Genomic DNA, 46,454 nt, shown 5'->3' on the forward strand with positions numbered 1-46,454 from the left:
CCACCCATCAGCCGCTGCCCCCACCACACCGTCACCAACCTCGCTGCATAGAACAGCTAGCGGGGGCGGACGCCAACTCTCTCCCTGCCATTCACTTGCCCCAGATGTACGTCGAACGATGGTCCCGGCGTACATCTAAGGCAAGTGAACAGGGGCGGATGCCGGGGATCAGAGCGCCGTCGCCCGCAGCAGCAGCGCGTGCTCCGGGCGCAGCACGGGCAGCGGCATCCCCACCTCGGCGAGGAACCGCCCGCTCGCGGTCAGCGCCCCCTCGGTCCACCACGCCGGCGGCACGATCTGCACGAACGCATCGTGCTGCTCCTGGGGCGCCGAAGCCGAGGGCGACGGCAGCAGCGCCTCGACGCGGTAGACCCGGTCGGGGTCGAGGCCGGGAAGGCCGACGCGACCCGGGGTCTCGGACACGAGCGTCCCGAGCGCGACGGCGGCATACAGCGCGTCCGCGCCGTCCTGCGCGACGACGCCGTGCAGCGTGAGGTTCGGCTCGGCGAGGTCGGCGTTCACGCGGATGCCGGAGTGCAGCAGTGCGCGATGCTCCTTGTACAGCGCAATCGCCCGGGCGAGGACCTCGCGCTCGTGCGGGGTGGCATCGCGCACGTCCCACTCGATGCCGAAGTGCCCGAACAGCGCGGTGATCGCGCGGAAGGAGATGTCGTGCACGCGGCCGGTGGTGTGCGAGCGGGTCGGACCGACATGCGAGCCCACCAGCTCGGGCGGCAGCACCGCCTGGGTCCACCGCTGGATCGTCTGGCGCTCCAGCGCGTCGTTGCAGTCCGAAGCCCACACGCGATCCGTGCGGGCCAGGATGCCGAGATCGACCCGTGCCCCACCGGACGAGCACGACTCGATCTCCACGCCCGGGTGCGCCGCGCGCAGCGCGTCGAGCAGCCGGTACACGGCGAGGGTCTGCGCGTGCACCGAGCGGCGCCCGGCGTGGCCGAGCTCGGCATGGTCGCGGTTCTGGTCCCACTTCAGGTAGGCGATGTCGTTCTCGCGCAGCAGCGCGTCGAGCCGGTCGAACACGTACCGCCACGCGTCGGGGTTCACGAGATCGATGACGTGCTGATGCCGCCACTGCCGCGGCAGCCGCCCCGACGGCCCGGCGATCCAGTCCGGGTGCGCACGGGCGAGGTCGGAGTCGAGGCTGATCATCTCGGGCTCCACCCACAGCCCGAACTCCATGCCGCGCGCGGTGACCGCGTCGATCAGGGGCGTGAGCCCGTCGGGCCATTGCGCCTCGTCGACGTACCAGTCGCCGAGGGCGGTGCGGTCGTCGCGGCGCCCGCGGAACCAGCCGTCGTCGAGCACGAACCGTTCCACACCCAGCGCCGCGGCGGCATCTGCCAGCTCGACCAGCGGCTCCGGCCGATGGTCGAAGTAGACCGCCTCCCACGTGTTCAGCACCACCGGCCGCACGCGACCGGAGACCGTGTCCACGTGGCCGGGGCGGGAGCGGAACCAGCAGTAGAAGGCATCCGTCACCCCGTCCAGGCCCCGATCCGAGTACGCCGCATACAGGGTCGGCGTGCGATAGGACTCCCCCGGCGCGAGCACGAGCTCGCCCGAGCCGAGGAGCTCGGCCGCGCCCAGCAGACGCCTGCCGCCGGGGGCCGCGTCGAGGTACTGCTCGTGGTCGCCCGACCACGCGAGGTGCGTCGCCCACACCCGCCCCGACCGGTTGCCGAAGCCGGTGGTGCCGACGGCGACCAGCAGCGACGAGTCGTGCCCGGTGCGGCCGTGCCGGCCGGTGCGCACCCACGTCCCCTCGCGCACCCGCTGGCGCTGCGGGTGGGCCTCGCGGCACCAGCGGCCGGTGAGGTCGAGCAGCTCGGCCGCCTCGGGCGGCACCGGCAGCGCGAGGTCGAGCCCGTCCAGCGCGTAGTCGCCGGCGCCGGTGTTGCGCAGCGTGTGCGCGACCTCGAGCAGTCCGCCGTCGTGCAGAGCGAGCTCGCTCGTGACCTCGATCCCGGCATCCGGGTCGGCCTGCACGATGCGGATGCCGCGATCGCCGACCTGCGCGGCCGAGACCACGCGCAGCGCCGGCGAGAAGTCGAGACCGGTCTCGGCGCGGTGCCCGCGCAGCCCAGGCCTGCCGAGCCAGCCCGACGAGGCCTGCGGCACGAGGCCGACGACCACCGGGGAGTCGAAGGCGGAGTGCGGCACCGGCGGGCCCAGCACGCCGAGGTCGGGGAGCACCGCACCGAGGTCGGCGCCCCAGTGCACGATCTCGGCCTCGCCTCCGGTGACCGCGATCAGCAGGCTCGTGCCGGCGGCACGCAGGTGTATCGGTTGCATGGCTCTCATCGTCTCGCGCATTCAGGCGGGGCGCGGATCTGCCGCACCCCGCCTGAACTCAGCACGCGCGATTACTCGAACAGTGCGTTGACCTGCTCGTTCGCCGCGGTCAGCGAGTCCGCGTCTGCTTGGCCGGCGAGCACGGCGTCCATCGCGGGCTTCATGATGCCGTCGATCTTGGCGGCGTTCTCGGTGATCGGGAACAGGAACGTGGTCTTGTCGGCGACCTGCTGCGTGAACGGCGTCACGTCGATTCCCTTGTCCGCGAACGCCTTGGCGGCGATCTCGGTCGAGGTCAGGATCGCCGGGAACACCACGGACTTCTCGGCGACGACGTCCTGGCACGCGGCGGAGCCGAGGTAGGCGACCCACTCCGCGGCGGCCTCGGGCTGCTTCGTGCCCACCCAGATCGAGTCGGCGAGACCGTTGAACATCGACGACCGCTTACCCTCGGGTCCGACCGGGGTCGGAGCGATGCCGACCTCGACGCCGTCGTAGCCCGTGTAGGTGTTGATCATCCACGATCCGTTGGAGTTGATCGCCGCCTTGCCCGCGCCGAAGTTGTCGTTGACCGACGCGCCGACAGTGGTCTCGAGCTTGGGCATGTAGCCCTTGTCGATGAGCCCCGCCCACCAGGTGATGGTGTCCTGGAAGCGCTCGTCGTCGTAGTTGTAGTGGGTGCCCCACGGGTTCGTGTCCGTGTGGGTCCAGCCGGTGGTGCCGGTGAGGAACGACCACTGCGTCTGGCCCATGCCCTGCCCGGAGTCCTGGAGCCCCAGGCCGTACACCGCGACGTTGTCCTTGTCGAACCCTGCCTCGTCGCCGCGCTTGCCGTTCTTGTCGACGGTCAGGTGTGCGATGACGTCCTCGTAGGTGCCGCCGTCATCCGGGTTCCAGGTGAGGCTGGCCATCTGCTCGTCGGTGATTCCCGCCTCGGCGGTCATGGCCTTGTTGTAGAACAGCGCGACCGTGTCCCAGTCCTTCGGAAGGCCGTAACGCTCGCCGTCCTGGCCGACCCACAGGTCGGCGAGGCCCTCGGCATACTGGTCGAGATCGATGCCCTCGTCGTCGAGTGCGAGAAGCTGGTCGGTCTTGACGAAGTCCGGATACTTCGCGAGGTGATCGGTGAACACATCCGGCGCTGTGCCCGAGGCCATCCCGTTGGTGAGCTTGCTCCAGTAGTCGTCCCAGCCGGTCTGGGTGACCTTGACGGTGATGTCGGGGTTCGCCTCGTTGAAATCCGCAGCGCACTGCTCGTAGGCGGGAAGCTGGTTGGCGTCCCACAGCCAATAGTTGAGCGTTCCGTCGGAGCTCTCCCCGCCGCCCCCGCCGCTGCAGGAGGTGAGGGCGAGGGCGGCGACCGCGGCGGCCGCGGTGACGCCGAGTACTCTTCTTTTCATCTTGGGTCCTTTCGAGACGATGTCGTGCAGTAGGGGTCTACTTCGTGCCGTTGAAGCCGATGGAGTTGACGATGCGCTTGCCGAAGGCGAAGAACAGCAGCAGCACCGGCAGCGCGGACACGAGCGTGGCGGCCATGAGGCCCGACCAGTCCGGCGCGCCCTGCGGGGACTGAGATTTGAACACGCCGAGGCCGACGGTGAGCACCCGGGTGTTCTCGTCAGAGACCAGCAGCGGCCAGAAGTACTCGTTCCACTGGCCCATGAAGGTCAGCAGGGCCAGCGTCGCCAGAGGGGCTGCCGCGTTCGGGAGCACGATCTGGAAGAAGATGCGCCAGTGGCGGGCGCCGTCGAGCATCGCGGCCTCCTCGACCTCGCGCGACATGTTCAGGAAGAACTGACGCATGAAGAAGATCGCGAAGGGCGTCATGAACAGGTACGGCAGCATCAGACCCCACATCGAGCCGAGCATGCCGAGGTTGCGCACCAGGAGGAAGTTCGGCAGCGCCGTGAAGATCGGCGGCACCAGCACCGTGGCGAGGAACAGACCGAACACCTTGTCGCGGTGCTTCCAGCGCAGGCGGGCGAATGCATAGGCCGCCATCGAGCTGAAGAACACGGCCCCCGCCGTCGTGACGCTCGCGAAGATCGCGGAGTTCAGCAGGAACTGCCAGAAGTTGATCGCGGCGCCCGAGCCGCCCTGCGCGATGGCCTCCTCCGTCGACTGCATGCCGAACACGCGGGCGTAGGCGCCGAAATTGAGCTCCACCGGCAGCAGGCTCGCCGAGTTCGACGCGAGCGCGCTGTTCAGAGACAAAGACGTGCGGAGCACCCAGTAGAACGGCAGGATGCTCACCGCGATGGCGAGAGCGAGAAACACCCAGCCGAGCACGAACTGCCAGTTGACGGGCTTGCGCGGTCGGCGCCCTTGCGTGACGAGCGCTGTTGTCGTAGTCATTGCACGTCTCCTCGTTCAGTCCAGGTCTGATTCGTTGCCGCGGAGGAACTTCATCTGCAGGAAGGCGACGATCGCGAGAATGATGAACAGGATGACGGCGAGTGCCGACCCGTAGCCGAACTCCTGCTCCGTGAACGCCTTCTGGAAGATGTAGTACTGCATCACGCGGCTGGCGTTGACCGGGCCGCCCTGGGTGGTGACGGCGACCGTGTCGAACACCTGGAACGAGCCGGTCACCGTGAGCACGAGCACCAGGGCGAGCACCGGCCGCAGCAGCGGCAGGGTGATGCGCCAGAAGGTCTGGATGGGGTTCGCGCCATCGAGGTTCGCCGCCTCGTACACGGTGTTCGGAATGGCCTGGAGCCCCGCGAAGATGAGCAGGGCCGTGTAGCCCATGTGCCGCCACGTGTTGATGAGCGCCTGGGTGGGGATCGCCCACTCCTGGCTGCCGAAGAAGGCGACGCGGGGCAGGCCCATCCACTCGATGAACTGGTTGACGATGCCGATCTGGTAGTCGAGCATCCAGAACCACAGCAGCGCGGCGATCACGTTCGCCATCAGGTACGGCATGAGCAGGGTGCCGCGCACGAACGTCGACTTGGCGACGCGGTGCATCAGCAGCGCGAGCCCGAGCGCGAGCGCGGTCTGCAGGATGATGTTGATGAGCACGTACTGGACGGTGACGCCCAGCGCGTTCCAGAAGAGCGGATCCTTCGCGATGCGGGCGTAGTTCTCGGGACCGACCCACTCCGGGTCGCCGAGGATGCTGTACTCCGTGAAGCTCAGGTACAGACCCCGAACCGTCGGCACGATGTAGAAGAGCACCAGTCCCAGCACGGCCGGCGCGATGAACACGAGCGCGACTTTGAGATCGCCCGTACTGCGCCGCCGGCGCGGCTTGGTGCCAGGGCTCGCGCTCGCGGCCACGGCGAGTGTGTTTGCCATTCCAATACTCCGTTGTGTTGTAGCGGACAGACCAGAAGTTACACGAGTAACAGCCTCCGGGACAAGAGTCGTTATCGGGTCGTGTTGTTCGGGCGGATGCGGTAGATCCGCGCGCAGGGCTCTGCCGAGCCCGGCTCCAGCACGATCGAGCCGCTCCCGCGGTCGTGCACGCCCCAGCATCCGAGCACACGGGGAAAGAGCTCGTCGAGATGCTCGGCCGCGGCGTCGTCGCCCAGTTCCAGCGGAATCTGCGCGTCGGCTGCACCCCGGTGCCACACGTACAGGAGGTCCTGCCCGGGCGCGGTCAGCCGCAGTGCGATCGCATCGCCGTACCACTGCGGCAGGCCCGCCGGCCACCGCGGCACGCACCGCGCGATGCCCGCCCGTACGCTGCGGTACACGGCCGCGGCATCCTGCACCAGCGCGAGCTGGCGGTCGTCCATGCCGTCGAGGAAGCCGGACAGGTAGAGCCGGCCGGCAAGACCGGTCACGAGCGTGAAGACGATCTGCTCGTCGGTCATCGGCGGCTGCGGATAGGCCCAGTTCGCGCTCTGCTCGGGGAGGATCTGCAGCGGGGCGCCGGCGGCGATGGGCGGGTAGTGCACCGGGTCGACCTGGTCGGAAGTCGATTGCAGGTCGAACAGCTCCAGCATCGCGAAGTCGGCGCGCATCGCGCCCGAGGCGCAGTTCTCGAACACGACGGACGGGTGCCGCTTCTGGAGCGCACGCACCCACTCCAGGTGCGCGCGGTTGTGCGCCAGCAGCCCGGCGCCGCCCGAGAACGCACCGTCGACGCCGGCGCCCGGAGTGACGTTGTCGTCGAGCTTGAAGTAGTCCACGGCGAACTCGGCGACGAGCGCGTCGAACGCGTCGTCGAGATGAGCGCGGGCGGCCGGATGCCGGAAATCGAGGAAGTAGCGGTCGTGCTCGCGCACGCGCACGCCGTGCCGGTGCAGGAACGCCCCCTCCGGCAGGCGCTCGGCCACGGGGCTGTGCACCCCGACGACCGCAGGCTCCAGCCAGAGCCCGACCTTCATGCCGGCAGCGCGGATCGCGGCCACCACGCGGGCCAGCCCGCCGTCGGGGAAACGGCTCACCGACGGCCGCCATTCGCCCACCGTGGGCCACCAGTCGTGCGCGCCGCTGTCGTCGTACCAGCCCGCGTCGATGCAGAAGCACTCGGCGCCCGCCCGGCCGGCGGCGGCGATCAGCGGCAGCAGGCGCGCCGTGGTCGGGTCGCCGTTCAGCGTGTTCATGTAGTCGTTGAAGACGAGCAGGCCCGTCGGATCGGCGGTGCGCGCCCGCCGCAGCCAGCGTCGGTGGCGCGTGAGCTCGGCCGCCGCGCCCTCGAATCCGCCGTCGGAGAAGACGATCGAGGCGGGCACGGTCGTGAACGTCTCGCCGGGGGCCAGTCGCTGCGCCCACTGGTGGTCGAGATCCTCGGGGCCGAGCAGCAGCAGGGCGACGGAGTCCTCTCCGTCGCGCACGTCGTCGACCTCCCAGCGCCAGCCGCCGTTGTGCTCGACCTGCCACGCGACGGCCTGCCCGCTGCCCTCGTTCGCGAGCATGCCGGTGGGCAGCGCCCGCGCGGTGGTCCAGGTCGAGGTGCCGATGCGCTCGACCGCGCCGCGGCCGGGCTGATCGTGCGCGGCGGAGCCGAACTCGCCGAGCGTGCGCTGCCCCCACAGCGGCTCGGCGCTCCAGCGGTTCTCGGCGAGTTGCTCCCCCGTGCCGGTGTAGAGGGTCAGCGCCCGGGTGTCCTCCCCGGGGCGCACGAGCGAGCCGAGCGCGAGCGAGGTCACCGCCTCGACGACGAGGGGCTCGTCGCCGTCGTTGCGGAGCTCGCTGAACGCGCGGATGCCGTGGTGCTCCGGCCCCGCGAGCAGGGTGGTCTCCACGACCGCCCCCGAGCGGGGGTCGCGCTGGCGGATGCGGAGGCGCTCGGCATCCCCCACCCGATCGGCGACGTGGTCGAGGTGACGCAGCCGTGCGCCGGCGGCGGTGTTGGTGAAGCGGGTGGTCGTGCGGGCGCGGCCGTCGCCTGCGAGCATGAGCTCCACGAGCGGTTGCGCGGCCCCCGTGCGCACGGCCGACTCGCCGTCGAGCCCGTATCCGCTCAGCACGACCGGATGGCGCGCGGCATGGGTGAACACGAGCTCGAGCCGGCCCGGACGCCAGCGGAACTCGTGCGAGCGCTCGTCGGGCGCCACCGCCCCCGCCCACGTGGATGGCGTGTCCGACTTCTCCCGCACCGCGGACCTCCTCGTCCTCCGGTCGTGCCGATGACGCACGACGTCCTCGCACACTAGAGCCGGATGGACCGCGTCCGCAACCATCGTGTTGACTCGTGTAACCGGCCGATGAAAGACTCGTCACATGACATCTGCCACTGCCTTCTCTCTGGGCATCGTCGGCGCCGGACAGTTCTCCGGCCAGTTCTCCAAGCTCTTCCACGCGCACCCGCTCGTATCCGACGTGTATGTCACCGACCTGCTGCCCGAGCGCGCCGCCGCGCTCGTGGAGCGGCAGCAGCTGGCGGGCACGTTCGACTCGTTCGAGGCCATGCTCGACAGTGATGTCGACGCGATCGCGATCTTCACACAGCGGTGGACCCACGGCCCCCTCGTGGTGCGGGCGCTGCGCGCGGGCAAGCACGTCTACTCGGCCGTTCCGATGGCCGTGACCGCCGACGAGATCGCCGCGATCATCGACGCCGTGCGCGAGACGGGGCTCACCTACATGATGGGCGAGACCAGCTACTACAACCCCGCCACGGTGTTCGCTCGTGCGCGCGTGTCCGAAGGCGCATTCGGGCGCGTCTTCTACGCCGAGGGCGACTACGTGCACGACATGGACCTCGGCTTCTACGCCGCGTACCAGTACAGCGGCGGCGAGCACTGGCAGCGCACGGCCAGCTACCCCCCGATGCTCTATCCGACCCACTCGGTGGGCGGGGTGCTGGGCGCCATCGGCGGCCACGCCGTGAGCGTCAGCTGCATCGGCGTGCGCGACGACCGCGGCGACGGGGTGTTCGACCGCGAGATCAGCATGTTCGACAACGACTTCTCCAACGCGACTGCGCTGTTCGAGCTGTCCGGCGGCGGCTCGATGCGCATCAACGAGTTCCGCCGCGTGGGCTACCCCTCGCACATCCGCGAGAGCCGCTTCCGCTACTTCGGCACCGAGGGCAGCTTCGAGCAGACCGCGGTCTCGGCGCTGTGGCAGGACCGCACCGGCGTCACCGACGTCACCGAACAGGTCGAGACCAAGCCGAGCATGGACCTCGACGACCCCTCGCTCGCCGACGTGGACCCCGCCCTGCGCGACGCGTTCGTCTCAGGCCTCGCGCCGGTGCACGACGCGACCCGCCTGCCCGAGGAGCTGCAGGGCCTGCCCAACGGCCACGAGGGCAGTCACCACTTCCTCGTCGACGACTTCGCCGTGGCCGTCGCCACCGGCTCGCTGCCGCCGGTGAACGCGTGGGTGGCGGCGCGCTACACGCTCCCCGGCATCGCCGCGCACGAGTCCGCGCTGCGCGGCGGCGAGCGCATCGAGGTGCCCGACTTCGGCGACGCGCCGGCCGCGGGGAGCTGACGGCGCGCCTCGCCGTGGCCCGCTCCCGCTCGCATCCGGGTTCCGCCCACCGTGCGCTCACTAGGATGGCACGCGTGCCGCATCCGACCCCAGCCAAACCCGCGGCAACCCGCAACGACGTCGCCCGGCTCGCCGGGGTGAGCGCGGCCGTCGTGAGCTACGTGGTCAACGGGTCGAAGCGGGTCTCGCCGACGACCGAGACGCGCGTGCGCGAGGCCATCGCGATGCTCGGCTACCGGCCCAACCGCGCCGCGCGGGCGCTGCGACTGGGCTCGAGCGAGACGCTCGGCATGGTCGTGCCCGACTCGACCAACCCGTTCTTCGCGACACTCGCCCACGCCGTGGAGCAGGCCGCCGCCGAGCGCGGCTACGACCTGCTGGTGGCCAACTCGGACGGCTCCGTCGCGATGGAGCGGCGCCATCTCGACAACCTCGCCACGCGGCAGGTCGACGGCGTGTTCGTGTGCAGCTCGATCGTCGAGCCCGACCTGCGCGCGCTCGAGCAGGCCGACATCCCCTCCGTGCTGCTCAACCAGTACGTCGCCGCCCCGGGCGTCGACTCGGTGAGCGTGGACCTCAAGCGCGGCTCTGCCCTTGCCGTCGAGCACCTCGCCGAGCACGGCCACCGCACGATCGGGCTCGTGATCGGAACCAACAGCGACAACACCGTGGACGCGCGGGAGGTCGGCTGGCACGAGACGATCGCAAGACTCGGGCTGTCTGCGGGCACGGTCTTCCGGCATCCGTTCAGCAGATCGGGAGGGTACGACGCGGGTCGCTGGCTGCTCCACAGCGCGGTGCGCCCCTCGGCACTGTTCGTGGGGTCGGATCGCCAGGCCGTCGGCGTGCTCAAGGCACTGCACGAGGCGGGCGTGCGGGTGCCGGAGGACATCGCGATCATCTCGTTCGACGGTTCGGAGGATGCCGAGTTCAGCTGGCCGCCGCTGTCGAGCGTGGCCCAGCCGATCGATGAGATGGCTCACGCCGCCGTGACCGCTCTGATCGACGGCGAGGGTGAGAAGCACCACCTCGTGTTCGAGCCGACGCTGATCCGCCGCGCCTCGTGCGGGTGCCCGTCCGCCTGACCGGTAGCCTGACGCGCCGGCATCCCCTCCGGCCGCTCCCCTTCGCGGGGCCCCTGGCGCGTGGCTACTGCGCGCGGCCCGTACCGAGCAACGCGGTCGAGGGGAGAGTCAGGGTCTGCATGCCGGTCAGGTCCTCGTAGGCGGCACGCATCGCCCGCCGGACGTCTCCGCTCTGGCGCAGATAGGTCGCCCGATCGTGAGCAGCACAGGGGCCCGGCGGGTCGTCACGCGAGCCAGCTCGGCGACGGCCGCGCGAGGCTTCGGAACGTGATTCACCACGAAGTTCGCCCCGACCGCGGCCAGTGCGGACGCCACCGTTCCCGTGCCGGTGCCGACATCCACGGCGCGAGCGCCCGGTACCGAAGCTCCCTCGCTGCGCTCGATCAGGAATGGCACCGTTCCCGCGCAGAGCCTCGCGAACGAGAGATCGTATGCAGAGGCCATTCCCGCCCAGTCGACTGCCAACACCCCACGCTATCGAGCCGAGCAATCGACTGTCCCGCCCGGTGCATGAGAACCACTGCCGACGGTGCCGACCGTCCCCGCCGGTGCCCTCACGGTGTGCCACTTGACCGGAACTCCGCACGGTCATGCGGCGGGCCGGAATCGTTTCGGGGGTGGGTGGATGCCTGCCCAGGCGTATCGCAGTGCGAGTCGTGGTTTCAGGATGATCGGGTTCCCTGTGCCGTGGGGTGGGTGGAGGAGGAAGTCGCCGGGGCCGTCGCGGGTGATCCGCCATCCGCCGTTGTGGAGCGCCATGTGATGAAACCGGCAGAGAAGAACGCCCCGGTCGACATCGGTCTTGCCGCCCTCGGAATGGTGGTCGATGTGGTGCGCTTCGCAGTACGAGGCGGGCCGGTCGCAGCCTTTCCACCGGCATCCTCCGTCCCGGATAGCGAGCGCGATCTTCTGCTTCGGGGTGAACAGGCGTGCTTCGCGGCCGAGGTAGAGCGGGTTCCCGTCCCGGTCGATCCGGAGCTCGGTGGTCCCGGTGTCGCAGGCGTGCTGCGCGATGAGCCACGCGGGCAGAGCGGTCAGCTCGTCCTCGGTGACGCCGACGGCCGGGCGTCCTGCGAGGGACTCGGCGCGGGCCTGCTCGGTGATCACGACGCGCACTCCGGCCTGTTTCGTGCCGAACACGGTGGTCGCGTCGGCGAGGATACCAGCGCGGAAGATGTCGATGAGCAGGTCGTAGGTGAGCTGGTCGTTCGTGCGGGGGTCTGCGGTGAGGTCCTCGGCTGCGGCTTTCTCGGCTGGGTCGACGAACCGGGGGCCGCCGCGGCGGGGCCGCATTGCCGCATCGATGGCGGATTGGATCCAGAGGTAGGCCTCGTCGTCGAAGCTGACCGAGCCGCGCTTGCGGCCGTCGGCGTCGGTCCACATCCGGAACGACCTGCCCTCGAACCGCTCGTCGAACCGCCGCTGCGCGCCCTCCGGGTCCGGGTGGTCCCGGACCGTGCGGGCGGTGCGCGCGAGTTCCTCCACGGTGCGTTCCCGGGCCTCCGCGATCAGTTCCACTGCGGCCAGCGACCACGCCTCCGCGGCTTCCGCGACGGATTCCCGGTCGCCCGGCACCGGGTCGCCCAGCCCGCGGATGATCGCGTCGTGCTGCGCGGACGTGATCGCCCCGCCCAGCAGGGCATCGCTCAGCGGCGCATGCCACGGGAGGCCGGGATCCGGCTCCGCCCCGGCATCCGCTCCCACGTCACCCTCGGTGTCGCCCTCGGCGTCACTGCCGGATGCTTGGCCGTCGCCGTGTGAGGTGGCGAGCGCCTCCCCGAGCCGCACCTGCTTCGCGGCGTCCGCGGTTCTCAACCGGTGCATCAGCTCGGGCGTTGCGACGACATCCGATGATACTGTGAAACTGTGAAGAATGTGACGGTCGCGGTTCCTGACGAGGTGTATCGGCGCGCCCGTGTGCGCGCGGCCGAGCAGGGCACGTCCGTGAGTGCCCTGGTGACCCGCTACCTGCGCACGCTGGCGGAGGAGGATGCCGAGTTCGCCCGCCTCGCCGACCTGCAGCGCCGGACGATCGAAGCAATCGGAACCTTCCGTGCCAGCGATCGGGTGAGCCGCGAGGACGTGCACGCCCGTGCGATTCGTTGACACGAACGTCCTCCTGTACGCGATCTCGCGCGACCCGGCGGAGAGGACGAAGGCTGACATCGCCGCCGCCATCCTCGAGCACGCGGACATCGCACTGTCGACGCAGGTCCTGCAGGAGTTCTACGTGCAGGCGACGAGAGCCACACGGGCCGACCGGATCACGCACGAACAGGCATCCGCTCTGATCGAGTCGTTCACTCGGTTCCCGGTGCGCGACGTCACCCTGCGGATCGTGCGGAATGCCCTGGCCACGCGTGAGCGTTTCGGGCTCGCTTACTGGGATGCCGCGATCATCGAGGCAGCACGATCGCTCGGCTGCACCGAGGTGCTGTCCGAGGATCTCTCGCACGGGCAGGACTACGCGGGCGTCGTCGTGATCGACCCGTTCCGCGACGGCGCGAACTGACGCGCCCCGGGGGCGGTCAGACCAGAGCCCAGCCGGCGGCGGCGAGCCGCTGCTCGACGCGCGCGACATCCGTCTCGGACGGGAGCTCGCCGAGCACCTTCGTCATCAGCACCTGCGCATCGATCCGCGAGGCGTGCGGAGCGGCATCCGTCCCCCGTTGCGAGATCAGCGCGTCGGCGACCTCGCGCACCTCGTCGTCGCTCAGGCGCCGACGCAACAGCGCGAGAAGGGGTGCGTAGTCGACGGGCGGCACACCCTCGGGGTAGCCCCGGCGGAGCCAGGCCAGCACCCGCTCGACCGGACCGGGCTCGACGCCAGGCGCGGCCGGCGTCTCATCCGGCTCGGCGACGAGGCGCTGCAGGCCCCCGCTGAGCGGCCAGCCGACCGCGGCGAGCCGCGCGGCGACCGCCCTCACCTCGTCCTCGCGCGGAGGCTCCGAGGTGACCCGTTCGATCGCCGCATGGATGTCGGACTTGCGCACCGAGTCGGTGCTCAGCTCCTCGAGCTCGGCGATCACATCGTCGAACTTGGCCTCGCTGAGAGTGCGTCGCAGCAGCGCCAGCAGCGGGAAGTAGTCCTTCGGCGGGACGCCCTCGGGGTAGCCGACGCGCAGCCAGCGCAGCACCGACGAGATCACTCCTTCGGCCATGTCAGACTCCGAACAGCGAGATGCCGAGGTAGTGGTCCAGGCTGTGGCGGGTGATCCAGAGGACACCCGCGACGACCGCCGCGATCACGATCAGGAAGAGGACGTTCCCGGTCGCGGTCAGCACGGGGCGACGAGCCACCTGCACGCCGTCGGAGGCCTCACCGGCACCGGCGGCACGCAGCCGGATGCCCAGGGCGAACAGGGCGGGCAGTCCGGCCCCGAAGAGCAGTCCCACGCCGAGCACGCGCAGGGCCGCCAGGAGGATCTCAGCGAAGTCGATGTCCATGTCGTCCTTCTCTCTTGCTTCTCTGACGCTAGCTCACACCGCCGACGCGGTGACCGCGGCCTCGGTCTTGGGGACCACCGAGCCGTCCCACTCCGCGTTGACGTTCGAGGAGTCGACGCGCTGCGCGCGGCTGCGCAGGTACATGTACGACGCCAGGCCCACCAGGATCGCGAACACGGCGAGCGCCCCGGTCAGTCCGCCGATGCCGTTCGCAATGACGTAGCACGCCGCGCCGACGATGCCTGCCGCGGGAAGCGTCGTGAGCCACGCCGTGACCATGCGCAGCGCGACGTTCCAGCGCACCTGCGCACCGGGCTTGCCGACCCCCGAGCCGAGGATCGACCCGGTCGCCACGTGCGTGGTCGACAGCGCCATGCCCATCGAGCTCGACGTGAGGATGATCGCGGCGGACGATGCCTCGGCCGCCATGCCCTGGGGAGACTCGATCTCGACGAGCCCCTTGCCGAGGGTGCGGATGATGCGCCAGCCGCCGAGGTAGGTCCCGAGAGCGATCGCGAGGCCGCAGACGACGATGATCCACACCGGCAGCCCGTCCTCGACGATGCCGTCGACGGTCAGCGAGCCGTGCGCGATGAGCGCGAGGGCGATGACGCCCATGGTCTTCTGCGCGTCGCCGGTGCCATGGGCGAGCGAGACGAGGGATGCCGTGCCGATCTGGCCCCAGCGGAAGCCGCTGTCGCGGCGCTTGTGCGACACGCGCCTGGCGATCGCGTAGACCAGCGCCGTGCCCGCTGCGGCCACGACGCCCGCGATGACGGGGGCGAAGAGGGCGGGGATGACGATCTTGGTCGCGATGCCGGCCCAGTTGATCGTCGCGGCCCCCGCGATTCCCGCGCCGATGAGGCCGCCGAACAGCGCGTGCGACGAGCTGCTCGGCAGGCCCAGCAGCCACGTGAGCAGGTTCCAGAGGATGCCGCCGACCAGCCCCGCGAAGATGATCGTCATCGCCGTCTGCGCGGTCAGTCCGTCGACGAGGTCTCCGGTGTCGGTCTGGATCTTCAGGACGTCCTTGGTGATGGTCGCTGCGACCTCGACCGACAGGAACGCGCCGACGAGGTTCAGGATCGCCGAGATCGTGACCGCCATCTTCGGCTTGAGCGCCCCGGTGGCGATCGAGGTCGCCATGGCGTTGCCGGTGTCGTGGAAGCCGTTCGTGAAATCGAACGCAAGGGCTGTGACGATCACGAGGATCAGGATGAGAAGCTCCCCACTCATGCTCCGAGTCTCGCAGCGCGATGGACCGGAACAGCCCGGATCAGCGAGACTTCTCACCCTGTTCACCGAGTGTTCATCAGGACCGGGCGGAGCACCCCCGGCATCCGGTCGGCGCCCCCTCCGGACCCCCTCCGCCCCCACCAGGCCCCCGGCCCTTCGAGTCACTGCTCTGCACGCGAGTCACTGCCCTCCAGCGCAGTGACTCGGCGTTAAGGCAGTGACTCGGAAGCGAGAGCAGTGACTCGACGAGGGGCAGGAGGGGCGGGCGGGGCAGGATGCCAGACAGCGGGCGGGATGCCGGAGGCCGGGCGGGAGGGGGATGCCGGGGCGGATCAGCCTGTGGCGGCCGTGAGCCACGAGACCACGACGTCGCCGATCTGTGCGCGGAGGTGGTCGCGGCGCGCCGGGTCGCCGAGGTCGACGCCGAACAGGAACCCGAACGTGTGGCGGTTGGCGACCTGGAAGACGCAGTAGGCGCTGATGAGCAGGTGGACATCCAGCGCGTCGAGGTCGGTACGGAACACGCCGGCCTCACGACCGCGCTCCAGCAGCTGCTCCAGCAGACCCAGGGCCGGCCGGTTGAGCTCGCGCAGGGCGTCCAGCTTCTCGATGAAGACGCCGCGGTGGACGTTCTCGATCATGACCAGGCGCACGAAGTCGCCATGGGCGAGGTGGTGGTCGTAGGTCAGCTCGGCGAGGCGGCGCACGGCCTGCACGGGGTCGAGTCCGCCGACGTCGAGCGACTGCTCCGCATCACGGATGCCGCGATACGCGCGCTCCAGGACGGCCAGATACAGCCGCTCCTTTCCGCCGAAGTAGTAGTAGATCATCCGCTTGGTGGTGCGTGTGCGTTCGGCGATGTCGTCGACGGCGGTGCCGGAGAATCCGGTGTCGGCGAAGGCGGCCGTGGCCACGGCCAGGATCTCCTCACGCGTGCGGGTAGCGTCGCGCCGGCCCCCCTCGTTCCTCATCCCACCATCCTCGCCGCGGACAGGCTTTCGCTCGGGAGGGCGCGCGCGCCGCCCATTACCGTTGGGCAGCCAGTCGCACCGGCGCGTTCGTGGCGCCGTAGCCCTCGTACCCGCCCTGCCGCTCGACGATCTCGAAGAAGACGCCGCCCACCGTCGGCGTGTAGAAGTGGACGAACGCGCCGCGCGCGTCCCGGTCGTACAGCAGGTCGAGGTCGCGCAGCTCGCCGAGCAGGTCGTCATCGAGCGCGAACCGGGCGGCCAGGTCGTCGTAGTAGTTGCCCGGGATGGGGAGGAACCGCAGACCCCGTTCCCGCGCCCGCCGCGCCACGGCACGGGCGTCGTCCACGCGGATCGCGACGTGCCGGTCGACGGCCGGGGCAGACGGCGGCGCCACGTTCATGGCGAGGCGGACCGCGCCGTCGGCGGAGCGCATCGCCTGGCTGCGGACGAGCCCGTGCGGACCGGCGAGCTCGGTGACCGGCTCGGGCTCCAGCGAGAGGATGCTGGTGTTGAACAGCACGGCCTCGTCGAACTGATGCCACGCGTACCCGACGTTCAGATGGTCGATGATGCCGTCGAGGAGGGCCGGAGTCGCGGCATCCGCCCGCTCGCCGAACTCCGCCAGCCACGAGCCGCCGCCCACGCGATCGTTCCAGTACACCTCCGTGCCGTCCGGGGCGGCCACCGCGCGCAGCCGCTGCTCGCCGGCCGAGGTGAGCCGGAACGCCTCCGGAGCGCCGATCGCGAGCGCGCGCCGCATGGCCGCCTCGGCGTCGTCGACGAGGAAGCCGAAGCCCGCCAGCCGTGGGCGCTCCTCGCGCGCCTGCTCATTGAGCACGACTCGCGCGGCACCGGCCTGCCACAGCCGCACCGTCTTGCTCCGGTGCCCCCCGCCGTAGGCGAAGCCGAGCTGGTCGAGAATGCGGTCGACGTCCGCAAGGTCGCTGCCTGCGATCTCGACGAAGTCCACTCCGCGCGGGTGCTGCGGAGCCTCCACGCGGTCCAGCTCCCAGCCGCCCGCCGCGGCGGTGCGGTCGGCCAGCCAGTTCAGCGACCGGCGGGCGTGCCGCGCGGTGCCGGCGACGTCGGTCTGCCGGAAGACGTCGTTGAACACCTCCAGCGAGAGCGGGCCGGCGTAGCCCGCGCGGCGCACGTGGGTGAGGAAGCCGACCAGGTCGAAGTCCCCCTCCCCCGGGAAGAGCCGGTGGTGCCGGCTCCACGAGAGCACGTCGAGATCGAGCGCCGGGGCGTCTGCCAGTTGCAGGAAGAACAGCTTCCGGGCATCCATCCCCTCGATCGCGGCCGGATCGTGACCGCGCGAGAGGATGTGGAAGCTGTCCAGGCACAGCCCCAGATTCGGCCGGTCGGCGCGCTGCACGAGCCGCCACGCGTGGCGGTAGTCGTCGACGAAGCGGCCCCACGCGAGGGCCTCGTACGCGATGCGGATGCCGTGCGCCGCCGCCGCGTCGGCGAGCATGCCCAGCTGCGCGCCGGCCCGGTCGTCGTCGTCGACTGTCGCGGTGGCGACGTTGCTGCACAGCAGCACCAGGTCGGTGCCCAGCCGCGCCATGAGGTCGAACTTCGCCTCGGCGCGGCGCAGGTTCGCCGCGAAGGTCTCGTCGTCGACGCCCTCGACGTCGCGCAGCGGCTGGTACATGTCGATCGACAGCCCGAGCCGCGCGCACAGCGCGCGGATCTCCTCCGGCGACTCAAAGGCGCAGACGAGGTCGGCCTCCATGATCTCCACGCCGTCGAAGCCGGCCGCCGCGATGGCGTGGAGCTTCTGGGTCAGGCTGCCGGAGAGGCAGACCGTGGCGATGGAGGTGCGCATGGAGGCCGACCCGTTCAGCCGCGCGCTGCCGGGATGACGCGGATGCCGAGGGTGTCGGTGGGCACGTCCTTGGTCTCGCGCGCGGTCAGGGCCGAGAGCGAGGCGATCACGGCCACGACGGCGGTGAAGCCGGCGATGACGATCCAGCCGCCCTCCTGCACGCCGCCGAGCCCGGCGACGATCGCCGGGGCGAACCCGGCGAGGAGGAACCCGAGCTGGGTGCCCAGGGCGAGGCCCGAGAACCGCACGCGGGCGCTGAACATCTCGCCGTAGAACGACGGCCACACCGCGTTGGCGGCCGCGTACCCGCACGAGAACGTCACCACCGCGAGCGCGAACGTGAGGATCGTGTTGTCGCTCGACATCGACAGCATGTAGAAGGGCATGAACACCGCCGACGACAGCGCGCCGTAGATGAACACCGGCCGGCGGCCGATGCGGTCGGCGAGCTTCGCGAACTGCGGCTGGGTGAACAGCGCCACGAAGTTGGCCGCGACCACGAGCCACAGCGTGAGGCCCTGATCGAGGCCGACCACCACGCCGTACGCGAGGGCGAGGTTCGTGAACACCGTCGAGATCGCCGCGACGAACGCGCACAGGATGACGCGCAGGACGTCTCGCCAGTAGTCGCGCAGGAGCGGGATCAGCGGCAGCTTCTCGATCTTGCCGCTCGCCTTCGCCTCTTCGAACGCAGGCGGCTCGTGGAGCGTGCGCCGGATGAAGAACGTGATGAGCACGACCACCGCGCTCAGCCAGAACGGGATGCGCCAGCCCCAGCTGTACTTGATGTCATCGGGGAGCGAGACCACCGGGATGAAGACCATCGCCGCGAGGATCTGTCCGCCCTGGGTGCCTGTGAGCGTCCACGACGTGAAGAACGCGCGACGGTTGTCGGGAGCGTGCTCCAGGGTCAGCGACGACGCCCCGGCCTGCTCGCCGGCCGCGGAGATGCCCTGGGCGAGGCGCGCCAGCACCAGCAGGCCCGGCGAGAGCCACCCGACCTGTTCGAAGGTGGGGAGGCATCCGATCACGAACGTCGCCCCGCCCATCAGCAGCAGCGTAAACATCAGCACCTTCTGCGGTCCGATGCGGTCGCCGAAGTGGCCGAGGATCACCGCCCCGATCGGGCGCGCGACGTAGGCGAAGCCGAAGGTCGCCAGCGACATCACCAGGGCGGCGTCGTCGCCGCTCGGGAAGAAGATGTGCGGGAAGATCAGCGCCGACGCCGAGGCGAAGATGAAGAAGTCGTAGTATTCGACGGCGCTGCCCATGAAGCTGGCCAGTGCCGCCTTGCCCGGGGTCTTCCCCGGTTCCTGTGCGGACATCATCGGTGCACGTTCTCCTTGCTCTCAGTGGACGCCTCGTCGTCTGTGACGAGGCGCTGGAAATGCCGAAGCATACGATCGAGGTCCGGCTGGATGCCGGTGATGAGCCGGAACGCGTGCGCGGCCTGGAAGACCGCCATGCGCCCGCCGTCGAGGGTGACGCAGCCGCGCTCCCGCGCCTCGCGCAGCAGCTGCGTCTCGCGCGGGCGGTAGACGACCTCGGACACCCATTGGCCGGGCCGCAGCAGCGCCGTCTCGAAGGGCGTGCCGGGATGGTGGTGCATGCCCTGCGGCGTGCAGTTGACGACGCCGTCACAGGCCCGGACGATGCCGGGCAGCTCGCGCGGGTCGGCGAGCGCGTCGACGACGGTGCGGTGCCGACGGGACAGCTGGTCGGCCAGCGCAACGGCGCGAGCGGGCTCGAGGTCGACGATCGTGAGGCGGCGCACCCCGATGCGCAGGAGAGCGTCGGCCACCGCCGAGCCCGCCCCGCCCGCACCGAACTGCAGGACGGCGCCGATCTCGGCATCGGGCAGCCCGGCGCGGAAGGCGTGCTCGTACCCGGTCGTGTCGGTGTTGTGGCCGATGCGGCCGTCGGGACCGAACAGCACGGTGTTGACCGCCCCGAGGGATGCCGCGACCGGGTCGAGCCGGTCCAGCAGGGGCAGCACGGCCTGTTTGCACGGATAGGTGATGTTCAGGGCGCTGAAGCCGAGGCGCTCGGCCCAGTCGAGGATCTCGGGCAGCGCGTCGGGCGAGAGCCCCCTGGCCGTCAGATCGATCGGCTCGTACACGTAGGCGAGCCCATGGGCGCGCCCCTCCTCCATGTGCAGCGGAGGGGTGAGGGATCCGGTCACGCCCGCGCCGACGAGCCCCACGAGATAGGGAGAGGTGGATGCCACGACACGCCTTCGTCCGGGATCGGGAGGCGCCTGCCCCCTAATGTACTAACCAGTACGTCCATCATTGCGGCATCCGTACCCGCTGTCAACCACCCGCCCCCGCCACCCGGCCCCCCGGACCCTCGCCCGCCCCCCGCCCGCGCCCCCCCTCATCCCGCGAGACTTCATCCGTGCACCGAGACTGCACGCCCAGCACGCAGTCTCGGTGCACCAGTGAAGTCTCGCGGACACACGGGGCGGACCGGGGGGACCGGGGGACCGGGGCGGGCGGGGGCGGGGTCAGCGCTCGAGCACGACGGCGAGGCCCTGGCCGACGCCGATGCAGATCGCGGCGACGGCCACGCCTCCGCCGCGGCGGCGCAGCTCGTGCGCGGCGTGCCCGACGATGCGGCCGCCGGAGGCGCCGAGCGGATGCCCGATCGCGATCGCCCCGCCATGGACGTTGACCCGCTCGGGATCGAGGTCGGGCCAGAGCCGCAGGCACGCCAGCGACTGGGCTGCGAACGCCTCGTTCAGCTCGACGAGGTCGACATCCGCCCACGTCCGCCCCGCCCGGGCGAGCGCCCGGTTCGCCGCCTCGACCGGCGCGACGCCGAACACGTCCGGATCGTTCCCCGCGACGCCCCGGCCGGCGACGCGGGCCAAGGGCTCGGCATCCACCGCCCCTTCCGCCCCGAGGAGCACCGCCGACGCCCCGTCGGACAGCGGCGAGGAGTTCCCCGCCGTGACCGAGCCGTCGGCGGCGAAGGCCGGTGGGAGCCCGCCCAGCACCTCCGGGGTCGTCTCGGCGCGGATCCCCTCGTCGCGGTCGAGCTCGTGCCCCGGCACCTGCACGATCTCGCCGGCATAGGCGCCGTCCGCCCACGCCTGAGCGGCCAGCCGGTGGCTGCGCGCGGCGAATGCGTCCTGCTCCTCGCGCGAGATGCCGAACATCCCGGCCAGCTTCTCGGCGCTCTCGCCGTTGGAGATCGTCCACTGCGCCGGCAGCGCCGGGTTGACCATGCGCCAGCCGATCGATGTGTTCCACAGCGTCTGGTTGGCCGCCGGGAACGGGCGCGGGGACTTCTCCACCACGAACGGCGCCCGGGTCATCGACTCGACGCCGCCGGCCAGCACGATCCCGGCATCCCCCGCCTCGATCGCCCGGCTCCCCTGGATGACGGCCTCGACCGACGATCCGCACAGCCTGTTGACGGTCACACCCGGCACGGTCGTCGGGAACCCGGCCAGCAGCGCCCCGAACCGTGCGACGTCGCGGTTGTCCTCGCCGGCCTGGTTCGCGGCGCCGAAGATCACGTCGTCGACGCGGGCGGGTGGGATGCCGGTGCGCTCCACCACCGCGCGCATCACGAGGGCGGCGAGGTCGTCGGGGCGCACCGCGGCGAACGCGCGGCCGTGACGGCCGAACGGCGTGCGCACCGCGTCGTAGACGTAGCTCGCGGTCATCGTGAACCCTCCTCTGCATCGACAGACTCGGCGCCGGTCACGAAACGCAGCCCGGTGAGCCGCTCCAGCTCCGCGACGGTGTTGCCGGCGAGCAGCTCCCGCACCGCGAAGCCCTCATCGGTGACGTCGAAGATCGCGCGATCGGTGTAGACGCGCGAGACGCAGCCGACCCCGGTGAGGGGGTACGTGCACGCCGCGACGAGCTTGGGCTCGCCCTGCCTGGTGAGGAGGTCGGTCATCACGTAGACCTCCTTGGCGCCGATGGCGAGGTCCATCGCGCCGCCGACCGCCGGGATCGCCCCCGGCTCGCCGGTGGACCAGTTCGCGAGGTCCCCGTGCTCGGACACCTGGAACGCGCCCAGCACGCACACGTCGAGGTGGCCGCCGCGCATCATGCCGAACGAGTCGGCGTGGTGGAAGAACGAGGCGCCGGTGAGCGCCGTCACGGCCTGCTTGCCGGCGTTGATGAGGTCCGGGTCGACGCTGCCCGCGGCCGGCGCCGGACCCATGCCGAGCATGCCGTTCTCGGTGTGCAGGATGATCTCGCGCCCCGCGGGCAGCTCGTCGGCCACGAGGGTCGGCGCGCCGATCCCGAGGTTCACGACGGCGCCGTCGGGGATGTCCTCGGCGATGCGGCGCGCCAGCTCGCGCCGGGCCAGGCGCGCGGTCATCGCGCCGCTCCTGCGACGGCGGATGCCGCGGCATCCGCGTCCGCGAGGACATTGCCCTCCAGGTCGACGCCGCCGACGAACGCGCCGCCGCGCAGCCAGGCCCGCTCGCCCACCGCGACGACACGGTCCACGAAGATCCCCGGGGTGGCGATGGCCTCGGGATCCAGCGCCCCGAGAGGGACGAGCTCGTCGACCTGCGCGACGGTGCGCGCCGCGGCCGAGGCCATGATCGGACCGAAGTTGCGCGAGGTCGCGCGGTAGACGAGGTTGCCCCAGCGGTCGGCACGCAGGGCGCTGATGAGGGCGACGTCGGCGTGGATCGGGTACTCCAGCACATACCGGCGCCCGTCGATGACGCGCTCCTCCTTGCCCTCGGCCAGGAGCGTGCCGACCCCGGTGGGCGAGAAGAACGCACCGATGCCCGCACCGGCGGCCCGGATGCGCTCGGCGAGGTTCCCCTGCGGCACGAGCTCCAGCTCGATGCGGCCCTCGCGGTAGAGCCGGTCGAACACCCACGAGTCGGACTGTCGCGGGAAGGAGCACACGATCTTCCGCACCCGTCCGGCGGCCAGCAGCGCGGCGAGCCCGAGGTCGCCGTTGCCGGCGTTGTTGCTCACGATCGTGAGGTCGCTCGCGCCCTGCGCGATGAGCGCGTCGATGAGCTCCACGGGCTGTCCCGCCCGGCCGAAGCCGCCGATCATGACGGTCGCCCCGTCCGCGATGCCCGCGACGGCGTCGGCGACGGATGCCACGGCCTTGTCGATCATGCCTCGTTCCCTTCCCGGGTCGAGGCACCGGTGTCGGCGGTGCCGGCAGCACCCGAGTCGGCCGCCCCGGTGCCGGCAGCTTCCGCATCGACGTGCGCGCCCGCCCCGACCAGCGCTCCGGCGTCGGCGAGCACCGCGCTCGCGAGCCGGAACGCCGTGTTGGCGGCGGGGACCCCGCAGTACAGCCCGGCCTGCAGGATCACCTCCTCGATCTCGGCGACCGTCAGTCCGTTGCGCAGGGCCGCACGCACGTGCAGCTCGAACTCCTCGTGGTGGCCGAGCGCGATCATCGCGGTGAGCACCGCGATCGAGCGCGCCCTGCGGTCAAGGCCCGGCCGCGACCAGATGTCCCCCCACGCGACGCGCGTGATGAAGTCCTGGAATCCCGCGGTGAAAGGGGTCGTGTTCGCCACGGCCCGGTCGACGTGGGCGTCGGAGAGCACCTCCCGCCGCACCGCCATGCCGCGCTCGTAGCGCTCCCGGTCGTTGAACCCGGCATCCGGCTCCTCGTTCACGGGGCCACCTCCTCGAAGAATGCGCGCAGCGCGGCGGCGACCGCCGCCGGCTGCTCGGCGGGCGGCTGGTGCGCGGCCGCCTCGATCATGAGCTTGCGTGCACCCGGCACCCCGGCGACGAGCTCGTCCTGGCGCTCCTCGGGGGCGACCTCGTCGAGGCATCCGCCCATCGCGAGCACCGGAGTGCGCAGCTCGCCCAGCCGCGCCCGCACATCGTAGGTCGCGAGCGCCTCGGCGCACCGCGCGTACCCCTCGTCGCTGGTGTCCTGCAGGGCGTGCAGCACGCGGCCGACCATGGCAGGGTCACGGCCGATGGATGCCGGCGCGAACCACCGCGCGGCCGACTCGGTCACGAGGGCCGAGGTCGACCGCTCCCGCACGAAGCGGGCGCGCTCCCGCCAGAGATCCGGCGTGCCGAGCGAGGCAGCGGACGCGACGCTCGCGACGGCGGCGACCAGCTCAGGATGCCGCAGCGCCAGCTCCAGCCCGAGCGCGCCGCCGATCGAGACCCCGGCGTACCGCAGGCCGGACGCGACCGGAGCCGCGCGCGCGACGGCGTCGGCGAGCTCGGCCATCGTGAACGGCGCACCGGGCACGGGGGCCTCGCCGTGGCCAGGCAGCGTGAGGAGCGACACCCGGTACCGCACGGCGAGCACCGGGACCACGCGCTCCCAGATGAGCGGGCCGGTGCCGAGCGAGTGGGCGAGCACGACGACCGGCGCGCCGGCGGGTCCGGCGGGCGCCGTCAGCGCGATCTCGGGTCGTGGCATGTCTGGGCTCCGCGGGGTTCAGCGCTCGAACGGGTCGGGGCGAGCAGGCTCCGCGGCGCACCCGGCCCCCGGGTCGGCCGCGGACGGCGACCGCACGGCGAGCGCCACGATCTCTGCGGCAAGGCCCGTGTACCCGGCGGGGTCGAGCAGGTCGTCGAGGCCGGGGACGTCGGCACGTTCCGGCAGCCCCCGAAGGACGGTGCCGAGGTCCTCACCGCGGCGGACGGCGGCGACGATCTCCGCGACGCCGGCCGGGCCGATGAACGGGCCCAGGGCGATCGAGAGCCGCTCTGCCAGCACGAGCCCGCCGGCGAGGGCGAGGTTGCGGCGCACCGCGGCGGCATCCACCCCCAAGCCCTCGGCCAGCGCCGCGCCGTGGGCGGCCGCTCCGGCGGTCACGCGCAGCAGCTCGCGCAGGGCCGGCCACTCCGCGTGCCACGCGCCGTCGGGGCGCTCGTCGACGGCGAGGGCGGATGCCGTGTGCAGCGTCGCGGCCAGGTGCGGCGCGCGGATCGCCGCGGAGCGGATCAGCACCGAGCGCACCGGGTTGCTCTTGTGCGGCATGGCCGACGAGCCGCCGCCTGCGCCCTCGGCGAGCTCGCCGATCTCGGTACGACTGCCCGTCGCCACATCGGCCGCGAGCTTGCCGAGGGCATCGACGGCTTGGACCAGCGCGTCGCCGAGCTCGGTGACCGGCCACCGCGCGGTGTGCCACGGGGCGTCGGGCGTCGCGAGGCCGAGCTGCCCGGCGAACGCGGCCGGCAGCGCCGCGGCGGCCTCGGCGCCGGCGAGCTCGACGAACGAGGCGAGGGTCCCGGCGGCACCGCCCAGCTGGGCGGGGAGCTGGGCGGCCGCCGCCTCCAGCCGCTGCCGGGCGCGGCGGATGCCCCGCAGCCACCCCGCCGCGCGCAGGCCGATCGTCGTCGGCACCGCGTGCTGGGTGAGGGTGCGGGCCGCGGCGACCTCGTCACGGTGGGCGTCGGCGAAACGCGCGAGAGCGGTCTCGGCATCCGTCAGCGACCTCACGATGCCGGTGCACGCGCGCCGCGCGACCAGCATGAGGGCGGAGTCGAGGACGTCCTGGCTCGTCGCACCCCGATGCACCCACGGCGCCGCGTGGGCGGGAACCCCGGCGCGCAGCAGACCGACGAGCGGGATCACGGGGTTGCCGCCCGCCGGAGCGGCCGCCACGAGCTCCGCCAGCGGGAGCGCTGCGTCCGGCACCTCGCACAGCTCCCCGGGGCCGCGCCAGCCGAGGGCGGCGGAGACGGCATCCGTCGTCTCGTGCGGCACGGCGCCGACCTCGGCCCACGCGCGCGTGAGCGCGACCTCCGCGGTCACGAGCGCGCGGAGCACCTGCGCGTCGCCGAGCGCCCCGTCGTGACCGGCGGTGACCGGCGACAGCAGGCCCGTGTCGGCGAACGGCACCCCGGCGGCGTGATCAGTAGGCAAGGAACACGGTCTCCTTCTCGCCCTGCAGCCGGAGATCGTGCACCAGGTGCCCCTCCGGAGTGCGGCGTGCGATCAGTGTCGCACGCTCTCCGGCGTCCAGCGTCGACAGCAGCGGATCGGCGGCGAGGGCCGCCTCGTCCTCGGGCAGGTAGATGCGGGTGTGCAGCTTGTCGGGAAGTCCGCGGGCGAACACGATCACCGCGAAGAACGGGGCCTCGCCGGCCACCGATCCGGGGTTGCGGGTCCAGAACTCGTAGCGGCCCTCGTCGGTCGTGAACGCACGGCCGAACCCGGTGAAGGTGTGGTCGTCGCGGCGGAACGAGCCGCGCGCCCGCGGCACGGTGCCGTCGCGGTCGGCGCCGAAGATCTCGACCATGCAGTCCGGGATCGGCGCCCCGGCGCCGTCGAAGACCGCACCGGAGAGCAGGATCGCACCGGGCGAGTGCGGGAAGGCGACCTCGTGCTTCTTCGGGTAGGTCGTGCCGTAGGCGAAGAACGGGCCGACGGTCTGGCCGGCGGTCGGCTCCAGCGTGCGCGCGGGCACCCGGCCGGTCATTGCTCGTCCTCCGGCTCGAACCACGTGGCATCCGGCCCGTCGACGACGATGTCGAACCGGTAGCCCATCGAGAACTCCGGCACGGTGAGGTCGTGGTCGTAGACGCCGATGAGCCGGTCGCGGTCGGCCTGCTCGCGGATCGTGTTGTAGATCGGGTCGAGCGGGAAGAGCGGATCGCCCGGGAAGTACATCTGCGTCACGAGGCGCTGAGTGAACGAGCGGCCGAACACCGAGAAGTGGATGTGCGCGGGCCGCCACGCGTTCACGTGGTTCTTCCACGGGTACGGGCCCGGCTTGATCGTCGTGAAGGAGTACTCCCCGCGATCGTTCGTGATCGTGCGGCCCGCGCCGGTGAAGTTCGGATCGAGGGGGGCGGGATGCTGATCGCGCTGGTGGATGTACCGGCCGGCGGCGTTGGCCTGCCAGATCTCGACGAGCTGGTCGCGCAACGGGCGGCCCCACGAGTCGAGCAGGCGTCCGGTCACCGTGATGCGCTCGCCCAGCGGCTCCCCCGCGTGCTGCAGCGTCAGGTCGGACTCGATCGCCGCGACGTCGCGCTGCCCGAACGCGGGCGAGCACAGCTCGATCGTCTCGGGGTCGACCAGCCGTGGACTCTTGGTCGGATGGCGCAGGATGCTGGAGCGGTACGGCGGGAAGTCGTACATCGTGCGCGGCAGGCGCTCCCCCGCGGCGACGCGGCGGGCGTAGTCGGCGTGCAGCTCGGCGGTCTCGGCGTCGATCTGCGCCTGCGACGCCTGGTCGGGCGCCGCGAGCAGCGACTCGGGGGCGGGGGCTGCTGCCGACGGGGCTGCTGCCGACGGGGCTGCTGCCGACGGGGCCGCGGTCCCGGCGTGGCCTGCCGCGGGGGCCGGGGCTGCTGCGGGTGCTCCCATGGGCGTCTCCTCTGACGGTCGGCCCGGCTCGGGCGGTCGGGCGGGCCGACTCCCAGTGTCCCGGCTGCGACCTCGCAGAGGTGCGTTATCCCATTGAATGGGATGCCGTGGCATCCTGTCCCCATGGCGAACTCACGCAGCGGCGAGTCGATGACCGAGCGGATCGTGCGCGTGCTCGACACCTTCGCGGGTGACCGCACCGCCCAGACGGCGGCCGAGATCGGCCGCCGTGCCGGGCTGCCCGCCTCGACGGCGCACCGCGTGGTCGCCGACCTCGTGCGGTCGGGACTGCTCGAGCGCGACACGGACCACCGCGTGCGGCTCGGCATGCGGCTGTGGGAGCTGGCGCTGCACGGCTCGGCCGTGCTGCGCCTGCGCCGCGTCGCGCTGCCGCACATGGATCAGGTGCAGTCGGCGATCCGCCAGCACACCCAGCTCGCGGTGCTCGAAGACGACGAGGCGCTCATCGTGGAGCGCCTCTCGCACCCGGAGGCGACCGAGAACGTGACCCGCATCACCGGGCGCCTGCCGCTGCGCTCGTCCTCCGCGGGGCTCGTGCTGCTCGCCCACGCCGATCCGCCGCTGCGCGAGCGCGTGCTCGCCGGCTCGCCGCCCGCGCAGCGGCCCGCCCTGGCCCGTGTGCTGGGCGGGATCCGGCGGGCGGGGCATGTCGTCGCGCCGGGGCTGGTGGATGCCGGGGCGACCGGCGTCGCGGTCCCCATCCGCGACGCCGGCGCCGTGGTGGCCGCCCTGTCGGTGGTGCTCCCCCGCACCGAGTCGTCGGACGACTCGGTGCGGGCGCTGCGCGCCGCGGCGCGCGCGATCGAGGCCGAGCTGCGCGCGAGCCGCCGACAGGGCTCGAGCTGAGCGACCGGGCGCCCGAGTGCGAGCCGCATTATGTCCGTACATTCTGTCAACGCGTTAGGCTGGGGTGACCACCCACGGCACGGAGGAGCGGCGGACGATGGCTGCGCAAGAACTGGGCATCGGGCTCGTCTCGGTGGGCTGGATGGGCAGGCTCCACTCACGCGCGTACCTGGCCGCCCGCCACCACTTCCCCGAGCTGCCCGTGCGCGCCCGGCTCGTCGTGGCGGCCGACCCCGACCAGGGCGGCCGCGAGCACGCCGTGGCGGCCCTCGGCTACGAACGCGCCGCCGCCGACTACCGCGAGGTGCTCGCCGACCCGGCCGTGGCGGCGGTGTCGATCTGCGCGCCCAACTTCCTGCACCGCGAGATCGCGCTGGCGGCGGCCGCCGCGGGCAAGCCCTTCTGGATCGAGAAGCCGATGGGCCGCAGCGCCGCGGAGTCGCGCGACATCGCACGGGCGGCGGCGGATGCCGGGGTCGTCACCGCCGTCGGCTTCAACTACCGGCACGCACCCGCGGTGGCGCGTGCGCGGCAGCTCGTCCGCAGCGGCGCGCTCGGCACGATCACGAACGTGCGCGTGAGCCTGCTGGCCGACTACTCGTCCGATCCGCTCGGCGCGCTCACCTGGCGCTTCCTGCGGGCACGAGCCGGCTCCGGGGTCTTCGGCGACCTGCTCTCGCACGGCATCGACCTCGCGCAGTTCGTCGTCGGACGTATCGAGTCGGTGTCGGCGCTCACCGAGACCTTCGTCCGCGAGCGTCCACTGCCGGCATCCGGCGCGGCCAGCCACTTCAGCGCCGGGGTCGCCGGCGACCCCACCGGCACGGTCGAGAACGAGGACTACGCCGCGATGCTCGCCCGGTTCGCATCCGGCGCGGTGGGCGTCTTCGAGTCCAGCCGCATCGCGATCGGGCCGCGCTCCGAGTACGGACTCGAGGTGTACGGCACGCGCGGGTCGCTGCGGTGGGGCTTCCAGCGCCTGAACGAGCTGGAGCTCGCCGACGACCGGTCGGGCTACCGCACGATCATGGCCGGCCCCGACTTCGGCGAGTTCGCGCGCTTCCAACCCGGGGCCGGGACGAGCATGGGCTTCGACGACCTGAAGACGATCGAGGCGGCGCTGTTCCTGCGCTCGATCGCGGAGGGCCGCCAACTGGCCCCGTCCGCAGCCGACGGCTGGGCGACGGCCGAGGTGGCGGATGCCGCGCTGTCGAGCGCCGCATCGGGCGGCTGGACTCCGGTGCCCACCGTCACCGGCCCCACCACCTACGACGCCTGACCGTCCGGCCCCTGGGCCCGCGAGCGACGGTGACCGGAGCCATGCCTCCGCCTCGCCGGCGAGCAAACCTGGCGCATTCCGCCGCCGCACGCGCTCCCGGCGACGATATGGGCCAGGTGAAGGATGCCGACCGGCCCCTGCTCCTCGCGCAGCCGGAGGCGGCGCGGCAACACGCAGGCCCCGTCCCCGACGAGTCGGGAGCGGGGCCTCGTGCCGGTGTGCGAGCGGCTACCGCTTGTGCACCGGCAGGAAGATGGCACCGGTGGTGACGTCCTCCTCCAGCTGCTCGAGCGAGCGTCCGCGCGTCTCGGGGACCATCTTGAAGATGAACAGGAACGAGACGATGTTCACGACCGCGAAGAGCACGAACAATCCCATGCCCACCGCACCGACGATCGACGGCACGAGCAGGGCGAGGATCGCGTTGGCGGTCCACAGCACGAACACCGAGACGCCCATGCCGATGCCGCGCATGTGCAGCGGGAAGATCTCGGACAGGTACACCCACGTCGCGATGTTCAGGAAGGTCTGGATCGAACCGATCATGATCATGATCAGCACCAGGAACGCCCACGGGCGGATCGGGTTGCCCTCGGGGAACAGGAGCATCATGCAGATCGCGATCAGGATGTGCGAGATCGCCGTCATCCCGTAGCCCCACAGGAAGTTGGTGCGACGGTTGATGCGGTCCATGAGCGCGAGCGCGACGAATCCGCCGAGCACGGCGATCACGCCCGGGGCGATGTTCACCCAGCCGATCATGTCCTCGCTGAAGCCCGACTCGGCGAGCATGCGCTGGCCGTAGTACATGATCGCGTTCACGCCGGTGAACTGCTGCGCGATGCCCAGACCGCAGGCGATGAGGAGGATGACGAGCAGGCTCTTGTTCTTGAGGACCGCCTTGAACCCGAGCTGCTGGCCCTCGACCTCGTGCTCCTCCTCGGCGACGTGCTCCACCTCGGCGAGCTCCGCGTCCGCCCGCTCCTTCGAGCGGATCGTGAGCAGGACCGTGCGGGCCTGCTCGTGCTTGCCCTTTTCGACGAGCCAGCGCGGCGACTCCGGCATGCGCAGCATGCCGAAGAAGAGGAAGATCGCCGGCAGCGCACAGATGGAGAACATCACGCGCCACAGGCCCGGCGTGTCCAGACCCATCACGGCGGCGATGATGGCGTTGACCACGAACGCGGCGAGCTGGCCGACGACGATCATCAGCTCGTTGCGGCCCGCGAGGGAACCACGGATCTCGTACGGCGCGAGCTCAGCGAGATAGACCGGCACGACGGCGGACGCACCGCCGACCGCGAGCCCCAGGGTGATGCGTCCGGTGATCAGCATCCCGTAGCCGAAGTCGGTGTGCGTGCCGAACTCGGGGCCGCCGGGGGAGGTGACGACCATCAGCGTGCCGCAGAAGAACAGCACCGCGAGGATGATGATGGTCGGACGCCGGCCGAGCTTGTCGGCGAGGCGACCTGCGATCATCGCGCCGAAGGCGGCCGCGAAGACCAGCGAGCTGATGACGATGCCCACCTGCAGATCGGTGAGGCCGAGCTCGTGCTCCATGGGGCGCTCGGCGCCGTTGGCGACACCCGTGTCGTAGCCGAACAGCAGACCGCCGAAGGTCGCGACCAGCGCCACCAGCCCCAGTCTCTTGGTGTGCGGCCCGGGTGTGAGCGGGGGAAGCTTCGCTTCACTGGCTGATACGCCGTGTGACATATCTGACTCCTTTGTCGTGCGTATGAGGGGAAGGCGCTGACCCTGACGCACGTCTGTCAGCCCCGCTGGATAGTACCAAATGTCCTGACATTTGTACAACTCTCCGACGTCGCGAGACACTGCCTCCCCCGGCATCCTCCACCCGCACCCACCCACGCGAGTCACTGCCTCCCCACGCGAGTCACTACCTCCAGCGCGAGTCACTGCCTCCCCACGCGAGTCACTGCCTCCGGCGCGAGTCACTGTGCTGGAGGGCAGTGACTCGGCGTTAGAGCAGTGACTCGGCGGGGGCTGCGGTGGGGCGGGGGCGGATGCCGGGGTCAGAGGGCGCGGCGGAGGATGCGCGCCAGCGCCCAGCCCGACACGACGCCCAGCCCGCACACGAGCACCATCATCCCGCCGCCCAGGATCCACCCGCCGGAGAGGCTGCGCAGCGCCCCGAGCGCGAACGCGAGCGCCGCCGCGGCGAGATACCCGACGCCCTGCATGAAGCCGCTCAGCCGCGCGGTCTCCGCCGGGTCGCGCCCGAGCACGCCCACAAGCGTCAGGCAGAGGGAGAACAAGCCCTGGCCGAGCCCGACGAGGGTGACGCCGACGAGCGGGACCCCGGCCGGCATCCCCGCCGTCAGCAGCGCGTAACCGACCACGGCGCTGCCGGCGGCGAGGATCGCGACGGGCCCGCTCAGCCTGATCCGGGGGGCGACGAGCCACGGCACGGCGAGCGCCACGGGGATGCCGAGCCCGGCGAACAGCGACAGCATGAGCGCCGCCTGCACCTCGTCGACGCCGAACTGCTCGCGCACCATCACCGGGATCCACGCGAACGACGTATAGCCGATCGTCGAGGACACCCCGAACAGCCCCGCGAGGGCACAGGCCCGGGCATCCGGTCTCCACCGCGGCATCCGGCATGCGTCGCGGCGAGTCTCGCTCCGCGCGCCGCCCCGCACGGCGAGGAGCACCACCGGCGTCAGGCAGGCCACCGGCAGCACCGCCCACAGCCCCATCGCGAGGCGCCATCCCGCCTCGGCGGCCACGACCGGCTCGACGAGGGGCGGCAGCATCGCGCTCACGCCGAGCAGACTCGTGTACAGCGCCGTCGCCGCGCCGATCCGGTGCGGGAGATGACGCTTGACGAGCGCGGGCAGGAGCACGTTGCCGATTCCCATGCCCAGCAGCGCCAGGGCGCCGCCGGCCGCCAGCGTCACGAGGTCGCCCCCGACCGCCCGCAGCGCCGACCCTGCCATCGCGAGCACGAGCGCCCCGGCGGCCAGTCCCGCGCCGCGCGGCGCGATCCACGGCGCGAGCACGAGGCCCGCGAGGGCGAACATGATCGGCGGCAGCATGCCGAGCAGGCCCAGCGTCGTCGGCGACAGCGGGATGTCCACGTCGATCCACGTGACGATCGGCGCGACGCTCGACGGGGCCGTGCGCAGGTTGATCGCGAGAGCGGCGACGGCGACGAAGGCCAGCACGGCGTCGCCGCGCCGGATGCCGGGCGGCGAGACGGTTCGACGCGACGTGTTCGTCATGACCCCGTTCTTCCCGGCCTGTGGCCACGCAACGCCCGCACACCGACCCGTTCGAACCTACCAGCGCACACGGCGGCCGAGGACGTCGCCCGCGCGCTCGACGACGAGTGACCTCGGTGCTGCGCGTCGGCGCCAGTTCCCTGTCATGGCGCTACATATCTGTGGCGCAGTCGCAGGGAACTGGCGCCGCTGAAAAGGAACCTGGCGCCCTTGCAGGAAGGTGGCACCAACGGGCGAGAGAAGAGCGGATGCCGGGGGGAGAGCGGATGCCGGCCGCACAGGGCGCCGGCTCAGCCGATACGCCGCAGGTCAGCCGATGAGCTCGCGCAGCCGCGCGAGCTGGAAGCGCGACACCTCGTCGGCGGCCTCGTCCTCGGCGAACACGTTCGAGACGATCAGCGCATCCTCGCGATCGAGGTAGCCGATCTGCCGCAGCACGCCGAACAGCTCGTCCCAGTCGACGTCGCCGTCGCCGATGCGCAGGTGCTGGTGCACGCGCGACGGATTGCCCGGCGGGTTCGAGATGTAGCGCAGCCCGTGCGAGCGGCGGTGGTCGAACGAGTCCGCCGTGTAGACCGCACCGAGACGGTCGCCGATCTCCGGCAGCAGGGTCGTGGCCCGGTCGCCGTAGTGGAAGGTGTGGGATGCCACATAGACGAAGCCGATCGCAGACGAGTTCAGCCCGCGCAGCACGCGCCACGCCTCCAGTCCGTCCTCGACGAAATCGTCCGGGTGCGGATCGACGTTCAGCCGCAGGCCCTCGGACTCGATGCGCGGCAGCAGCTCCTCCATCGACCGGTAGAACGCGTCCTCGGAGTCCTCGGAGCGCTCCGGACGGCCGGAGAACTCGGTGTTGATCACCGGCACCTCAAGCTCCACGGCGAGCTCGATGATGCGCGTGAAATTGCGCACCGCGGCCTCGCGCTGCGGCTCGTCCGGCCATGAGATCCGCTGCACGGGGAGGATCGCGGGGATCGAGACCCCGGCATCCCGCGCCGCCTTCTTCAGCGTCGCCACGAGGGCGTCGTCGGCCTTCGGGTAGCGGAAGAACGGCGAGAAGTCGGGGTGCGGCGTGAGCTGCAGGTGTTCGTAGCCGAGCCGCGCGGCGACCTCGGGGAACTCCAGCAGCGCGAAGTCGTGGTGGAAGGGGGTGGGGTCCAGGGCGATGCGCACCATCGGGCAGTCTCCGGGTTCTCGGGTGCGGGCTCAGCGGTAGAAGGAGGGGCGGTCGGGGGCCTCGACCGGCACCACGCCGCCGTGGTGCAGCGCCTCCAGTCCCGCCTCGCAGCACAGGGCGGCCAGGTACCCGTCCCACGCGTTCGGTCCGTCGACGAGGCGCCCGTCGCGCACCGCGTTCACCCAGCGCTGGATCTGCGTGTCGTAGGCGGCGGCGAAGCGCGTCGTGAACGAGACGTGCTCGTCGATCGCGAACCGGCCGTCGCGCCACGACTGCAGCCCCGACGGCTCGCCGATGCGTGCGATGCCCCGCTCGAACACGGCCTCGGTCGCGACCTGGTAGCCGAACTGCGCGCTCACGTTCATCTCGACGTCGACGAGCACGCCGTTCTCCAGCTCCATGAGCACGAGGATGGGCTCGCGCAGGTGCTCCGGCGACAGCGCGTTGCGCCGGGCGTATCTGACCTCGACCGACGTGACGCGCGCGCCGCCCAGCCACGGCACGACGTCGAACTCGTGCACGACGGAGTCGTAGATGAGCATGTCCTGCACGTACGACTCCGGCACCGACGGGTTGCGGTGCGCGCAGTGCAGCATCATGAGCGCGCCCGACTCCCCCGAGGCCACCAGCGCACGCAGCGCCTCGTAACCGGCGTCGAAGCGGCGCATGAAGCCGACCTGGATGTGCGGACGGTCCAGCTCCAGCTCGCGCTGCACGATCTCCCACGACGAGGCTGACGCGTCGGTCAGCGGCTTCTCGCACAGGATCGGCAGGCGCGCCTCCAGCGCGGGATAGAGCACCGGCGCATGGAACGGACCGGGCGTGGCGATGAGCACGGCATCCACCGCGTCGGCGGCGATGGCGTCCTCGATGCGGGTGAAGGCCGCGGCACCGGGCGCGTCGGCCGCCGCGGCGGCGGCGCGCCCGGCGTCGGGCTCGACGATCGCCGAGACGACGGCGCCCGAGATGCGGTTCGTGATGCGCTGCACGTGGTCGGCGCCCATGCGGCCGGCGCCGACGATGCCGACGCGGAGGTCTTCAGTCATGGTCTCCCCTGTTCGAGATGTGGATGCCGTCACCGCAGGCGGGCCAGGTGCGTGCAGCCGAAGATGTGCTCGCGCGTGCGCGTGGCGATCGGGAAGGGCCGATCGAGCTCGCACCCGTACATGTCCTGCTCGACGATCGCGAAGATGTCCGGGTCGATCGCCGCGACCGCCTCGATCACCGGGCCGAGATCGGGGATGCCGCCGGGCGGCTCGATCATGATGCCCTCGGCGACGGCATCCGCGAACGGCACGTCGTTCTTGAGCACGTCGAACAGCAGCGACGGGTCGACCTGTTTGAGGTGCAGGTAGCCGATGCGGTCGGGGCGCTCCTCGACGAGCTTCACGCTGTCCCCGCCGTAGTAGGCGAAGTGGCCGGTGTCCAGGCACAGGTTCGTGTACCGCGGGTCGGTCTCGTCGAGGAAGCGCAGCACCTCGCGCGTGGTGCCGATGTGGCTGTCGGCGTGCGAGTGGAACTGCTGCTTCACGCCGAACTCCTCCAGGAGCGCCTTGCCGAGCCGGTCGTGACCGGCGGCGAGCTTCGCCCACTGCGCGTCGGTGAGCGTGCGCGCCTCGAGCACCTCGCTCGTGGCGTCGCTGCGCCACAGGTCGGGGATGACGACGAGGTGCTCGGCCCCGAGCTTCGAGGCAAGGCCGGCGACCTTCAGCGCCTGGTCCCACGCCCGCTGCCACTGGTCGTCGCCCTTGTGGAAGCCGGTGAAGACGGTGCCGGCCGACAGCTTCAGGCCGCGCGTGCCGAGCTCGTCCTCCAGCTGGTGCGGGTCGGTCGGGAGGTACCCGTACGGGCCGAGCTCGATCCAGGTGTACCCGGCCCGCACGACCTCGTCGAGGAAGCGCTGCCACGGCACCTGGCGCGGGTCGTCGGGAAACCACACGCCCCACGAGTCGGGGGCCGTGCCGATGCGCAGACCCGGGTTCGACGCAGAAGACGTGGCTGCCATGGCTTCCTCTCGATGCCGCACCGGCGCGATCTTTGATAAGACAATATGCCCATCCTAGGCTCTGCGGCGGGCGGGGCCAAGCCGTTTCGCACGCGTTCGGGCGGGGCGAGGTCGGGGCTTGGGCGGGGGCGCGGCCGGGTTGCTTGGCGCACTTTGTCGCCGGGGTCTCCGTTCGCGACAAGATGCGCCAAGTCACGGGAGGCGCGCTACACAAACCTGGCGCGTTCTGCCGCGGAATCCCGCGTCCGCGACAACATGCGCCAAGTCACCGGGGAAGGGATGCCACCGGCCGGCCGCCGGCCGGCCACCGGCCCCGGCGCGCGGCTCACCCCAGCAGCGGGCGCTGGGCGGCCACCTGCTCCTCGTACTCGGCGCGGGCGCGGAGGGTGGCATCCAGCGTAGAGACCTCGGCGACGGGCACGTCCCACCAGCCGGCGCCGTCGGGCGCGTAGATCAGCGGGTCGCTCTCGATGTGGATGAACGTCGACCGGTCGGATGCCTTCGCCTCGGCGATCGCCGCCTTCAGGGTATCGACGGCACCGGCTCCGGGCACGATCTCCACGACGTCCATGCCGTAGCTGCGCGCGTTCATCGCGAGGTCGACCGGCAGCACCCTGCCGCTCTGGAAGTTTCGGGCATCGGGGTCGTACTCGCGGTACCACGTGCCGAAGCGCTCCGACCCGACGGTCTCGGAGAGGTGCCCGATCGAGGCGTAGCCGTGGTTCTGCACGAGGATCACGATGAGCTTGATGCCCTCGGCGACCGCGGTCACCAGCTCGGAGTTCAGCATGAGGTACGAGCCGTCGCCGACCATCACCACGACGTCGCGGTCGTCGCCCATGGCCAGCAGCCCCCGCTTGGCGCCCAGGCCCCCGGCGATCTCGTAGCCCATGCACGAGTACGCGTACTCGACGTGGTAGCCCAGCGGATCGCGCACGCGCCACAGCTTGTGCAGGTCGCCCGGGAGCGACCCCGCCGCCTGCACGATGACATCCTCGGGCGCGGTCGCCGACTGCACCGCGCCGATGATCTCCGGCTGACCGGGAAGCGTCAGGCCCGAGGGGGCGAAGGCCTCGTCCACGGCGGCATTCCACTGGGCCTTCTCGCGCGCGATGCGCTCGGCGTACTCGGCCGAGACGCGGTGCCCCGCCAGCTCCGCCGACAAGGCCACGAGCGTCTCGCGCGCATCGGCGACGACCGGCAGCTGCGACCCGTGCTTGTACGCGTCGAAGGACGCCACGTTGACGTTCACGAACACGACGCCCGGGTCCTGGAACGCCGTGCGCGAGGCGGTCGTGAAGTCGCTGTAGCGGGTGCCGATGCCGATCACGACGTCGGCCTCGGCGGCCAGGCGGTTCGCGGCGAGGGTGCCGGTCGCCCCGATCGCCCCGACGTACTGCGGGTGATCCCACGGCAGCGACCCGCCGCCGGCCTGCGAGGTGCCGACCGGGATGCCGGTGGCCTCCACGAACGCACGCAGCTCGTGCTCGGCGGAGGAGTACAGCACTCCCCCGCCCGCGACCACGAGCGGACGCTTCGCCCCCCGGATCGCGGCGACGGCGCGCCCCAGCGGCCCGCGCTCGGGGAGCGGCCGACGCAGGTGCCACTCGCGGTCCTGCAGGAACTCGACCGGCACGTCGATCGCCTCGGCCTGCACGTCCTCGGGGAGGGCGATCGTGACCGCGCCGGTGTCGGCGGGGTCGGTGAGCACGCGCATCGCGCCGAGCGCGATCGAGAACAGCTGCTCGGGCCGCTGCACGCGGTCGAAGAAGCGCGACAGCGGACGGAAGGCGTCGTTGACGGTGAGACCGATGTCCCAGGGCTGCTCCAGCTGCTGCAGCACGGGGTCGGCCACGCGCGTGGCGAAGGTGTCGCTGGGAAGCAGCAGCGCCGGCATGCGGTTCGTCGTCGCCAGCGCGGCCCCGGTGAGGAGGTTCGTCGCACCCGGCCCGACCGAGGCCGCCGAGGCGAAGGTCGCGCGGCGCCGGTGCATGCGCGCGTAGCCGACCGACTGGTGCACCATGGCCTGCTCGTTGCGCGCCTGGTAGTAAGGCATGAGGTCGGGCTGCTCCACGTTGAGCTGCTTGAGCGCCTGGCCGATGCCGGCGACGTTGCCGTGGCCGAAGATGCCGAAGACGCCGGGGATCGTGCGCTCCCGGAGGTCGCCGTCGACGGTCCACTGGTGGGCGAGGAACTCGATGAGCGCCTGCCCGACGGTCATCCGTCTCGTCTGTGCCATCTCAATCTCCTTCTGCCGTGTAGGGCAACCGGTCGTCGAACTCCTGCCCGGCCCACGTGTCGCGCACCCACGCGTGGGCGGGGTCGTCGCTGATGAGCCACACCCGCTCCGGATCGGGGCCGGCCATGACGTTCAGGTAGTAGAGGTCGTAGCCGGGGGCGGCCACGGCCGGGCCGTGGTAGCCGTACGGCACGAGCGCGATGTCGCCGGTGCGAACCATCGCGTCGATGTCGATCTCGCCGGCCGGCGACGAGTAGGTCGAGAACATGCCGAAGGCGGATGCCGCGGCATCCGCCCGCCCGCCGACCCGCGCGGGCGCGGCCTCGAAGTAATAGATCTCCTCGAGCCGCGACTCGTGGCCGGGCACGTGCTCGTCGTGCTTGTGCGGCGGGTAGGACGACCAGTTCTCGGCCGGGGTGATCACCTCGCACACGATGAGGCGCGCCGCGTCGAGGGCGGCGGGCGTGCCGAAGTTGTGCACCTGACGGCTGGAGGCCCCCGCGCCGCGCAGCTCGACCGGGGTCTCGGCGGCGGCGAGGTGGCGGGTCGGTCGCACCTCGGTCGTCGGCGAGGTGGCCACGGCGACACGGCCGGTGCCCGCGATCGTCGCGGTCGCGGCGGCGGAGAGGTACAGCACGTCGGTGGGGCCGTCGAACACCGACGCCCGGCCGGCGAGCACGGTCCGGGCGGCCTCGCCCGCCTCGGTGTGCGTCACCGCGAACGAGCCGGCCAGCGGAACGACGATGCGCTCCACGCCGGTGCCGTCCAGGGCCAGCTCATCGCCGGGGGCGAGCACGCCGACCCGGATGCCGGTGTGCTCCCACCCCGGCGTCGCCGCGTCGACGACGCTCTCCCAGCCGTCGCGGGCGAGCGCGCCGCGACGGTGGAACCAGCGGGTGTCGGTCATTGTCGTTCCTTCGCGCCGCGGGCGCGGGCGTCGTCCCGATCCGGTCGTGGCGGGGACGACGCGCCGCCCGGGTCAGTGATTCTGCGGGAAGCCGAGGTTGATTCCGCCGTGGGTGGCCGGGTCGAGCCAGCGGCTGGTGATCGCCTTCTCGCGCGTGAAGAAGTCGAACCCGTGCGCGCCGTAGGCCTTCGCGTCGCCGAACAGCGAGTTCTTCCAGCCGCCGAAGGAGTGGTAGGCCACCGGCACCGGGATCGGCACGTTGATGCCGATCATGCCGACCTGGATCTCGTGCTGGAAGCGCCGGGCGGCGCCGCCGTCGTTCGTGAAGATCGCGGTGCCGTTGCCGAACGCGCCGGAGTTGATCAGGTCGACGCCCTCGGCGAAGGTCGACACGCGCACGATCGACAGCACCGGGCCGAAGATCTCCTCGCGGTAGGCGCGCGAGCTGGTCGGCACCTTGTCCAGCAGCGTCGGGCCGAACCAGAAGCCGTCCTCGTGGCCTTCGACCGTGAACCCGCGTCCGTCCACGACGATCTCGGCGCCGTCGGCCTCGGCGATGTCGACGTAGGAGCTCACCTTGTCGCGGTGCACGCCGCTGATGAGCGGCCCCATGTCGGGCTCGCCGTTCGCGTCTCCTGCGCCGTTGCCGATGCGCAGGCGCTCGATCCGCTCGGTGATCTTCGCGATGAGCTCGTCGGCGACCGGCTCGACGGCCAGCACCACCGAGATCGCCATGCAGCGCTCGCCCGCCGCACCGTAGCCGGCGTTGACCGCCTGGTCGGCGACGAGGTCCAGATCGGCATCGGGCAGCACGAGCATGTGGTTCTTCGCGCCGCCCAGCGCCTGCACGCGCTTGCCGTGGCGGGATGCCGTCTCGTAGATGTACTGCGCGATGGGCGTGGACCCCACGAACGAGATCGACTGCACGTCGGGGCTCGTGAGCAGCCCGTCGACGGCGAGCTTGTCGCCCTGCAGCACCGTGAAGACGCCGTCGGGCAGGCCCGCCTCCTTCCACAGCTCGGCGATCCACAGCGACGCCGAGGGATCCTTCTCGCTGGGCTTGAGGACCACCGCGTTTCCCGCGGCGATCGCGATGGGGAAGAACCACATCGGCACCATGGCGGGGAAGTTGAACGGGCTGATCACACCCACCACGCCCAGGGGCTGCTTGAGCGAGTACACGTCGATGCCGGTGGAGACGTTCTCGGAGTAGGCGCCCTTGATCAGGCTCGGAAAGCCGGTGGCGAGGTCGACGACCTCCTGGCCGCGCAGCACCTCGCCCATCGCGTCGGAGAGCACCTTGCCATGCTCGGCGGTGATGATCGCGGCGAGCTCCTTCTTGCGGGCGTTGAGCAGCTCGCGGAAGGCGAACAGCACGGTCTGGCGCTTGGCGATCGAGAAGCCGCTCCACAGCTGGAAGCCGCGCTTCGCGGAGGCGATCGCCTCGGCGATCTCGGCCTCGTCCGCGAGCGCGACGTGCGCCGAGACGGCGCCGGTGGCGGGATTGTGGACGGGTGCGGTGCGTCCGCCTGGCGTATGGCGGACGGCGCCGTCGATCCAGTGTCCGATGATCCGGGGGGTCTCTGTGCTCATGGGGTGCTCCTCGTTGCAGGTCGGTGGGTCGTCGCGCACGGTCTACAGCTCACGATGGACGAGCCTGGCAGCGATGTCCACGGCGGCGGCGACGTCGCCATCGGGAGGGTACAGCAGAGTGCGGCCGACGGTGAGTCCGCGCACGCCCGGCAGGGCCAGCGCGCCCTCCCATGCGGCGAACGTCTCGTCGGGGTCCACGCCGGGGTCACCGCCCAGCAGCAGCGTCGGCATGGTCGTGGCCGCCATCACGCGCTCCATGTCTTCGACGACCGGGAGCTTCATCCAGGTGCAGGCGCTGTCCGCGCCCAGACCCGCCGCGATCGCGACGGAGAGGACGACGGCATCCGTCGACAGGTCGTTGACGATGCGCCCGTCCTGCCACGTGCTCATGAACGGCTCGAGCATGATCGGCAGCTCGGCCGCCGCGGCGGCGGTGACCGCGCGGGCGGTCGACTCCAGCGTGGCCGCGGTGGCCGGGTCGGACAGGTTGATCCGCACCAGGGCCTTCGCGAGGTCGAGACCGGCCCGCGCCATCGCCGCGACGTCGTAGGCGGTGTAGCGGTCGTCCATCTCGAAGGCGGCGCCGCGCAGGCCCCCGCGGTTCATCGAGCCGACCACGATCTTGTCTTCGAGCAGGCCCAGCCCGGCGAGGTCGTCGACGATGTCGGGCGTGCCCAGCACGCCATCGACCCCGGGGCGGGACAGGGCGATCGCGAGCCGCTCCAGCAGCTCGTAGCGATCGGCCATCGCGATGGGGTCGGCGCCCACGGCGAGCGCACCGCGGGCGGGGTGGTCGGCCGCGACGATGAACAGGCGCCCGTCGCCGCGCAGGAGCTCGCGCCGGCGACGGGTGCGGAGCGCCTCGCGCAGCGCGCCGGGGCGGGCGGCACGCAGCTCGCGCAGCCGCGCGAAGTCGGCGGGCTGCAGGAGTGGTGCGCTCATGTCAGGCTCCCTTCGCGAGGATCTCGTCGACCTCGTGCTCGGACGGCATCGCGGTGGAGCATTCGATGCGCGTCGCGACGATCGCCCCGGCCACGTTGGCGAATCGGAGGATGCGCTCCAGACCCCAGCCTTGCAGGAGGCCATGGCACAGCGCGCCTCCGAACGCGTCGCCGGCGCCGAGGCCGTTGACGACGTCGACGAAGTGCGGCGGGACGACCACGTGCTCGTCGGCGGTCTTGGCGAGCACGCCGCGCGGGCCCTGCTTGACGATGGCGATCTCCACGCCCCGCTCCAGCAGGGCGTCGGCGGCGCGCTCGGGCTCGATCTCGCCGACCGCGACCTCGCACTCCTCGCGGTTGCCCACCGCGACGGTCGCGTGCGCCAGCGCGCGGTCGATCTGCGCTCTCGCGTCGTGCGGGCTCTCCCAGAACATCGGGCGGTAGTCGAGGTCGAGAATCGTGTGCCGCACCCGGCCGCGCGCCTCCAGCGCCGCGAACTGCGTGCCCCGGCTCGGCTCCCGGCTGAGTCCGGTGACCGTCGACCACAGGATCGCCGACTCACGCACGGCGGCCTCGTCGAGCTGGTCGAGCGAGATCTCCAGGTCGGGGGCCTTGGGCTCGCGGTAGAAGTACAGCGGGAAGTCGTCGGGCGGGAAGATCTCGCAGAAGGTGACGGGGGTCTTGTAGGTGGCATCCGTCACGACGTAACGGTTGTCCACGCCCAGGCGGGTGAGCTCGGCCAGCAGGTAGCGGCCGAACGGGTCGTCGCCCACGCGGGAGACGAGGGCTGCGACGTGCCCGTAGCGGGCGGCGGCGACCGACACGTTGGCGGCGCTGCCGCCGAGGTACTTGCCGAACGAGCTGACCGCCTCCAGCCCGACGCCGATCTGGAGCGGATACACGTCGACGCCGAGGCGGCCGATCACCAGGATCTCCGGGATTCGTGTGGTGTTCGTCATCCTCTGCCCGCACACCTCTCCGGCGCACCGTCGTGGTACGCGCGTATTTGTCCTAACAATATCACAGCGAAAGCGACCTGCAACCGGACATCGATGCCCCCGGGACCCCTGGGACGACGGCGAGAGCGCCACTAGTATTGTCCCGACAATAGGCGGATTGCGCGCGAGTTCGCCGGCGGGGAGAATGCGATGCCGACGAACGAGCCGGTCTGGCCCGACCACCTGTTCGCCGACCTCGACCGTACCGGGCCCGTCCCGCTCTACTATCAGGTCTCGCAGCGACTGGAACAGGCCATCCGCAGCGGCGAGGTGCCCACCGGGGTCAGGCTGGAGAACGAGATCGCCATCGGCGAGCGGCTCGGGCTGTCCCGCCCCACCGTCCGCCGCGCGATCCAGGAGCTCGTCGACAAAGGGCTGCTCGTGCGGCGCCGCGGCGTCGGCACCCAGGTCGTACGGGGACAGGTCACCCGCCCGGTCGAGCTCACGAGCCTCTACGAAGACCTGAAGAACACGCACCACGAGCCCGCCACACGCGTGCTCTCGCTCGAGGTGGTTCCGGCGACCGATGCCGTCGCAGAGCGCCTCGGCATCGCCCCCGGCACGCCCGTCGTGCACATGCGGCGCCAGCGCAGCACCGACGGCGCGCCGGTGGCCGTGCTGGAGAACTACCTGCCGGAGGAGTTCGCCGACGTCACGACCGAGCAGCTCCAGCAGCGCGGCCTCTACCAGCTCCTGCGCGGCCGCGGCATCGCCATCCGCATCGCCCATCAGCGCATCGGCGCCCGCCGCGCCCACGACGACGAGGGGGAGCTGCTCGGGATCGACCCCGACGGCCCCGTGCTCACGATGGAGCGCGTCGCCTACGACGCCTCCGGCCACGCCATCGAGTACGGCGCGCACTGCTACCGGCCCGACAGCTACAGCTTCGAGACCACGCTCGTGGCGAAGTAGCCCGCGCGGCGGATGCCGCGCCGCGGCACCGGTCCTGGCATCCGCCCCCACCCTGCCGCGAGACCTCCCGACTGCAACGTTTTGAGGCGAAAAACGGTGCAAACGGGAGGTCTCGCGAGCGCAGAGCCGCCGACTCAGGACTCCGAGGGCACCTTGGGCAGCTCAGGACCGTGGTTCCAGGCCAGGATCGCCGGCTGCTCGCGGTAGAAGCCGAGCACCGAGACCGAGCCGGCATCCAGGGTGATCATCGCGCCGAAACGCGGGGCGAGGCGCAGGAACACCGCGGTCAGGATGCGCAGGTAGTGCCCGTGGGCGATGAGGGCGACGTCGCCCTCCGCGAGCGCGGGCATGACGCGCGTGAGCACGCGGGAGGCGCGCGCCGCGACCTCCTCGACCGTCTCGCCGGGGGTCTCGCCGCGGATCACGCCGTGCGTGAACGCCGTCCAGTTGTAGCCGAGCTCGGCGCGGATCTCCCTCGTCGTGCGACCCTCGTACCCGCCGTAGTCCCACTCCACGAGCAAGGGGTCGATATCCGCGCGCAGCCCGGCGAGCTCGGCCGTGCGACGCGCCCGCTGCAGCGGCGAACTGAGCGTGAGCACGAAGTCGTAGCCGCTGACCAGCGCGCCCGCGCCGCGCGCCAGCTCCTCGCCGTGCTCGGTCAGCGGGATGTCGGTGAGGCCCGTATGCTTGCCCGTCTTCGACCACTCCGTCTCGCCGTGCCGCAGGAGCACGAGCTTTCCAGAGGGGTTGTCGGGCGCCGGACGGTCGGGAAGCGGATCAACACTGGTCACGCAACTCACCGTACCGCTCGCGCGGGTCCGGCGGAACGATCACCCGCCCGGCATGAACTGTCACGGTCGGCGTGGTCTGGTCGGCGCAGTCCGCTCGGCGCTTCACCTGTGACCAGCCTTCGCTTGGTCGCGAGACCGCCCGTTTGCAACGTTTTGGCGCTCAAAACGTTGCAAACGGGAGGTCTCGCGATGCGTAGGCCGCGGCGCACACCACGGCGGCGGCGGCCGACCAGGCCTGCGGGCGGCACGAGGCGGGGTAGGGCGCCGGTGAGCGCGCCTCACCGGCGCCGTCTCCGGAGTGCAGCTCCGGCACCCGGTAGCCGAAACGCTCCGCCGCCTCGACGAGCTGCTCCGCGACCCGGCGCGCCTGCTCAGCCAGGCCCGCCCGCGCCATCCCGTGCACGGCGATCGCGCTGTCGTGGGTCCATACGCTCCCGCGGTGGTAGCCGAGAGGCCAGAAGCCGGCCGCTCCCGTCGAGAGGGTGCGGATGCCGAAGCCCGAGGACAACCCGGGCCCGAGCAGCAGCTCGGCGCAATGGAGCTCCTCGTCCGGATCGAGGATGCCGGTGCCGATGAGGTGCCCGATGTTGCTCGTGAGCGTGTCGACCGGCCTGCCCTCAGCGTCCAACGCGACAGCCGGATAGGTCCCCTCCGGGGTGCTCACCCAGTACGCGGCGCGGAAGCGTTCCCGCAGCGATGCCGCCCAGTCGCGCAGCTCCGCCGCGCCGGTCTCGCCGAGCCGGTCGAGGAGGTCGGCGCCCCGCACGGCGGCCTCGTAGGCGTAGCCCTGCACCTCGCACAGCGCGATCGGCCCCTGGGCGAGCGTGCCGTCGCGCCACTGGATCGAATCGCCGGAGTCCTTCCACCCCTGGTTCGCCAGCCCCCGGCCGCTCTCGTCGACGTAGTCGACGAAGCCGTGCCGCGAAGCCCCCTGTCCAGTAAGCCAGCCGAGCGCGGCCCGGAGCGCCGACAGGAGCCCGCGCACCTCGGCCAGCGGCATCCCGGCGTCGGCCGCGTCGGCAAGCAGGCACACCCACAACGGGGTGGCGTCGACCGTGCCGTAGTACAGCGGCGGGAGCCGCACGGCCTCGCTGGGCAGCTCGAGCGGCTCACTGCGCAACTCGTGCGGGATCTTCCCCGGCGCCTCCGCGGTGACCGGGTCGACACGAGTGCCCTGCAGCCGCGCGAGCACGCGCAGGGTCGAGGCGGCCACCGCAGGCGCGAGCGGCAGCGCGAGCCGCGCCGTCCACAGCGAGTCGCGCCCGAACAGGGTGAGGAACCACGGCGCGCCGGCCGCGAAGAACGCGTCCGTCTCGCCGGGGAGTGTCAGCCGCAGCGCGCCGAGGTCGTCGCTGGCGCAGGCGAGCCACCGCCGCAGCCGCGGATCCGCCGCCGAGGTCGCGACCTCGGGCCATGGCGATGCCGCCCCCGCGACCACGAGCCGCGGGTCGGAGAGACGCACGCGGACGCCGAACGACGCGCGTCCGCGTGGAGGCACCCGAAAGGGCCAGGAGACGACGACCTCACCACCCTGACGTCGCACCTGCGCATCCGGCGCCTCCACGTGAAAGCCTGCCTCCCCTGAGCGCACGACGTCGCCGTCGAGCGTCCATGGGCGGGCCTCGGCGATGCCCGCCTTCACCTCGTGCATCACGCAGAAGTCCGGGGCGATCCGCACGGTCAGCACACCGGAGATCCGCACCGGTCGCGCCGAGCGGATCTCCAGCCCCTCCACGACCTCGCCGTCGGCCACTCGGCGCGTGCGCACAAGCCGCACGAGCGGATCGGGCAGCTCGTCGTCGAGGTGGCGGAGCACACCGTCGAAGCGCACCTCCGCCGCCTCGGCGGCGGTGTGGCAGATCGCCTCCGCCTTCGCCCCGTCGACCTCGACCCGGAGCGCGCCGATGTGCCGTACGTCCCCGTGGTAGACACCGTGCACGGGCGCGTCGCCGAGGTCCCCGCACGCGCCGGACCACACCTGGGTGGGGGCGTGGAGGGCGATCACGGCGTCGTGCAGGAGCGGCTGACGAGCGGCGGTCATTCCTTGACGGCTCCTTCGCTGACGTTCATGATCTTGCGCTGGAAGACGAAGAAGATCACCGCGACCGGGACCGTCATGATCGCGGCGGCGGCGAGCTTGATCGGAAACTGGTTGCCCGCGGCGAGCTGCCCGCTCGCGAGGGCGGCGACACCCTTGGTGAGCGTGGTGAGCTCGGGCGACTGCGTCGAGATGATGAAGTGGCTCAGCTCGTTCCACGACCCCTGGAAGGACAGGATGACGATCGTCACGAGCGCGGGACGGGCCATCGGGAGCACGATCGACCAGAATACGCGGAACGTCCCGGCCCCATCGATACGCGCCTGTTCCTCGACGGATGCCGGGATCGACTCGAAGAAGTTCTTCATGATGAACACCCCCGCCGCGT

Annotated in this window: 40 protein-coding genes and 1 pseudogene; 7 read left to right on the top strand and 34 right to left on the bottom strand. The window is 71.5% G+C overall.

The genetic code is table 11. From position 1 onward, the window contains the following. Nucleotides 1–168: 168 nt before the first annotated feature. The 5 genes from QM641_RS05650 to QM641_RS05670 all read right to left on the bottom strand — a co-directional run bounded on the left by QM641_RS05650 (nt 169) and on the right by QM641_RS05670 (nt 7,865). Entirely contained in the window at nt 169–2,313 is a 2,145-nt protein-coding gene (locus QM641_RS05650) for an alpha-galactosidase (protein WP_415114321.1), read from the bottom strand. A 71-nt stretch (nt 2,314–2,384) separates the two neighbouring features. Continuing rightward, nucleotides 2,385–3,713, bottom strand: a complete 1,329-nt coding sequence (locus QM641_RS05655; RefSeq protein ID WP_415114323.1) for an ABC transporter substrate-binding protein — start codon at nt 3,711–3,713, stop codon at nt 2,385–2,387. Nucleotides 3,714–3,750: 37 nt separating this feature from the next. Next, nucleotides 3,751–4,668: a carbohydrate ABC transporter permease gene (locus QM641_RS05660; RefSeq protein ID WP_415114325.1), complete on the bottom strand. Its 918-nt coding sequence runs from the start codon at nt 4,666–4,668 to the stop codon at nt 3,751–3,753. Nucleotides 4,669–4,683: 15 nt separating this feature from the next. Continuing rightward, the gene (locus QM641_RS05665) at nt 4,684–5,613 is read right to left on the bottom strand and encodes a carbohydrate ABC transporter permease (protein ID WP_415114327.1); all 930 of its coding nucleotides are present in this window, start codon (nt 5,611–5,613) and stop codon (nt 4,684–4,686) included. A gap of 71 nt (nt 5,614–5,684) precedes the next feature. Further along, entirely contained in the window at nt 5,685–7,865 is a 2,181-nt protein-coding gene (locus QM641_RS05670) for a glycoside hydrolase family 36 protein (protein WP_415114329.1), read from the bottom strand. Nucleotides 7,866–7,989: 124 nt separating this feature from the next. On the opposite strand from QM641_RS05670, the gene QM641_RS05675 reads away from it, so the two are divergent. Further along, nucleotides 7,990–9,207, top strand: coding sequence for a Gfo/Idh/MocA family protein (locus QM641_RS05675; protein WP_415114331.1), 1,218 nt, complete (start codon nt 7,990–7,992; stop codon nt 9,205–9,207). A 65-nt stretch (nt 9,208–9,272) separates the two neighbouring features. Further along, nucleotides 9,273–10,292 carry a LacI family DNA-binding transcriptional regulator gene (locus QM641_RS05680; RefSeq protein ID WP_415114333.1) on the top strand — a complete coding sequence of 340 codons (1,020 nt, stop codon included), beginning with the start codon at nt 9,273–9,275 and terminating at the stop codon, nt 10,290–10,292. A gap of 588 nt (nt 10,293–10,880) precedes the next feature. Here the strand turns inward: QM641_RS05680 and QM641_RS05685 are convergent. Further along, a complete protein-coding gene (locus tag QM641_RS05685; protein ID WP_415114335.1) occupies nt 10,881–12,116 on the bottom strand; it encodes a DUF222 domain-containing protein in 1,236 nt (411 codons plus the stop codon). 42 nt (nt 12,117–12,158) lie between these two features. Between QM641_RS05685 and QM641_RS05690 the strand changes: the two genes are divergently transcribed. Together QM641_RS05690 and QM641_RS05695 are read left to right on the top strand one after the other, a co-directional pair. Continuing rightward, nucleotides 12,159–12,398: a hypothetical protein gene (locus QM641_RS05690; protein WP_415114337.1), complete on the top strand. Its 240-nt coding sequence runs from the start codon at nt 12,159–12,161 to the stop codon at nt 12,396–12,398. Beyond that, on the top strand, nt 12,385–12,804 hold the full coding sequence (locus QM641_RS05695; RefSeq protein WP_415114339.1) for a PIN domain-containing protein: 420 nt from the start codon (nt 12,385–12,387) through the stop codon (nt 12,802–12,804). The genes QM641_RS05690 and QM641_RS05695 overlap by 14 nt, the downstream gene beginning before the upstream one ends. A gap of 16 nt (nt 12,805–12,820) precedes the next feature. Here QM641_RS05695 and QM641_RS05700 read toward each other — a convergent pair whose 3' ends face one another. The 15 genes and pseudogenes from QM641_RS05700 to pcaH all read right to left on the bottom strand — a co-directional run bounded on the left by QM641_RS05700 (nt 12,821) and on the right by pcaH (nt 27,074). Continuing rightward, nucleotides 12,821–13,453 carry a DUF3349 domain-containing protein gene (locus QM641_RS05700; RefSeq protein ID WP_415114341.1) on the bottom strand — a complete coding sequence of 211 codons (633 nt, stop codon included), beginning with the start codon at nt 13,451–13,453 and terminating at the stop codon, nt 12,821–12,823. Nucleotide 13,454: 1 nt separating this feature from the next. Then, nucleotides 13,455–13,739, bottom strand: a complete 285-nt coding sequence (locus QM641_RS05705) for a hypothetical protein (RefSeq protein ID WP_415114343.1) — start codon at nt 13,737–13,739, stop codon at nt 13,455–13,457. A 33-nt stretch (nt 13,740–13,772) separates the two neighbouring features. Further along, a complete protein-coding gene (locus QM641_RS05710) occupies nt 13,773–14,975 on the bottom strand; it encodes an inorganic phosphate transporter (protein WP_415114345.1) in 1,203 nt (400 codons plus the stop codon). Between the two features lie 332 nt (nt 14,976–15,307). After that, nucleotides 15,308–15,946, bottom strand: coding sequence for a TetR/AcrR family transcriptional regulator (locus tag QM641_RS05715; RefSeq protein ID WP_415114347.1), 639 nt, complete (start codon nt 15,944–15,946; stop codon nt 15,308–15,310). A 55-nt stretch (nt 15,947–16,001) separates the two neighbouring features. Next, nucleotides 16,002–17,777 (bottom strand): bifunctional sugar phosphate isomerase/epimerase/4-hydroxyphenylpyruvate dioxygenase family protein, encoded by a 1,776-nt coding sequence (locus QM641_RS05720; RefSeq protein WP_415114349.1) that lies wholly within the window; start codon nt 17,775–17,777, stop codon nt 16,002–16,004. Between the two features lie 14 nt (nt 17,778–17,791). Then, nucleotides 17,792–19,105: an MFS transporter gene (locus QM641_RS05725; protein WP_415114351.1), complete on the bottom strand. Its 1,314-nt coding sequence runs from the start codon at nt 19,103–19,105 to the stop codon at nt 17,792–17,794. Beyond that, nucleotides 19,102–20,004: a shikimate dehydrogenase gene (locus QM641_RS05730; protein WP_415114353.1), complete on the bottom strand. Its 903-nt coding sequence runs from the start codon at nt 20,002–20,004 to the stop codon at nt 19,102–19,104. Before QM641_RS05730 ends, QM641_RS05725 begins: the two co-directional genes overlap by 4 nt. Nucleotides 20,005–20,283: 279 nt before the next feature. After that, nucleotides 20,284–21,450, bottom strand: a complete 1,167-nt coding sequence (locus QM641_RS05735; protein ID WP_415114355.1) for a thiolase family protein — start codon at nt 21,448–21,450, stop codon at nt 20,284–20,286. Next, entirely contained in the window at nt 21,447–22,121 is a 675-nt protein-coding gene (locus QM641_RS05740; protein ID WP_415114357.1) for a 3-oxoacid CoA-transferase subunit B, read from the bottom strand. The genes QM641_RS05735 and QM641_RS05740 overlap by 4 nt, the downstream gene beginning before the upstream one ends. Beyond that, the gene (locus QM641_RS05745) at nt 22,118–22,888 is read right to left on the bottom strand and encodes a 3-oxoacid CoA-transferase subunit A (RefSeq protein WP_415114359.1); all 771 of its coding nucleotides are present in this window, start codon (nt 22,886–22,888) and stop codon (nt 22,118–22,120) included. Before QM641_RS05745 ends, QM641_RS05740 begins: the two co-directional genes overlap by 4 nt. 125 nt (nt 22,889–23,013) lie before the next feature. Further along, nucleotides 23,014–23,349: pseudogene (locus QM641_RS05750) on the bottom strand (carboxymuconolactone decarboxylase family protein); the annotation flags it as partial. Nucleotides 23,350–23,399: 50 nt separating this feature from the next. Next, the gene (locus tag QM641_RS05755) at nt 23,400–24,173 is read right to left on the bottom strand and encodes an alpha/beta fold hydrolase (RefSeq protein WP_415114361.1); all 774 of its coding nucleotides are present in this window, start codon (nt 24,171–24,173) and stop codon (nt 23,400–23,402) included. Nucleotides 24,174–24,191: 18 nt separating this feature from the next. Further along, nucleotides 24,192–25,625 carry a lyase family protein gene (locus QM641_RS05760; RefSeq protein ID WP_415114363.1) on the bottom strand — a complete coding sequence of 478 codons (1,434 nt, stop codon included), beginning with the start codon at nt 25,623–25,625 and terminating at the stop codon, nt 24,192–24,194. Then, nucleotides 25,615–26,181: a protocatechuate 3,4-dioxygenase subunit alpha gene (gene pcaG, locus QM641_RS05765; RefSeq protein WP_415114365.1), complete on the bottom strand. Its 567-nt coding sequence runs from the start codon at nt 26,179–26,181 to the stop codon at nt 25,615–25,617. The genes QM641_RS05760 and pcaG overlap by 11 nt, the downstream gene beginning before the upstream one ends. Further along, on the bottom strand, nt 26,178–27,074 hold the full coding sequence (pcaH, locus tag QM641_RS05770) for a protocatechuate 3,4-dioxygenase subunit beta (protein WP_415114367.1): 897 nt from the start codon (nt 27,072–27,074) through the stop codon (nt 26,178–26,180). Before pcaH ends, pcaG begins: the two co-directional genes overlap by 4 nt. Before the next feature lie 123 nt (nt 27,075–27,197). Between pcaH and QM641_RS05775 the strand changes: the two genes are divergently transcribed. Together QM641_RS05775 and QM641_RS05780 are read left to right on the top strand one after the other, a co-directional pair. Beyond that, nucleotides 27,198–27,941, top strand: coding sequence for an IclR family transcriptional regulator (locus QM641_RS05775; protein ID WP_415114369.1), 744 nt, complete (start codon nt 27,198–27,200; stop codon nt 27,939–27,941). A gap of 97 nt (nt 27,942–28,038) precedes the next feature. Then, nucleotides 28,039–29,220, top strand: a complete 1,182-nt coding sequence (locus QM641_RS05780; protein WP_415114399.1) for a Gfo/Idh/MocA family protein — start codon at nt 28,039–28,041, stop codon at nt 29,218–29,220. Between the two features lie 228 nt (nt 29,221–29,448). Here QM641_RS05780 and QM641_RS05785 read toward each other — a convergent pair whose 3' ends face one another. The 10 genes from QM641_RS05785 to iolC all read right to left on the bottom strand — a co-directional run bounded on the left by QM641_RS05785 (nt 29,449) and on the right by iolC (nt 42,286). Further along, nucleotides 29,449–30,933 (bottom strand): sugar porter family MFS transporter, encoded by a 1,485-nt coding sequence (locus QM641_RS05785; RefSeq protein WP_415114371.1) that lies wholly within the window; start codon nt 30,931–30,933, stop codon nt 29,449–29,451. A 320-nt stretch (nt 30,934–31,253) separates the two neighbouring features. Next, a complete protein-coding gene (locus QM641_RS05790; RefSeq protein WP_415114373.1) occupies nt 31,254–32,465 on the bottom strand; it encodes a CynX/NimT family MFS transporter in 1,212 nt (403 codons plus the stop codon). Between the two features lie 309 nt (nt 32,466–32,774). After that, nucleotides 32,775–33,641 (bottom strand): sugar phosphate isomerase/epimerase family protein, encoded by an 867-nt coding sequence (locus QM641_RS05795; protein ID WP_415114375.1) that lies wholly within the window; start codon nt 33,639–33,641, stop codon nt 32,775–32,777. Nucleotides 33,642–33,671: 30 nt separating this feature from the next. Beyond that, nucleotides 33,672–34,688, bottom strand: coding sequence for a Gfo/Idh/MocA family protein (locus QM641_RS05800; protein WP_415114377.1), 1,017 nt, complete (start codon nt 34,686–34,688; stop codon nt 33,672–33,674). Between the two features lie 29 nt (nt 34,689–34,717). Next, on the bottom strand, nt 34,718–35,647 hold the full coding sequence (locus QM641_RS05805; protein ID WP_415114379.1) for a sugar phosphate isomerase/epimerase family protein: 930 nt from the start codon (nt 35,645–35,647) through the stop codon (nt 34,718–34,720). A 325-nt stretch (nt 35,648–35,972) separates the two neighbouring features. Then, nucleotides 35,973–37,886: a 3D-(3,5/4)-trihydroxycyclohexane-1,2-dione acylhydrolase (decyclizing) gene (gene iolD / locus QM641_RS05810; protein WP_415114381.1), complete on the bottom strand. Its 1,914-nt coding sequence runs from the start codon at nt 37,884–37,886 to the stop codon at nt 35,973–35,975. A 1-nt stretch (nt 37,887) separates the two neighbouring features. Then, the gene (iolB, locus tag QM641_RS05815) at nt 37,888–38,793 is read right to left on the bottom strand and encodes a 5-deoxy-glucuronate isomerase (RefSeq protein ID WP_415114383.1); all 906 of its coding nucleotides are present in this window, start codon (nt 38,791–38,793) and stop codon (nt 37,888–37,890) included. Between the two features lie 72 nt (nt 38,794–38,865). Further along, nucleotides 38,866–40,386 carry a CoA-acylating methylmalonate-semialdehyde dehydrogenase gene (locus QM641_RS05820; RefSeq protein WP_415114385.1) on the bottom strand — a complete coding sequence of 507 codons (1,521 nt, stop codon included), beginning with the start codon at nt 40,384–40,386 and terminating at the stop codon, nt 38,866–38,868. A gap of 42 nt (nt 40,387–40,428) precedes the next feature. Further along, a complete protein-coding gene (locus QM641_RS05825) occupies nt 40,429–41,328 on the bottom strand; it encodes a class I fructose-bisphosphate aldolase (RefSeq protein ID WP_415114387.1) in 900 nt (299 codons plus the stop codon). 1 nt (nt 41,329) lies between these two features. Next, nucleotides 41,330–42,286, bottom strand: coding sequence for a 5-dehydro-2-deoxygluconokinase (iolC, locus tag QM641_RS05830; protein ID WP_415114389.1), 957 nt, complete (start codon nt 42,284–42,286; stop codon nt 41,330–41,332). Between the two features lie 189 nt (nt 42,287–42,475). Here iolC and QM641_RS05835 point away from each other — a divergent pair, with 189 nt between their 5' ends. Beyond that, the gene (locus QM641_RS05835; RefSeq protein WP_415114391.1) at nt 42,476–43,237 is read left to right on the top strand and encodes a GntR family transcriptional regulator; all 762 of its coding nucleotides are present in this window, start codon (nt 42,476–42,478) and stop codon (nt 43,235–43,237) included. Nucleotides 43,238–43,371: 134 nt separating this feature from the next. Here the strand turns inward: QM641_RS05835 and QM641_RS05840 are convergent, their stop codons facing one another. From QM641_RS05840 to QM641_RS05850, 3 genes are all read right to left on the bottom strand, one after another. Continuing rightward, nucleotides 43,372–44,028 (bottom strand): histidine phosphatase family protein, encoded by a 657-nt coding sequence (locus QM641_RS05840; protein WP_415114393.1) that lies wholly within the window; start codon nt 44,026–44,028, stop codon nt 43,372–43,374. A gap of 160 nt (nt 44,029–44,188) precedes the next feature. After that, nucleotides 44,189–46,069, bottom strand: coding sequence for a glycogen debranching N-terminal domain-containing protein (locus QM641_RS05845; protein ID WP_415114395.1), 1,881 nt, complete (start codon nt 46,067–46,069; stop codon nt 44,189–44,191). Next, a partial coding sequence (locus QM641_RS05850; RefSeq protein ID WP_415114397.1) for a carbohydrate ABC transporter permease occupies nt 46,066–46,454 on the bottom strand: 389 nt, incomplete at its 5' end. The genes QM641_RS05845 and QM641_RS05850, both read right to left, overlap by 4 nt.

This window comes from Microbacterium sp., from assembly GCF_047605725.1.
Classification (GTDB): domain Bacteria; phylum Actinomycetota; class Actinomycetes; order Actinomycetales; family Microbacteriaceae; genus Microbacterium.

Coding starts and splice junctions, on each gene's coding strand:
- QM641_RS05725 (WP_415114351.1), bottom strand. CDS start 19,105: ATGATGTCCGCACAGGAACCGGGGAAGACCCCGGGCAAGGCGGCACTG.
- QM641_RS05745 (WP_415114359.1), bottom strand. CDS start 22,888: ATGATCGACAAGGCCGTGGCATCCGTCGCCGACGCCGTCGCGGGCATC.
- QM641_RS05845 (WP_415114395.1), bottom strand. CDS start 46,069: ATGACCGCCGCTCGTCAGCCGCTCCTGCACGACGCCGTGATCGCCCTC.
- iolB (WP_415114383.1), bottom strand. CDS start 38,793: ATGACCGACACCCGCTGGTTCCACCGTCGCGGCGCGCTCGCCCGCGAC.
- QM641_RS05820 (WP_415114385.1), bottom strand. CDS start 40,386: ATGAGCACAGAGACCCCCCGGATCATCGGACACTGGATCGACGGCGCC.
- QM641_RS05735 (WP_415114355.1), bottom strand. CDS start 21,450: ATGACCGCGAGCTACGTCTACGACGCGGTGCGCACGCCGTTCGGCCGT.
- QM641_RS05775 (WP_415114369.1), top strand. CDS start 27,198: ATGGCGAACTCACGCAGCGGCGAGTCGATGACCGAGCGGATCGTGCGC.
- QM641_RS05825 (WP_415114387.1), bottom strand. CDS start 41,328: ATGAGCGCACCACTCCTGCAGCCCGCCGACTTCGCGCGGCTGCGCGAG.
- QM641_RS05780 (WP_415114399.1), top strand. CDS start 28,039: ATGGCTGCGCAAGAACTGGGCATCGGGCTCGTCTCGGTGGGCTGGATG.
- QM641_RS05835 (WP_415114391.1), top strand. CDS start 42,476: ATGCCGACGAACGAGCCGGTCTGGCCCGACCACCTGTTCGCCGACCTC.
- QM641_RS05700 (WP_415114341.1), bottom strand. CDS start 13,453: ATGGCCGAAGGAGTGATCTCGTCGGTGCTGCGCTGGCTGCGCGTCGGC.
- QM641_RS05705 (WP_415114343.1), bottom strand. CDS start 13,739: ATGGACATCGACTTCGCTGAGATCCTCCTGGCGGCCCTGCGCGTGCTC.
- pcaH (WP_415114367.1), bottom strand. CDS start 27,074: ATGGGAGCACCCGCAGCAGCCCCGGCCCCCGCGGCAGGCCACGCCGGG.
- QM641_RS05710 (WP_415114345.1), bottom strand. CDS start 14,975: ATGAGTGGGGAGCTTCTCATCCTGATCCTCGTGATCGTCACAGCCCTT.
- QM641_RS05800 (WP_415114377.1), bottom strand. CDS start 34,688: ATGACTGAAGACCTCCGCGTCGGCATCGTCGGCGCCGGCCGCATGGGC.
- QM641_RS05790 (WP_415114373.1), bottom strand. CDS start 32,465: ATGACGAACACGTCGCGTCGAACCGTCTCGCCGCCCGGCATCCGGCGC.
- QM641_RS05785 (WP_415114371.1), bottom strand. CDS start 30,933: ATGTCACACGGCGTATCAGCCAGTGAAGCGAAGCTTCCCCCGCTCACA.
- QM641_RS05805 (WP_415114379.1), bottom strand. CDS start 35,647: ATGGCAGCCACGTCTTCTGCGTCGAACCCGGGTCTGCGCATCGGCACG.
- QM641_RS05660 (WP_415114325.1), bottom strand. CDS start 4,668: ATGACTACGACAACAGCGCTCGTCACGCAAGGGCGCCGACCGCGCAAG.
- QM641_RS05655 (WP_415114323.1), bottom strand. CDS start 3,713: ATGAAAAGAAGAGTACTCGGCGTCACCGCGGCCGCCGCGGTCGCCGCC.
- iolC (WP_415114389.1), bottom strand. CDS start 42,286: ATGACGAACACCACACGAATCCCGGAGATCCTGGTGATCGGCCGCCTC.
- QM641_RS05665 (WP_415114327.1), bottom strand. CDS start 5,613: ATGGCAAACACACTCGCCGTGGCCGCGAGCGCGAGCCCTGGCACCAAG.
- pcaG (WP_415114365.1), bottom strand. CDS start 26,181: ATGACCGGCCGGGTGCCCGCGCGCACGCTGGAGCCGACCGCCGGCCAG.
- QM641_RS05650 (WP_415114321.1), bottom strand. CDS start 2,313: ATGCAACCGATACACCTGCGTGCCGCCGGCACGAGCCTGCTGATCGCG.
- QM641_RS05675 (WP_415114331.1), top strand. CDS start 7,990: ATGACATCTGCCACTGCCTTCTCTCTGGGCATCGTCGGCGCCGGACAG.
- QM641_RS05755 (WP_415114361.1), bottom strand. CDS start 24,173: ATGCCACGACCCGAGATCGCGCTGACGGCGCCCGCCGGACCCGCCGGC.
- QM641_RS05740 (WP_415114357.1), bottom strand. CDS start 22,121: ATGACCGCGCGCCTGGCCCGGCGCGAGCTGGCGCGCCGCATCGCCGAG.
- iolD (WP_415114381.1), bottom strand. CDS start 37,886: ATGGCACAGACGAGACGGATGACCGTCGGGCAGGCGCTCATCGAGTTC.
- QM641_RS05680 (WP_415114333.1), top strand. CDS start 9,273: ATGGCACGCGTGCCGCATCCGACCCCAGCCAAACCCGCGGCAACCCGC.
- QM641_RS05685 (WP_415114335.1), bottom strand. CDS start 12,116: ATGCACCGGTTGAGAACCGCGGACGCCGCGAAGCAGGTGCGGCTCGGG.
- QM641_RS05720 (WP_415114349.1), bottom strand. CDS start 17,777: ATGCGCACCTCCATCGCCACGGTCTGCCTCTCCGGCAGCCTGACCCAG.
- QM641_RS05715 (WP_415114347.1), bottom strand. CDS start 15,946: ATGAGGAACGAGGGGGGCCGGCGCGACGCTACCCGCACGCGTGAGGAG.
- QM641_RS05795 (WP_415114375.1), bottom strand. CDS start 33,641: ATGGTGCGCATCGCCCTGGACCCCACCCCCTTCCACCACGACTTCGCG.